This is a genomic window from Streptomyces sp. NPDC005303, from assembly GCF_040607335.1.
Classification (GTDB): Bacteria; Actinomycetota; Actinomycetes; order Streptomycetales; family Streptomycetaceae; genus Streptomyces.
On record NZ_JBEXGM010000012.1, the window covers coordinates 1 to 57671 of the forward strand.

52 protein-coding genes and 1 riboswitch (1 of these 53 running past the window's edge) are annotated in these 57671 nt (G+C 71.0%); of the genes, 34 read left to right on the top strand and 18 right to left on the bottom strand.

The window, feature by feature from the left end; all coding sequences use genetic code 11:
- The first annotated feature begins 106 nt into the window (after positions 1–106).
- A complete protein-coding gene (locus tag ABZT93_RS18850; protein ID WP_356105770.1) occupies positions 107–358 on the top strand; it encodes a (2Fe-2S)-binding protein in 252 nt (83 codons plus the stop codon).
- Here ABZT93_RS18850 and bfr read toward each other — a convergent pair.
- Positions 355–834, bottom strand: coding sequence for a bacterioferritin (gene bfr / locus ABZT93_RS18855; protein WP_030319052.1), 480 nt, complete (start codon positions 832–834; stop codon positions 355–357). The genes ABZT93_RS18850 and bfr overlap by 4 nt on opposite strands.
- Positions 835–1011: 177 nt before the next feature.
- On the opposite strand from bfr, the gene ABZT93_RS18860 reads away from it, so the two are divergent.
- Positions 1012–1644, top strand: a complete 633-nt coding sequence (locus ABZT93_RS18860) for a sulfite oxidase-like oxidoreductase (RefSeq protein WP_356105773.1) — start codon at positions 1012–1014, stop codon at positions 1642–1644.
- Positions 1645–1647: 3 nt separating this feature from the next.
- Here the strand turns inward: ABZT93_RS18860 and ABZT93_RS18865 are convergent, their stop codons facing one another.
- The 6 genes from ABZT93_RS18865 to thiO form a co-directional block, all read right to left on the bottom strand.
- The gene (locus tag ABZT93_RS18865; protein ID WP_356105774.1) at positions 1648–2157 is read right to left on the bottom strand and encodes a DUF4396 domain-containing protein; all 510 of its coding nucleotides are present in this window, start codon (positions 2155–2157) and stop codon (positions 1648–1650) included.
- Positions 2158–2240: 83 nt separating this feature from the next.
- On the bottom strand, positions 2241–3104 hold the full coding sequence (locus tag ABZT93_RS18870; protein WP_356105776.1) for a deoxyribonuclease IV: 864 nt from the start codon (positions 3102–3104) through the stop codon (positions 2241–2243).
- Between the two features lie 216 nt (positions 3105–3320).
- On the bottom strand, positions 3321–5258 hold the full coding sequence (gene pknB, locus ABZT93_RS18875) for a Stk1 family PASTA domain-containing Ser/Thr kinase (protein WP_356105778.1): 1938 nt from the start codon (positions 5256–5258) through the stop codon (positions 3321–3323).
- A gap of 118 nt (positions 5259–5376) precedes the next feature.
- Positions 5377–6171 carry a thiazole synthase gene (locus tag ABZT93_RS18880; RefSeq protein WP_356105780.1) on the bottom strand — a complete coding sequence of 265 codons (795 nt, stop codon included), beginning with the start codon at positions 6169–6171 and terminating at the stop codon, positions 5377–5379.
- A 3-nt stretch (positions 6172–6174) separates the two neighbouring features.
- Positions 6175–6375: a sulfur carrier protein ThiS gene (thiS, locus tag ABZT93_RS18885; protein WP_356105782.1), complete on the bottom strand. Its 201-nt coding sequence runs from the start codon at positions 6373–6375 to the stop codon at positions 6175–6177.
- Positions 6372–7529, bottom strand: a complete 1158-nt coding sequence (thiO, locus tag ABZT93_RS18890; protein ID WP_356105784.1) for a glycine oxidase ThiO — start codon at positions 7527–7529, stop codon at positions 6372–6374. Before thiO ends, thiS begins: the two co-directional genes overlap by 4 nt.
- Positions 7527–7639, bottom strand: a riboswitch (TPP riboswitch). Its footprint overlaps the gene before it by 3 nt.
- Positions 7640–7691: 52 nt before the next feature.
- On the opposite strand from thiO, the gene ABZT93_RS18895 reads away from it, so the two are divergent.
- The 6 genes from ABZT93_RS18895 (at position 7692) to ABZT93_RS18920 (ending at position 13049) form a co-directional block, all read left to right on the top strand.
- Entirely contained in the window at positions 7692–8063 is a 372-nt protein-coding gene (locus tag ABZT93_RS18895; protein WP_356105785.1) for a hypothetical protein, read from the top strand.
- 32 nt (positions 8064–8095) lie between these two features.
- Positions 8096–9319, top strand: coding sequence for an FAD-dependent oxidoreductase (locus ABZT93_RS18900; protein WP_356105787.1), 1224 nt, complete (start codon positions 8096–8098; stop codon positions 9317–9319).
- A gap of 536 nt (positions 9320–9855) precedes the next feature.
- A complete protein-coding gene (locus tag ABZT93_RS18905; RefSeq protein ID WP_356105789.1) occupies positions 9856–10227 on the top strand; it encodes an Rv2175c family DNA-binding protein in 372 nt (123 codons plus the stop codon).
- 94 nt (positions 10228–10321) lie between these two features.
- Complete coding sequence (gene thiE / locus ABZT93_RS18910) at positions 10322–10972, top strand: thiamine phosphate synthase (RefSeq protein ID WP_356105791.1); 651 nt, start codon at positions 10322–10324, stop codon at positions 10970–10972.
- A gap of 122 nt (positions 10973–11094) precedes the next feature.
- The gene (gene metF / locus ABZT93_RS18915; protein ID WP_356105792.1) at positions 11095–12018 is read left to right on the top strand and encodes a methylenetetrahydrofolate reductase [NAD(P)H]; all 924 of its coding nucleotides are present in this window, start codon (positions 11095–11097) and stop codon (positions 12016–12018) included.
- 56 nt (positions 12019–12074) lie between these two features.
- Entirely contained in the window at positions 12075–13049 is a 975-nt protein-coding gene (locus ABZT93_RS18920) for a hypothetical protein (protein ID WP_356105794.1), read from the top strand.
- Positions 13050–13063: 14 nt separating this feature from the next.
- On the opposite strand, the gene ABZT93_RS18925 is transcribed toward ABZT93_RS18920, so the two are convergent.
- From ABZT93_RS18925 to ABZT93_RS18945, 5 genes are all read right to left on the bottom strand, one after another.
- Positions 13064–14566, bottom strand: a complete 1503-nt coding sequence (locus tag ABZT93_RS18925) for an NAD(P)/FAD-dependent oxidoreductase (RefSeq protein ID WP_356105796.1) — start codon at positions 14564–14566, stop codon at positions 13064–13066.
- Positions 14567–15010: 444 nt separating this feature from the next.
- Positions 15011–15625 (bottom strand): DUF4126 domain-containing protein, encoded by a 615-nt coding sequence (locus ABZT93_RS18930; RefSeq protein WP_356105798.1) that lies wholly within the window; start codon positions 15623–15625, stop codon positions 15011–15013.
- Between the two features lie 405 nt (positions 15626–16030).
- On the bottom strand, positions 16031–16663 hold the full coding sequence (locus tag ABZT93_RS18935) for a TetR/AcrR family transcriptional regulator (RefSeq protein WP_356105799.1): 633 nt from the start codon (positions 16661–16663) through the stop codon (positions 16031–16033).
- 47 nt (positions 16664–16710) lie between these two features.
- Positions 16711–18795, bottom strand: coding sequence for a YhgE/Pip domain-containing protein (locus ABZT93_RS18940; protein WP_356105801.1), 2085 nt, complete (start codon positions 18793–18795; stop codon positions 16711–16713).
- Positions 18767–19510 (bottom strand): ATP-binding cassette domain-containing protein, encoded by a 744-nt coding sequence (locus ABZT93_RS18945; RefSeq protein WP_356105803.1) that lies wholly within the window; start codon positions 19508–19510, stop codon positions 18767–18769. The genes ABZT93_RS18940 and ABZT93_RS18945 overlap by 29 nt, the downstream gene beginning before the upstream one ends.
- Positions 19511–19689: 179 nt before the next feature.
- On the opposite strand from ABZT93_RS18945, the gene ABZT93_RS18950 reads away from it, so the two are divergent.
- The 3 genes from ABZT93_RS18950 to ABZT93_RS18960 all read left to right on the top strand — a co-directional run bounded on the left by ABZT93_RS18950 (position 19690) and on the right by ABZT93_RS18960 (position 21999).
- Positions 19690–20265 carry an SAV_6107 family HEPN domain-containing protein gene (locus ABZT93_RS18950; protein ID WP_356105805.1) on the top strand — a complete coding sequence of 192 codons (576 nt, stop codon included), beginning with the start codon at positions 19690–19692 and terminating at the stop codon, positions 20263–20265.
- Positions 20266–20556: 291 nt separating this feature from the next.
- Positions 20557–21327, top strand: a complete 771-nt coding sequence (locus tag ABZT93_RS18955; protein WP_356105807.1) for a methyltransferase — start codon at positions 20557–20559, stop codon at positions 21325–21327.
- A gap of 276 nt (positions 21328–21603) precedes the next feature.
- Entirely contained in the window at positions 21604–21999 is a 396-nt protein-coding gene (locus ABZT93_RS18960; RefSeq protein ID WP_053846972.1) for a DUF3040 domain-containing protein, read from the top strand.
- A gap of 195 nt (positions 22000–22194) precedes the next feature.
- Here ABZT93_RS18960 and ABZT93_RS18965 read toward each other — a convergent pair whose 3' ends face one another.
- From ABZT93_RS18965 to ABZT93_RS18980, 4 genes are all read right to left on the bottom strand, one after another.
- Entirely contained in the window at positions 22195–24603 is a 2409-nt protein-coding gene (locus tag ABZT93_RS18965) for a DUF3488 and transglutaminase-like domain-containing protein (RefSeq protein ID WP_356106048.1), read from the bottom strand.
- Positions 24600–25970 carry a DUF58 domain-containing protein gene (locus ABZT93_RS18970; RefSeq protein ID WP_356105809.1) on the bottom strand — a complete coding sequence of 457 codons (1371 nt, stop codon included), beginning with the start codon at positions 25968–25970 and terminating at the stop codon, positions 24600–24602. Before ABZT93_RS18970 ends, ABZT93_RS18965 begins: the two co-directional genes overlap by 4 nt.
- Complete coding sequence (locus ABZT93_RS18975) at positions 25970–27004, bottom strand: MoxR family ATPase (RefSeq protein WP_356105811.1); 1035 nt, start codon at positions 27002–27004, stop codon at positions 25970–25972. The genes ABZT93_RS18970 and ABZT93_RS18975 overlap by 1 nt, the downstream gene beginning before the upstream one ends.
- Positions 27005–27242: 238 nt before the next feature.
- Positions 27243–27848, bottom strand: a complete 606-nt coding sequence (locus ABZT93_RS18980) for a carbonic anhydrase (RefSeq protein ID WP_356105813.1) — start codon at positions 27846–27848, stop codon at positions 27243–27245.
- A gap of 352 nt (positions 27849–28200) precedes the next feature.
- Between ABZT93_RS18980 and rsmH the strand changes: the two genes are divergently transcribed.
- The 16 genes from rsmH to ABZT93_RS19060 all read left to right on the top strand — a co-directional run bounded on the left by rsmH (position 28201) and on the right by ABZT93_RS19060 (position 46022).
- A complete protein-coding gene (gene rsmH / locus ABZT93_RS18985; protein ID WP_356105815.1) occupies positions 28201–29157 on the top strand; it encodes a 16S rRNA (cytosine(1402)-N(4))-methyltransferase RsmH in 957 nt (318 codons plus the stop codon).
- Between the two features lie 51 nt (positions 29158–29208).
- Entirely contained in the window at positions 29209–29793 is a 585-nt protein-coding gene (locus tag ABZT93_RS18990) for a hypothetical protein (protein ID WP_356105816.1), read from the top strand.
- A gap of 5 nt (positions 29794–29798) precedes the next feature.
- Complete coding sequence (locus tag ABZT93_RS18995; RefSeq protein WP_356105818.1) at positions 29799–31757, top strand: penicillin-binding protein 2; 1959 nt, start codon at positions 29799–29801, stop codon at positions 31755–31757.
- Positions 31758–31979: 222 nt separating this feature from the next.
- Complete coding sequence (locus tag ABZT93_RS19000; protein WP_356105820.1) at positions 31980–33500, top strand: UDP-N-acetylmuramoyl-L-alanyl-D-glutamate--2,6-diaminopimelate ligase; 1521 nt, start codon at positions 31980–31982, stop codon at positions 33498–33500.
- A 4-nt stretch (positions 33501–33504) separates the two neighbouring features.
- Positions 33505–34914 (top strand): UDP-N-acetylmuramoyl-tripeptide--D-alanyl-D-alanine ligase, encoded by a 1410-nt coding sequence (gene murF, locus ABZT93_RS19005; protein WP_356105822.1) that lies wholly within the window; start codon positions 33505–33507, stop codon positions 34912–34914.
- Positions 34914–36002 (top strand): phospho-N-acetylmuramoyl-pentapeptide-transferase, encoded by a 1089-nt coding sequence (mraY, locus tag ABZT93_RS19010; protein ID WP_356106049.1) that lies wholly within the window; start codon positions 34914–34916, stop codon positions 36000–36002. Before murF ends, mraY begins: the two co-directional genes overlap by 1 nt.
- Positions 35984–37417 (top strand): UDP-N-acetylmuramoyl-L-alanine--D-glutamate ligase, encoded by a 1434-nt coding sequence (gene murD / locus ABZT93_RS19015; RefSeq protein ID WP_356105824.1) that lies wholly within the window; start codon positions 35984–35986, stop codon positions 37415–37417. The genes mraY and murD overlap by 19 nt, the downstream gene beginning before the upstream one ends.
- A 20-nt stretch (positions 37418–37437) precedes the next feature.
- Positions 37438–38799, top strand: a complete 1362-nt coding sequence (gene ftsW, locus ABZT93_RS19020; protein ID WP_356105826.1) for a putative lipid II flippase FtsW — start codon at positions 37438–37440, stop codon at positions 38797–38799.
- Positions 38800–38805: 6 nt separating this feature from the next.
- Positions 38806–39900 (top strand): undecaprenyldiphospho-muramoylpentapeptide beta-N-acetylglucosaminyltransferase, encoded by a 1095-nt coding sequence (murG, locus tag ABZT93_RS19025; RefSeq protein WP_356105828.1) that lies wholly within the window; start codon positions 38806–38808, stop codon positions 39898–39900.
- A 19-nt stretch (positions 39901–39919) separates the two neighbouring features.
- Positions 39920–40714 carry an FtsQ-type POTRA domain-containing protein gene (locus ABZT93_RS19030; protein ID WP_356105830.1) on the top strand — a complete coding sequence of 265 codons (795 nt, stop codon included), beginning with the start codon at positions 39920–39922 and terminating at the stop codon, positions 40712–40714.
- 287 nt (positions 40715–41001) lie between these two features.
- A complete protein-coding gene (gene ftsZ, locus ABZT93_RS19035; RefSeq protein WP_356105832.1) occupies positions 41002–42198 on the top strand; it encodes a cell division protein FtsZ in 1197 nt (398 codons plus the stop codon).
- Positions 42195–42923, top strand: coding sequence for a peptidoglycan editing factor PgeF (gene pgeF / locus ABZT93_RS19040; RefSeq protein WP_356105834.1), 729 nt, complete (start codon positions 42195–42197; stop codon positions 42921–42923). The genes ftsZ and pgeF overlap by 4 nt, the downstream gene beginning before the upstream one ends.
- Positions 42924–42929: 6 nt before the next feature.
- Complete coding sequence (locus ABZT93_RS19045) at positions 42930–43649, top strand: YggS family pyridoxal phosphate-dependent enzyme (protein ID WP_356105836.1); 720 nt, start codon at positions 42930–42932, stop codon at positions 43647–43649.
- 129 nt (positions 43650–43778) lie between these two features.
- Positions 43779–44420, top strand: coding sequence for a cell division protein SepF (gene sepF, locus ABZT93_RS19050; protein ID WP_356105837.1), 642 nt, complete (start codon positions 43779–43781; stop codon positions 44418–44420).
- Positions 44421–44470: 50 nt separating this feature from the next.
- Complete coding sequence (locus tag ABZT93_RS19055) at positions 44471–44761, top strand: YggT family protein (protein WP_007381412.1); 291 nt, start codon at positions 44471–44473, stop codon at positions 44759–44761.
- Positions 44762–44813: 52 nt separating this feature from the next.
- Positions 44814–46022 carry a DivIVA domain-containing protein gene (locus tag ABZT93_RS19060; protein WP_356105839.1) on the top strand — a complete coding sequence of 403 codons (1209 nt, stop codon included), beginning with the start codon at positions 44814–44816 and terminating at the stop codon, positions 46020–46022.
- 158 nt (positions 46023–46180) lie between these two features.
- On the opposite strand, the gene ileS is transcribed toward ABZT93_RS19060, so the two are convergent.
- Positions 46181–49318: an isoleucine--tRNA ligase gene (ileS, locus tag ABZT93_RS19065; RefSeq protein WP_356105841.1), complete on the bottom strand. Its 3138-nt coding sequence runs from the start codon at positions 49316–49318 to the stop codon at positions 46181–46183.
- Between the two features lie 611 nt (positions 49319–49929).
- Here ileS and ABZT93_RS19070 point away from each other — a divergent pair.
- From ABZT93_RS19070 to ABZT93_RS19095, 6 genes are all read left to right on the top strand, one after another.
- On the top strand, positions 49930–51333 hold the full coding sequence (locus ABZT93_RS19070) for a TraR/DksA C4-type zinc finger protein (protein ID WP_356105842.1): 1404 nt from the start codon (positions 49930–49932) through the stop codon (positions 51331–51333).
- 61 nt (positions 51334–51394) lie between these two features.
- Entirely contained in the window at positions 51395–51970 is a 576-nt protein-coding gene (gene lspA / locus ABZT93_RS19075; RefSeq protein ID WP_356105844.1) for a signal peptidase II, read from the top strand.
- A 43-nt stretch (positions 51971–52013) separates the two neighbouring features.
- Positions 52014–52958 (top strand): RluA family pseudouridine synthase, encoded by a 945-nt coding sequence (locus ABZT93_RS19080; protein ID WP_356105846.1) that lies wholly within the window; start codon positions 52014–52016, stop codon positions 52956–52958.
- On the top strand, positions 52955–53425 hold the full coding sequence (locus ABZT93_RS19085) for a GNAT family N-acetyltransferase (protein ID WP_356105848.1): 471 nt from the start codon (positions 52955–52957) through the stop codon (positions 53423–53425). The genes ABZT93_RS19080 and ABZT93_RS19085 overlap by 4 nt, the downstream gene beginning before the upstream one ends.
- Before the next feature lie 92 nt (positions 53426–53517).
- Positions 53518–55092: a Na+/H+ antiporter gene (locus ABZT93_RS19090; RefSeq protein WP_356105850.1), complete on the top strand. Its 1575-nt coding sequence runs from the start codon at positions 53518–53520 to the stop codon at positions 55090–55092.
- Between the two features lie 53 nt (positions 55093–55145).
- On the top strand, positions 55146–55886 hold the full coding sequence (locus ABZT93_RS19095) for an SDR family oxidoreductase (RefSeq protein WP_356105851.1): 741 nt from the start codon (positions 55146–55148) through the stop codon (positions 55884–55886).
- 243 nt (positions 55887–56129) lie between these two features.
- Here ABZT93_RS19095 and ABZT93_RS19100 read toward each other — a convergent pair whose 3' ends face one another.
- Positions 56130–57260, bottom strand: a complete 1131-nt coding sequence (locus tag ABZT93_RS19100; RefSeq protein ID WP_356105853.1) for a mechanosensitive ion channel domain-containing protein — start codon at positions 57258–57260, stop codon at positions 56130–56132.
- A 120-nt stretch (positions 57261–57380) separates the two neighbouring features.
- Here ABZT93_RS19100 and ABZT93_RS19105 point away from each other — a divergent pair, with 120 nt between their 5' ends.
- Positions 57381–57671: the 5' portion of a dienelactone hydrolase family protein gene (locus ABZT93_RS19105; RefSeq protein ID WP_356105855.1), read on the top strand. The gene runs 279 nt beyond the window's last position; the window shows 291 of its 570 coding nt (coding positions 1–291); its start codon is at positions 57381–57383; its stop codon lies beyond the right edge, outside the window.

Below are 57671 nucleotides of genomic sequence, written 5' to 3' on the forward strand. Positions count from 1 at the left end.
CGGTGGAGCGTGCCCACGAAACCCCACGCCCCCCCCCCCCCACTCCACTTTTGTGGTCTCTGAGCGCCGGGTAAGGTTAGGTTAGCCTTATTGATCTCGGCGGGAGGTGATCCGTGTGTTCGTCTGCAGTTGCTTCGGCGTGACCGAGGCACAGGTCCGGCAGCACGCGGACAGTGGAGCCTGCACACCCCGCCAGATCGCCTCCGCCTGCAAGGCGGGCACCGACTGCGGCTCGTGTGTCCGTCGTATCCAGGCCATTCTCGGGCGGGGCGCCGTCCCGCGCAGGGACCCGGCCGACCAGGACCGGTCGGTCCTCGCGGAGTTCCCCGGCGCCGCGGAGCTCGAAGAAGCCGCCTAGCTCTCCGGCTGCTCGATCAGCTGCGCGATGTACAGCGCCTCACCGAGCTTCTCCAGAAGTTCCAGCTGTGTGTCGAGATAGTCGATGTGGTGCTCCTCGTCCGCGAGGATCGACTCGAAGATGTTCGCCGAGGTGATGTCACCCTTGGCGCGCATCACCTCGATACCGCGCCTGAGGCGGTCGATGGCCTCCACCTCGACCTGCCGGTCAGCTTCGAACATCTCCTTGACGGTCTGGCCCACCCGCACGTGGAACAGCCGCTGGTAGTTCGGCAGCCCCTCCAGGAAGAGGATGCGGTCGGTGAGGACCTCGGCGTGCTTCATCTCGTCGAACGACTCGTGGCGCGTGTACTTCGCGAGCTTCGTCCAGCCGAAGTTCTCCTGCATCTTCGCGTGCAGGAAGTACTGGTTGATCGCGGTGAGCTCGCCCGTGAGCTGCTCGTTGAGGAATTCGATGACCTCGGGGTCGCCCTGCATCGCAGAGGCTCCTTCCAACCGTGGGGAACTGGCAGGCTGCGCCGCATCCTCGCACCGGCGAAGAAGATCGTCCAGTAAGTCTTCACTTAGTAAGTTAGGGCATGCTTAGTCCGATTTGGGATGTGCGGGGCGGGGGCTGGTCAGGCGCATCGCCTCGGGTCTGTCAGGATGGAAGGCATGGGTCAGCCGGTGGAGCGGGAGAGTGGAGAAGCGGCGTACTCCGAGCTTCCGCCGGGGCAGCGACTGCAGCGCGGGTGGCCGGTCACGCACTACGGCCCGGTCCCCAAGTTCCGGCCCGAGCGCTGGGAGTTCCGGGTCTTCGGCGCCACCGCGGACGACGAGAAGCACTGCTGGAACCACGAGGAGTTCACGGCTCTGCCGTACGCCACCGTCGTGGGTGACCTGCACTGTGTGACGAAGTTCAGCATGCTCGGCGCCGAGTGGGGCGGCATTCCCGCCCGTACCATCCTGGAGATCGCCCCGCCCGCGCCGACGGTCACCCATGTGATGGTCTGGGCCGAGTACGGCTTCAGCTCCAACCTCCGGCTCGCGGACTTCGCCTCCGAGCGCTCGATCTTCGCCACCCACAAGGACGGCGAGCTGCTCACCGCGGAGCACGGGTTTCCGCTCCGGCTGGTCGTCCCCCATCTGTACGCCTGGAAGGGCCCCAAATGGGTCCGTGGCGTGGAGTACATGACCGCCGACCGGCGCGGGTTCTGGGAGGAGCGCGGCTACCACAACGTCGGCGACCCCTGGAAGGAACAGCGGTACTCCTACCAGGAGGGTCCGGAGGACGGCCCCGAGCTGTGATGCTCAGTGGCCGTGATGCTGGTGCACCACGGCGTGCCCCTTGCCGCGGCCGATCATCCACTTGTTGACCGGCACGGTGACGACGAACGCGATGGCCAGCGAGATCGCCAGCGACGCCCAGAACAGCAGGTCGGTGAGTTTCGCGTCCATGGCGTCCGGCCACAGGACGATCACGCCGTTGTCGATCAGCTCCATCACGGCGATGGACAGGGTGTCGGCGGCCAGTGCCACCCGCAGCGCGGCCCGGAAGCCCATGCCGGTCTTCAGTACTCCGCGCAGGGTGAGGGAGTAGCCGAAGAAGAAGGCCAGCACGATCGCCAGCACGGTGGTCGGCAGGTTGCCCCAGCCCAGCGCGGTACCGATGACCATGCCGAGCACCTCGCCGATGGCGCAGCCGGTGAGGCAGTGCAGGGTGGCCTGGACGGCGACGGCCCACGTGGCGGTGGGGGCGGCCGGTGCCTCGTGCTGATGCTCGTGTGTCCCGTGCTGGTGTATGTGCGCCTCGTGATCCATGAAAGCCCCCATGCTCGGATGACGGTTCCTGTGACTGACAGGAACCGTATACCCCCTAGGGGTATTCCTCAACGGAGTTCTCCTCACAGGGTGCGGAGTTTCTTCAGTCGCTCCACGTCCGCCGCGTGGCCCTCCTTGCCGCCGGGTGTCTCGATGATCAGCGGGACGCCCTCGGTGGCGGGGTGGGTCATCAGGGCGCGGAACGGGTCCTCGCCGATATGGCCGGCGCCGATGTTCTCGTGGCGGTCCTTGTGGGCGCCGACGACGTCCTTGGAGTCGTTGGCGTGGATCAGCTTCAGGCGGCCCTCGCCGACCGTGTCCACCAGCAGGTCGAGCGTCTGGTGCATGCCGCTCGGGCCGGTCAGGTCGTGGCCGGCGGCGAAGATGTGACAGGTGTCGAGGCAGACGCCCAGCTTCGGGTGGGCGTCCAGGGCCTCGAAGTACGGGCCGAAGTCCCAGGTCCGTGAGCAGAGCGAGAAGCCCTGGCCGGCCGTCGACTCCAGGAGCAGGAACGGGTCGTCGTCATGGGTGAGCTCGTCGAGCAGCGGGAGCAGGTGCTCGCGGACCTGCTTCAGAGCCACTGAACGGTCCCGGCCGCCGGTCGCGCTGCCGGTGTGCACGACCACGCCGAGCGCGCCGATCTCACGCCCGCGTCGCAGGGAGTGCCGCAGTGAGTCGACCGATTTCTCCACGGTCGCCTCGGTGTGCGAGCCGAAGTTGATGAGGTAGGGGGCGTGGACATACGCCGGGATCGCCCGGTCCGCGCAGACCTCGCGAAACGCCTCGTCCTGGCGGGGGTTCCCGACCGGGGTGGCCCAGCCGCGCGGATTGGCGACGAAGACCTGCACGGTCTCGGCGTCGAGGTCCTGGGCGTACGACAGGCCCACCGAGTGAAGGCCGCCGGCCACCGGGACGTGGCCGCCGACGGGGTTGCGCTGAGTTGTCACTGGTCAAGGGTGCCATTGCCCGCGGCGCTGGGGTGATGGCGGGTGAGGGTTCGGTGGGGGCGGGCGCTTGGCGCGGTTCCCCGCGCCCCTGAGTGTGGGGGCGCCCATTGCGTTGTCAGGACTGCAACTCCCCAGGGGCGCGGGGAACCGCGCGACCAGCCACGACGGACTCGCACTCGCCCGACAACCGAACCCGGCGCCCCCGCCGCGCGTCCGTCAGCGAATGGTGATCGTGATGGTCGAACCCTTGGGAGCCGTGTCCCCGCCCTCCACCGACTGCTTCTTCACCGTGTCGCCGAACAGGCCGAGCAGACCCCGGTCCTCGTCGACCTGGAAGCCCGCATCCTCCAGTTCGGACTTGGCGTCGTCCACGCTGTCGCCCGTGACGTCCGGGACCTCGACCATCACCGGGCCCTTGGAGATCGTCAGCGTGACGGTCTCGCCCTCGGCCACCTGACCGTCGGCGGCCGGGGTCTGCTTGGCGACCTGGCCGGCGTCGTACTCGGAGTTGACCCGGGTGGTGGCGACCTCGACCTTCAGGCCGGCCTCCGCCAGATCGGCCTTGGCGTCGGCCAGGTCCTCGCCGGTGACGTCCGGGACATCGACCGGGGCGCCCTTGCTGACGGTGAACGCGACCGCCGAGCCGGCGTGCAGCGTGGTGCCGGCCTCGGGATCGGTGCTGATCACGGACCCCTTCGGGACGTCCTCGCTGAACTCCCGGGTGACCATGCCCGGCTCCAGTCCGTCCGTCTTCAGCCGGGCTCTCGCCTTGCCCAGCACCCAGCCGTCCACGTCGGGCACCTTCACCGTCTGCGGCCCCCTGGAGACGGTGATCGACACGGAGTCGTGGTTCCGGATCCGGGCGCCCATCCCCGGGTCCGTGCTGATGACGGTGCCGCGCTTGACGGTGTCGCTGTAGGCGTAGGTGATCTTCCCGGTTTCCAGTCCGGCCCCTTCCAGCCGGTCCCGGGCCTGGGCCTCGGTCTTCGACAGCAGGGACGGGACCCGGGTGAACTGGCCGGAGTTGATGTACCAGACGCCCGCGCCGAGCCCGAGGGCCAGCAGGACCGCGGCGACGATCAGGAGCGGGCCGCGCCGGGTACCGCCGGAGGAGCGGTCACGCCGGGACGGCGGGGGCGCGGGGCTCTCCAGGACGCTGGTGCGGTGATACCCCGGCTCGGGCTCGTCCTCGTTGACCGGCAGCAGACGGGGCACGGTCAGGGTGCGCGGGATCACGCTCGTACGGTTCTCGGCGCCCGCATAGTCCGCGGTGAGCGCCTGCGGCGGCACCGCGTCCAGCTGGTCGGCGCTCAGCCGGTCACGGGCCTCGCGGGTCTGCGCGAGCAGTGCCACGGCGTCGTACGGGCGCAGGTCCGGGGTGCGGGCGGTGGCCGAGGCGACCAGCTCGTCCAGTTCGTACGGCAGTCCCGGGACCGCGGCCGAGGGGGGCGGGACGTCCTCGTGGAGGTGCTTGTAGAGGACTATGGCGGGGGAGTCGCCCTCGTGCGGCTGGCTGCCGGTCAGCATCTCGTACAGCACGACACCGCACGCGTACACGTCGACGCGGGCGTCGGCGGCGCCCGGCTGCTCGATCTGCTCGGGTGAGAGGTAGGACACCGTCCCGAGGACGGCTCCGGTGGTACTGGTCACGGTGTTCACGGACCGCACCAGACCGAAGTCGGCGACCTTGACCCGGCCGTCGTCCCCTATCAGGACGTTCTCCGGCTTCATGTCCCGGTGCACGAAACCGGCGCGATGCGCGGCGCCGAGTGCGGCCAGGACCGGCTCCAGGATGTCCAGGGCGGCGCGCGGCTGCAGGGCCCCGCGCTCGCGCAGCACGTCACGCAGGGTGCAGCCGGCGACGTACTCCATGGCGAGGTAGACGTACGACCCGTCGGTGCCCTGGTCGAAGACCTGCACGACGTGGGGGTGGGCGAGCCGGGCGACGGACTTGGCCTCCCGGATGAACCGCTCGACGAAGGTCCCGTCCGCGGCGAGCGCGGGGTGCATCACCTTGAGCGCGAGCACGCGGTCCAGACGGGTGTCCAGGGCCCGGTAGACCGTGGCCATCCCGCCGACCGCGATCCGCGCGTCCACGCGATAGCGGCCGTCGAGCACCTGCCCGACCAGCGGGTCCTGAAGGGTCGTATCCACGCAGGCGAGTCTACGAGCCGCCGCCGACAGTCCATCCGGTTCGGCGGATTTGGCGGCCGTACTGCAGCTGACCTGTGACGGAGGTCGCACCTGGTCGTGTCCCAGGTCGAACGTGTGTTCAGAATGCCGGACGTTCCGGATCCAGTACGGCCCTGCCCTCCACCGGCGACGACGCCTCGGCGAAATGCCGCCGGGGGATGCGTCCCGCCCGGTAGGCCAGCCGCCCCGCCTCCACCGCATGCCGCATCGCGTGCGCCATCAGCTCCGGCTCTTGCGCCCGCGTCACCGCTGAGGCGAGCATCACACCCGCGCACCCCAGTTCCATCGCCAGTGCCGCGTCCGACGCCGTGCCCGCCCCCGCGTCCAGGATCACCGGCACGCGCGCGTGCTCGACGATCAGCTGGAAGTTGTGCGGGTTGCGGATGCCGAGGCCCGAGCCGATCGGGGAGCCGAGCGGCATGATCGCCGCGCAGCCCACGTCCTCCAGCCTGCGGGCCAGCACGGGGTCGTCGTTGGTGTACGGCAGCACCGTGAAGCCGTCGTCCACCAGGGTCTCCGCCGCGTCCAGGAGCTCGATGGGGTCCGGCAGGAGGGTGCGCTCGTCCGCGATGACCTCCAGCTTGACCAGGTCGGTGCCGAGCGCCTCACGCGCGAGGCGGGCGGTCAGGACGGCCTCTCCGGCGGTGAAGCAGCCCGCCGTGTTCGGGAGCACCCGGATGCCGAGCTTCTCCAGCACGGACAGCACCGAGCCGTGCACCGAGGGGTTCACCCGGCGCATCGCGACCGTCGTCAGCTCCGTGCCGGAGGCGGCCAGCGCCCGCTCCAGCACCTCCAGGCTGGGCGCCCCGCCCGTGCCCATGATCAGCCGGGACGAGAAGGACGTACCAGCGATGACGAAGGGATCGTCGGCCATGGGTCAGCCTCCTTGGACGGCGGTGAGGACTTCCACGCGGTCTCCCTCGGAGAGGGGCGTCGAGGGCCACTGCGCGCGCGGGACGACGGTCTCGTTGAGCGCGGCGGCCACTCCGGAGGGCGCCGGCGTCAGCGCCCGCACGACGGCGTCGAGAGCCGTGCCGGGAGCGAACCGGCGCGGCTCCCCGTTGACGGAGATGTTCATGCCGGCTGCTCCACGGACTCCAGGAACCGCCTCGGGGTGAACGGGCGGGCCACCTCCGGCAGTTCACCGGTCGTCAGGGCGTGTGCCATCGCGTCCCCGGTGACCGGCGTCAGCAGCACACCGTTGCGGTAGTGCCCGGTGGCCAGCAGGAGGCCGGGCAGTTCCGTCGGGCCGAGCAGCGGGGCGTTGTCCGGGGAGCCGGGACGCAACCCCGCGCGGGTCTCCGTCAGCGGCAGCTCGGTGATGCCGGGGACCAGTTCGTGCGCGTCCCGCAGCAGTTCGTACACCCCGCCCGCGGTCACCGTCGTGTCCCAGCCCAGCTCCTCGCTGGTCGCGCCGATGACCAGCTCGCCGCTCTCGCGCGGCACCAGGTAGACCTGGCTGCCGCGCACGACGGCTCGCACGGTACGGCTCAGGAAGGGCGCGAGGCGCGGAGGCACGGTCAGGCGCAGCACCTGCCCCTTCACGGGCCGCACGGGAGGCAGGAGGGCCTGCGGGACCCCTTCCAGGCGGCCGCTGAGGCTCCCGGCGGCGAGCACCACCTGGCCCGCGCCCAGTTCCTCGCCGTCCGTGGTGGCGACCCCGGCGGCCCGGTCCCCTGCGACACGCAGACGTTGCGCCCAAGTGCGGTGGAACATCACACCCGCCCGCTCGCAGGCGGCCAGCAACGCGCGCGTGAGGCGGCGCGGATCGATCTGGTGGTCGCCGTCCACCCGCAGCCCGCCCCGCACGCCCGGCGCGAGCATCGGCTCCAGGCGTCGGCACTCCCGGCCGGACAGCCACTCCGACTCCAGACCCGACTGCCTCTGCAGCGCGTGCAGTTCGCGAAGATGAGCGCGGTCGTCGGCGTCCAGGGCGACGGCGAGCGTGCCGCACCGGCGGTAGCCCAGGTCGAGGCCGGTCAGTTCGGTGAGTTCGGCCGCGAAGCCGGGATAGCGGTGGGCGGAGGCGAGGTTCAGGCTCAGCAGGGTCTGCTCGCCGTAGTGCAGTTCGGTGACCGCGGCCAGCATCCCGGCGGCCACCTGGGCGGCCCCGCCGCCCGGTTCGGGGTCCAGCACGGCCGTGGTGAGACCGCGCTGAGCGGCCCGCCAGGCCGTGACCAGGCCGATGATGCCGCCCCCGACGACGAGGACGTCTGACGTACGTGAGGACATGGGCGTCCAGCCCCTCCCTTCGCCGGCATGACCCGGATCAGGTTCGTACGGTCGGAGGCCGCCCAGCCTCCCTCTCAGCCCGGTGCGTCCGGGCTCCCGCGAGTGCTCTACGTTGGCCACCCTAGCCCGTGCCCGCGCGCCTCTGTAAGGGAGCCTTCCACCATGCCCCGCTCGCTCGACGGCCTCGTCCTCGCCCCGGTGGCCGATCAGGCCCCAGGGCAGGTGGGTACGCGGACCCGGTTCACCTACCACGAGAAGGACGGGGAGATCTGGGCCGAGTACGCGGGCGGTGACGTCGTACGCGGACATCTCGTCGGCACGCGCGCGGGGGACCGCCTCGACTTCCGGTACGTCCAGCTCAAGCGCGACGGAACGACATCTTCCGGGCACTGTGTCTCGACCGTCGTGGAGCTTGCCGACGGCCGGGTGCGGCTGGAGGAGACGTGGGAGTGGGAGTCTCAGACGGGCAGCGGGACGAGTGTGGTGGAACAGGTGAACGAGGTTGTGCAGCAGGTCACGGCGCATGACTCCTGACTGACTGTTTGTCAGTTGACTATGGTGATCAAATGAGCGAGCAGACGCAGGCGCGGGCGCAGCGGCGGGTGGTCGTGGTCGGCGCGGGCATGGCCGGGGTGCAGACCGCGGTCGCCCTGCGCGAACAGGGCTTCTCCGGAACCGTCACGATCATCGGCGCGGAGCCCCATCAGCCGTACGACCGTCCGCCGCTCTCCAAGGCCGTACTGCTGGGCAAGGCCGAGGGCTCCGCCTTCGACGTGGACTTCGAGGCCCTCGGCATCGAACTGCTGCTGGGCCGCGAGGTGTCGGGGGTGCGCCCCGAAGCGCACGAACTGGACACCGAGGCCGGGCCCTTGCCGTACGACGTCCTGGTCCTCGCCACCGGCGCCGAACCGATCCGGCTGCCCGGCACGGAGGGTGTGCCCGGCGTGCATCTGCTGCGCACCCTGGACGACGCCGAGCGACTGCGCCCCGTCCTGGTCGGCCAGCACGACATCGTGGTCGTCGGCGCGGGCTGGATCGGCGCCGAGTTCGCCACCGCCGCGCGCGAGGCGGGCTGCGCGGTGACGGTCGTGGAAGCCGCCGACCGGCCCCTCGCGGGCGCGCTGCCCGCCGAGGTGGCGGCACCGATGACCTCCTGGTACGCCGACGCGGGCGCCGAATTGCGCACACGCGCGCGCGTGGAGCGTGTCGAGCCCGGCGCGGTCGTCCTGGACGACGGCTCCCGGGTGCCCGCGGGCGCCGTCCTGGTCGGTATCGGCGCCCGGCCCGCCACGGCCTGGCTCGCCGGTTCGGGCATCGAACTCGGCGCCCCCCACCGCGAGGTCGTCGCCGACGAGCGCCTGCGCACCTCCGTGCCGGACGTCTACGCGGTCGGCGACTGCGCCTCCTTCCCCTCGGGGAGGTACGGCGAGCGCCTGCTGGTCCACCACTGGGACAACGCCCTGCAGGGCCCCCGCACGGTGGCCGCCGACATCCTGGGCGAGACCCCCACGGTCTACGACCCGGTCCCGTACTTCTGGTCCGAGCAGTTCGGCCGCTTCGTCCAGTACGCCGGGCACCACGCCTCCGCCGACACGACCCTGTGGCGCGGCGAGCCGTCCGGTCCCGCCTGGACGGTGTGCTGGCTGCGCGAGAACCGCCTGGTGGCCCTCCTTGCGGTGGGCCGCCCCCGGGATCTGGCCCAGGGACGACGCCTCATCGAGGCGGGCACGGCGATGGACCCGGCCCTGCTGGTGGACCCGGCGAGGCCGCTGAAGGCGGCGACGGCGTAGACGGCCCGGCCGTCGCCCCCCGGGTGACGGCCGGGCCGCGGGTGGCCTCCCACACTCCCGTCCGGCGGCTGTTTCCGTCGGGTTGGTGAGCCGCCCCCGAGGGCTGTGGCGGTCGTCGTCCCTGGGCGGCGGCCGGGGCGCGGGTGGCCTTTCACGCTCCGTCCGACGGCCTGTTCCAGCCGTCACGGCGAGCCGTCCCACGGCATCGATGCCCGGTGGAGCCCCGAAGACCGCGAGCCACGGCCGGCCGACACACAGGCCTATGCCGGAGGCGTGGCGGCCGACCCAGCGCTTCTTCCCGATGCGACGGAAGAGTCGGCGGTCCGGCGGCGGTCGGTGGTACACCCGGTCGCCGGCTGCCGGTGGTACACCCGGTTGCCGCCGGCCGGAGGCGTCTCGGTGGGTCTCGGGTGGCCCGTTCCGCCGCTTCTTCCCGCCGTGGAGGGAAGGCGTGGGCGCCCCGCGGTACACCCCTCTGCCACCCGTGGAGGCGCCCCGGCTTCCGACTGTCAGTGCGGGATGGCACGCTTAATCCCGTGACCGAGATTGACGCAAAGATCGATGCTCTCGTCCCCGCCTGGCTCACCCTCCCCGACATCGCAGAGATGCTCGACGTCGAGGTGACGCGTGTGCGGCAGCTGGTCAAGGATGGCCAGCTCATCGCCGTACGCCGCGGTGAGAACCGCGCACTGCACGTCCCCGCCGCCTTCATCGACGGGGCCGAGCAGAAGGTCGTCAAGGGCCTGACCGGGACCCTGACGCTCCTCAGGGACGACGGCTTCTCCGACGAAGAGATGCTGGAGTGGCTCTTCACCCCCGACGAGAGCCTGCCCGGCACCCCCGCGCAGGCCCTGAGCGAGAATCGCGGCACGGAGGTGAAGCGCCGGGCCCAGGCGCTTGCCGTCTGAATCGAACAGCATCGGCGTACGGGCCGTGACCGCCGAGGCCACGGCCACGGTCCAGCACGGCCCGTACGCCACCGAACCCGGGGGAGACACACGCATGCCCGACACCGCCCGCACCCAGCTCGCCGACGCCCGCGTCTACCTGTGCACGGACGCCCGCAGGCGCCAGGGCGACCTCGCCCAGTTCCTGGACGCGGTCCTGGCCGGTGGCGTCGACATCGTGCAGCTGCGGGACAAGGGCATGGAGGCGGCCGAGGAACTGGAACACCTCCAGGTCCTCGCCGACGCCTGCGCGCGGCACGGCAGGCTGCTCGCGGTCAACGACCGGGCCGACGTCGCCCACGCGGCCGGTGCCGACGTGCTCCACCTGGGCCAGGGCGACCTGCCCGTCCCCGCCGCCCGAGCGATCCTCGGCGGCGACGTCCTCATCGGCCGTTCCACCCACGCCGAGGCGGAGGCCGCCGCGGCCGCCGTGCAGGACGGTGTGGACTACTTCTGCACCGGCCCCTGCTGGCCGACCCCCACCAAGCCCGGCCGGCACGCCCCCGGCCTCGACCTGGTCCGGTACACCGCCGCCCTCGGCACCGACCGCCCCTGGTTCGCCATCGGCGGCATCGACCTAGGCAACCTCGACGAGGTCCTGGAGGCCGGCGCCCGCCGGGTCGTGGTCGTCCGGGCGATCACCGAGGCGGACGATCCGGGCGCGGCCGCCGCGGAGTTCGCCAAGCGCCTGCGTGACACGCGGTGACCGGCCGACCGTGACGGTCGCATGATCGGCCCGGTGTCCGAGGGGTGGACAACAAGTCGACAAACCGGGCAAATTTCCCTGATCTGGTTGGGTGACCGCCGCCCCCTGGCTAACCTGCCGGTATGGCCCTAGGAACCGCATCCACCAGGACTGACCGCGCACGCACCGTGCGTGACATGCTCGCCGCGGGCAAGACGACGTACTCCTTCGAGTTCTCGGCGCCGAAGACCCCCAAGGGTGAGCGGAACCTGTGGAGCGCGCTCAGGAGGGTCGAGGCGGTCGCCCCGGACTTCGTGTCCGTCACCTACGGCGCCGGCGGCTCCACCCGCGCGGGCACCGTCAAGGAGACCCAGCAGATCGTCGCGGACACCACCCTGACCCCGGTCGCCCACCTCACCGCGGTCAACCACTCCATCGCGGAACTGCGCAACATCATCGGCCAGTACGCCGACGCCGGGATCCGCAACATCCTGGCCGTGCGCGGCGATCCGCCCGGCGACCCCATGGGCGACTGGCTCGCCCACCCGCAGGGCCTGACCTACGCCGCCGAACTCGTCCGGCTCATCAAGGAGTCGGGCGACTTCTGTGTCGGTGTCGCCGCCTTCCCGGAGATGCACCCGCGCTCCGCCGACTGGGACACCGACGTCGCGCGCTTCGTCGACAAGTGCCGCGCGGGCGCCGACTACGCCATCACCCAGATGTTCTTCCAGCCGGAGTCCTATCTGCGGCTGCGTGACCGAGTCCACGCGGCCGGCTGCGAGACCCCCGTCATTCCCGAGGTCATGCCCGTGACCAGCGTGCGGATGCTGGAGCGCCTCCCGCAGCTCAGCAACGCGAGCATCCCCTCCGTCCTGAAAGAGCGGATCCTCACAGCAAAGGACGATCCGACCGCTGTACGCTCAATCGGAATCGAGTTCGCCACGGAGTTCTGCGCACGGCTGCTGTCCGAGGGAGTGCCCGGACTGCACTTCATCACGCTCAACAACTCCACGGCGACGCTGGAAATCTACGAAAACCTGGGTCTGCACCATCGACCGCAGGCCTAGACCGGCCGCACGGATATACGACACACTGCGTAGCGGTCACTGGGAGAGGGGCGTACATGGGCTGGACGGTCCTCTACATCGCGTTCGGATTTGTCGCGCTGTGGCTGCTCGGCGAGGTACTGCTGCAGTACAAGGCGCGACTGCGCTGGCGGCTGCTCGCCTTCGTCGGCTTCCTCGGCGTGGTCCTCGGCGTGCTGATGTCGCAGGTGATCGTCATCGGGCTGGGCGCGATCGCCTTCGCGGTCGGCCAGACCTACGTCACCCTGTCGTTCCGCCGCGGCTTCGAGCAGGGCTGGGCGGTCAACCCGCCGGCCGCGCTGGGTGGTCTGACCGGCGGCAAGAAGAGCCGCCGGGAGCGCGGCCACGAGGAAGCCGCCCCGGAGGCCTCCGACCTGGAGCGGGGTGACGCGGCCTACGGCGAGGAGACCGGGTACGACCAGGCCCGGCCGGACACCGCAGGCTTCGGCCACGAGGACTACGACCGCGACGACGTCTTCACGCCCGCGCGCTCCGCCGCCCCCGCGGCCACCGAGGCGACCGCGGTCTACGAGCCCCTGCCCCTGCCCGACGACACCGGCTCCTACGGCGTGTACAACGACTCCTCGTACGCCGGTGACCAGTCCTACGCCGCCGCGGGCCAGGCCCAGGACCAGTACGCGACAGCCGCCGCCGACCAGAGCTACGGCTACGACGGCTACACCGGCTACGACCAGCAGCAGTACGGCTACGACCCGGCCGGACAGCAGCAGTACGCCGCCTACTCCGACCCGTACATCGGCACCCAGACCTACGGGACGGGGTCGTACGACACCTCCTACGGCGGTCAGCAGCAGTTCGTCCAGCAGGGCTACGACCAGTACGGCGGGACGTACGGCGGCGAGACCCCGGCGGGCGGGGTGTGGGTGCCGCAGCAGCGCACTGACGAGCCCTACGGCGGCGAACTCCCGCAGGAGCAGCAGTACTACCAGGACAACAGCGGCCAGGGGCAGCAGAACCAGGGTCACGGGTACGACGAGCAGTACCGCTTCTGACGCGGGCGGCTCCGTCACTGGGAGCCGCGGAACTCCGGTCCCTCCACGATCAGTCCGGCCACCAGCGCGCCCGACATACCGGCGTGGGCGAGGCCACCGCCGGGATGTGACCAGCCGCCGGCCGTGAACAGGCCAGGTATCGCCGTGCTGTTGGACGGGTGCAGGGTGCCCTCACCGCCCGCCAGCGAGGGCGGGGGGACGGCTCCGCCCTCGGCCCCTGTCTCCCGCTCGGTGTGCACGGGCGTCCGCACCTCGCGCCACAGCACCCGCTCGCGCAGTCCCGGCATGGCGCGCTCGGCGGCGGCGATCATCTTGTCCGCGAAGGCGTCGGCGGCACCCGGCGCGGCCCAGTCGTGTCCGAGGCCGCACGGCACGGTCGCCGTCAGCACCACGGACTCGTGGTCCGCGTCGGGGCGCAGGGCGGGGTCGTCCGGCCGGTCGATCCGGACCGTGGGGTCCGGTGTCTGCCCGTGCGTGAACAGGGCCAGCTCGTCCCCGGGGGCGGGGCCGTAGACCACCGTGCGGTGCGCGGCCTCCGGCTGCCGCGCGCCGCGCAGGGCGAGGCACACCACGACACGGCCCGGGTGCAGCTCCTCGGCGTCGGGAGGGACGTCCTTCGCGCCGTGGAGCTCACGACCCGGTACGAGCCCACGCAGTCGCCAGGGTCCGGTGCCCACGACGGTGTCCGCCTCCACGACCGCACCGTCGGACAGCTCCAGACCCGCCGCGCGCCCGTCCTTCTCCAGAACGCCCGTCACCTCGGCGCCGAAGTGGAACTCGACCTTGCGCTGGACGCACCGCTCGTACACCGCCCGCGCCAACTCCCGTACGCCGCCCCGGACATACCAGGTCCCGAAGGCGTGCTCCATGTACGGCAGGATCGCGGCGCTCGCCGGAGCGGTGCCGGGGTCGACGCCGTACGTGAGCGCGTGACCGTCCAGCAGAGTGGCGAGGCGGGGATCGCGCAGCTCCCAGTCGCCGATCTCGGCCAGGGTGCAGGCACGCCGGGTGCGCAGCAGCCGCTTGTGCGGCACCGCGGGGTAGGGCTCGCGCATCAGCACGGACCAGTTGGGCCACAGGGGCTCCTCCAGGAGCGGCCTGCGGGTGCGGTCCCAGACCTCGCGGGCCCGGATGAGGAAGTCGCCCCAGCGTGCGCCCGCGCCCTCTCCGAGGGCCTCGTCCAGGGCGGCGACCACTCCCGCGCGTGAGGCGTTCGGCAGGGACAGTTCGGTGCCGTCGGTGAAGACGTGCCGTGACGCCGGGTCGACCTGGACCAGCTCGACGACCGACTCCAGTGGCTCCTTGCCGGTCTTGATGAACAGATCGCGGTAGACCGCGGGGAGGGTGAGCAGCCCCGGCCCGGTGTCGAACCCGAACCCGTCCCGCTCGAAGCGGCGCACTGCTCCGCCGTACGTCTCCGTGCGCTCGTACACCGCCACCCGGTGGCCCGCGACGGCCAGCCGGGCAGCGGCCGCCATCGCGCCCATCCCGGCGCCGATCACCGCAATCCGTGCCATGCCTGCGACTTTATCGGCCGCCACTGACACTCCGGCCGGGGGCTGCCGTGGTGGGCGACTGATCCGGCAGTCGTCCTGCCCATGCTGAGGGCGGCGGGCCCGGACGGTTCCTCGTGGGGAGCACCCGGTCAGCGGGGCCGCACTCGCGCGGTGCAGGCCGGTGGGCGCAGGCTGACGGCGCTCGCGGACGGTCGGCTGGTCGGCCCGCGCCTGCGTCGCTCCGGCCGGCCCCAGGTCGCGCAGGAGGTCAGCTCGGCGGCGGTCGGAGCGGCGGCTCTCATTGCCGCAGCACGCGGCTGCCGGAGCCGCGCCCCGTCCGCTGCGGCTGTCAGCCCGGTGGGCGTCCCGTTTGCGTCGCGGGGCGGTTTCCTCCTGGTGTTGGGCTCTGTGGTGGCTCTTGCTGCCGTGCCATGCGGCTGCCCGAGCCGCCGCGCGGCCCCGGCGTCAGCCCGGTGGGCGTCCTGGCTGTGTCGCGAGGCGTCTCTCCTCCCGGCGTTGGGCCCTGCGGCGGCGAAATCTGCGGATGCGGGAGATCAGGAAGAAGAGCGTCAGAAGACCGACGAGGAGCAGGACGCCCGCGGTGATCGCCGCCGCCTCCGGGTGGAACATCGCGAAGGTGACGATGCCGCCGACGCCGAGATCCTCCGCCAGGCTCAGGACGAAGTTGCTGAAGGGCTCGGGGGAGGCGTTCACCGCCATGCGGGTGCCCGCCTTGACCGTGTGGCTTGCCAGCGCGGTCGAACCACCCACCAGGCCCGCGACCACGTCGTCGAGCGAACCGCTCTGCCCCGCGAGCAACGCCCCGACCCAGGCGCCGGCGACCGGCCGGACAACGGTGTGCACGGAGTCCCACGCCGAGTCGACGTACGGGATCTTGTCGGCCACGGCCTCGCACAGGAACAGCAGGCCCGCTGCCACGAGGACCTCGGGGCGCTGCAGGGTCTCGGGGACGTCGTCGCTCAGCCCCGTCGCGCCGAACACGCCGAGCAGCAGGACCACCGCGTACGCGTTGACGCCGCTGGCCCAGCCGCTGGTGAACACCAAGGGGAGTACGGACACGGACGCGATCGTAACCAGTCGGCCACGGCTCGTCCTGGGGGTGAGCGCGGACGTCTGAGTACGCGTACCTAGTGGGTGAGTTGAGTACGCGCACGGATGGGCCCCGACCTGCGTCGACGGGAGAGTGGAGGCACGGCGAAGGGGAACGGTTCCGGCACCGGCGACACGGGGCGCCGGAACGGAGCCACCCCGGACCCGCTCCTTCCGCCGGCCGAGGTCGGCGGGAGCGAGGCACGGGGGAACCCGGAAAGCGGGGGAACGACCGAACGGGGGCCCAACGGGGGGACGGGGGAACACACGGGGGGTACGGGGGAGAAGGCGCCGGTTCGAGGTGGCCCGCGGGGGACGCGGCCACCACGAACCGGCGCTTTCACATGCCGGTCCGCCCGTGGTGTGGGCCCTGCGTCATCCCCGGCCCCCGCTCACCCGCCCCTGCAACAGCCGTGACAGCGCCGCGTGCACGTCGTCCAGGGAGCGCTCGGGCTGGAAGGACTGCCAGTCCAGGGCGGCCACCAGGACCATGCCCACCAGGGCGGAGGCGGTCAGCGGTACGTCGATCTCGTCGCTGAACTCGCCGTTCTCCACCCCCTCGCGCAGCACACCCTCCACGACCGCCACGGCCTGCTGACGGACCACCATGAGTGTGCTCTGCCAGGTCCTGTTGGTGCGCCACAGCTCGGCCACGTACAGCTGGGTGAAGGCCGGATAGCGGTCGATGAAGACGAGGCCCGCGCGGATCATCGCGTCCAGGGCGTCGACCTTGCCGCCACCCGCGCGTGCCGTCGCTTCCGCCGCCTCCCGCAGAGAGGCGGTGAGCAGGCCCACGCCGTGCCGCAGCAGCTCCTCGAAGAGGACGGACTTGCTCGCGAAGTTGTAGTAGACCGTGCCCTTCGCGACTCCGGCCCGCTCGGCGATCTCGTCGACCGTGGTGGCGGAGAAGCCCTGCTCGGCTATGAGCGTGACGGCCGCCTCGTAGAGCTTCTGCCGGGTGGCCTCGCGGCGTGTGCTGACGCCCGCGGTGGCGCTGCTGCTGTCCATGGTCCTGATTCTCACAGGTGAGGGGGCCCCTGAGGTCGCGGAAGGGCTCACAGGGTCAGCTCCGGGTGCAGCCGGTCCAGCGTCCACACCTGCCGGCGGCGGGCCGAGACGGCGGTCAGCGCGAGGGCGCCGGCGGTGAAGGCGAGGAGCACCACGCACGCCTGCCACACCGGAGTGAGACCGCCGCCCGTGATGAGCCTCCTGAGGGCCTCGACGACGTAACTCATCGGCAGGAAGGGGTGGATCGCGTTGAAGAAGCCCGGGCTGGTCTGGACGGGGTAGGTGCCGCCCGCGGACGTCAGCTGGAGCATCAGGAGGGCGAGGACGAGGATCCGGCCCGCCGCTCCGAAGCGTGCGTTCAGCCATTGGACGATCGCCGCGAAGCAGGCCGTCACCAGGAACAGGAAACCCACGGTCCCGGCCGCCCGCACCATCTGCAGACCGATCGCCCAATGGAGGACCGACATCAGGGCCACGACCTGCAGCACTCCGATCGCCACCACGGGCAGCCACCCGGCCAGCGCGATCCGCCAGGCCGCGGCACCGGCGGCGAGGGCACGCCGGTTCATCGGCGTGATCAGCATGTACGCCACCATCGCGCCCACCCACAGGGACAGCGGGATGAAGTACGGGGCGAACCCGGTGCCGTAGTTCGGCGCCTTGTGCAGGTCTTTGGAGACCAGCTGGACCGGGTCGGCCATGACGTCGGTGCGCCGGTCGCGGTCCTTCTTGTCGTAGTCGGGGATCTGCGAGGCACCGTCGTGCAACCCGTCGGAGAGCTTCCCGGAACCGTCGGCGAGCTTGTACATGCCGCCGCTCAGGGTGTCGGCGCCGGTCTTGAGTCGGCCGACGCCCTCGTCCAGGTCCTGTGCGCCGCTGCGCGCGGTGCCGAGACCGGAGTGGAGCGTCCTGGCACCCGCCGCGACCTTGCCGGCGCCCTGGTTCAGCTTGTTGATCTTCGCCACGGCGTCGTCGAGGTCCTCGGAGAGGCGGGGAGACCGGTCGGCGAGGGTCCGGGCCTGCTGCTGGAGGGTGGCGAGTTGGCCGTCGAGCTTTTTCAGGTCGCCGTTCTGGTCGGCGACGAGCGCGTCGACGTCGTCGGCGACCTTCGCCACGTCGGTGGCCGCCTGCGCGGCCTTCTTCAGGTCGGCGCAGGCCGGGTCCGGCAGCACGGGATCCGTACAGCGCGCCCTGTAGACGGCGTTCAGGGTGTCGGCTGCCTTGTGTGCTCCCTGGGCCGCCGCGGGGGCGGTCCTCACCAGGGTGCCGAGGTTGTGGCGGACGGCCCCGGCCGAGTCGGCGACGAGCCGGGCGGTGTCGCCGATGCTCTTCTCGTTGCCCTCCAGGAAGGGACCCACCTTGTCCGCGACCCCGTTGACCTTGTCGGCGAGGCTCTGGGTGCCGGCGGCGACCTGCTGCGCCCCGTCCGCGAGGTCACCCGAGCCCGTGTCGAGTTTCGCCAGTCCGGCGGAGAGCTTTCCGCTGCCCGCCTCGGCCTCCTGGAGGCCCGTGGCGAGGTCCTCGGATCCCTTCTCGGCCTTGCCGATGCCGCCTTCCAGGTCGTCCGCCCCGTTCGCGGCCTTCACCGTGGCGCCGTGGATGTCGGAGAAGGAGATGAAGATCCGGTCCAGGAAGGACCGCGACGCCTTGGTGGAAGCGGCCTGACGCACCTCGGCGAAGACCGTCCGGGAGATCTGCCCGACGATGTAGTTGTTGGAGTCGTTCGTCCGGACCTGGAGCGCTCCGGTCTCGGGGGAGTCGCCCGCGCTGGAGGCGATCCGCCGGCTGAAGTCGGCCGGCATGGTCAGCGACAGGTAATAGGTGCCGTTCTCGACGCCCTTGTGCGCCTCCGCGGCGCCGACCTCGTGCCAGTCGAAGGTGTCGCTCTCGCGCAGCCCCGTGGTGAGGTCGTCGCCGGCGGTCAGCTTCTTCCCGTCGGCGGTGGCCCCCTTGTCGTCGTTCACGAGGGCGACGGGAATGCGGTCCAGGCGGCCGTACGGGTCCCAGAAGGACCACAGGTAAAGGGCGCCGTACAGCAGCGGCAGCACCAGCAGGGCCACCAGGGCGGCGCGCGGCAGTTTCCCCCTGCCGAAGCGCCGCAGTTCAAGCGCGGCCAGTCTCGGCGAGCGCATCGGTCTCCTCCTCCTTCCGGGGCTCCGGCCGCGTGGACACCGTCAGGGCGTCCGCCGGGGCCTCGCTGCATGCCGCCACGACCGTCGTCCCGGCCGCGGCGAGGGACCCGAGCAGCGCCCAGGCCTCGGCGCGTTCGGCGTCCGACAGCTTCAGGTCCAGGTCGTCGACGGCGAGCAGCCTCGGGCGGCCGATCAGGGCCAGCGCGATCGACAGCCGCAGGGCTTCCAGACGTTCCAGATCGCGTACGGCGGTCCGCGCGCCCTTGGGCAGCGCCTCCCGGTCGAGCCCGGCGGCCGCCAGCGCGGTGTCGATCCGCAGCCTCGCCTCGGCCGTACGCTCCTCGCGCGGCCGCAGCAGCGCGCGCACCGAGTCGCCGAACCGGCGTTGCAGCAGCGCCCGTTCGCGCAGATGCTCGCCGACGGTCAGGGCCGGGTCGAGGTCGGTGACCCCGGCGACGTTCGCCGGCGCGCTGAACCTGCGGACCGCCGCGAGCTGCTTCGGCAGCCGCGCCCCGCCCACGGTCGCCGTCCCCTCGGTGGCCTTCATCCGCCCGGTGAGCGCGAGCAGCAGGCTCGTCCGACCGGACCCCGAGGGCCCCTCGACGGCGATCAACGCGCCGGGCTCCGCGGTGAGGTCGATCCCGCGGAACGCCCAGCCGCGAGGCCCCTCAAGACCGAAACCCTCGGCCGAGACAGCGACTCCGTCCACGGCCACCCCCTGATCTTCTTGAATCCGGAACTTTTGAACTGACTGGTCAGTGCAAAAAGTAACCCGAACCTTCGATCGAAGCAAAAGCCCAGGTCAGAACGGATTGTCAGTGGCATACCTCACGATGGGCACATACGGCACTCCGTAGCGGGAGATGCCGTCAACCAGACGACAGGAGGTTCGTCATGGCCAGCTACCACGCAGCCGCCGCCCGTCGGCGCCGCGCCACCGGCCCTGCCCCCTCACTGACCGGCCCGGCGAGCGACGTACACCCCGTGCTGCGCCGGGCGACGGCCCCGCCCGCCGCCCTCGACCTGCTCGCCCAGGCCCGCGCCGGCCTCGACGAGGCCTCGGTGCTGGAGACGCCGAACGAGCGCTATGCGACCGCCCATCTCGCCGCCCTGCGCACCGCGGCCGCCGTGCTCGCCGCCCGGGGGCGTCCGGAGCCCACGCCCCGACGGCGCGCCAAGATCCGCAGCGCCTGGGAAGTGCTCCCCGAGATAGCGCCCGAACTCACCGAGTGGAGCGCGCTGTTCGCCTCCGGGGCCCGGCGTCGCGCCCGGGCCGAGGCCGGCATCCAGGGGGCGGCCAGCCGCCGGGACGCGGACGACCTCATACGCGACGTGGCGATGTTCCTGCGCCTCGTCGAGCGGATGCTGGTGCTCCAGCCGGTCCTTCCCCAGCCACGCCAGGACGCGGACCGACCGGAGGGCGGCGACGGCGGCACCGACCGCGGCCGTGACTTTCCGGACGCGGGCTGAGCGGTTCGACGCAGGGGTCGATGCGGGGCACAGGACCGGTGTGACGGTCCCGGGGGCCGATCCGCGGCGGGAGCGTGGGGGTCGGCCGGCGGCGGGTACCGGCGCCCGCCTCGTCCAGCCGCTTCGCCCCAGGATCCCGCCCGTGGCCACCGCACCGCGATGACCGGCCGTGGCGTCCGAGGCAATAGGGTGGGAGGCGCCTGAAGCTTCCCCGTCCGCGCCCCCGGCCAGGGAGGCGCCCCGATCGCTCCGCCGTGCAACAGGCGGTGCCGCGCCGAGGAGTCAACTGTCGTGTCGGACCCGCTGCGGCCCCGCGCCGCCCTCCGTACCGCCGTGGTCTGGGAGGTCCTCCAGGACGCCCTCGACCGCCGGGTCAAGGCCACGGGACGCCAGGCGCTGGACGTCCTCGACACCGGAGGCGGCAGCGGCAACTTCGCGGTGCCCGTGGCCCGCCTCGGCCACCAGGTCACCGTCGTCGACCCCAGCCCGAACGCGCTGTTCGCCCTGGAGCGCCGCGCCGCCGAGGCCGGTGTCGCCGACCGGGTGCGCGGTGTCCAGGGAGACGCCCACGGCCTATTCGACGTGGCCGAGCGCGGTGGCTACGACGTGGTGCTGTGCCACGGGGTCCTGGAGTACGTGGACGACCCGGCCGAGGGCGTGCGCAACGTGGTGGCCGCCCTGCGCCCCGAGGGCGTCCTCAGCCTGCTCGCCGCCGGTCTCGGCGGCGCCGTGCTCGCGCGGGCCCTCGCCGGCCACTTCAAGGAGGCCCGGCAGGCGCTCGACGACCCGAACGGCCGCTGGGGCGACGGCGACCCCGTGCCGCGCCGTTTCACCGCCGACCAGCTCACCGCGCTCGTCGAGAGCGCGGGCCTGACCGTGGGCGCCGTGCACGGCGTGCGGGTCTTCGCCGACCTCGTCCCCGGCGTGCTCGTGGACACCGAGCCCGGCGCCCTGGAAGCCCTGCTGAAGCTGGAGGAGGCGGCAGCCGAGCTCCCCGCCTTCCGCTCCGTGGCCACACAGCTCCATGTGCTCGGTGAGACGCGGGAGGCCACCGAGGCCTGAGCCGCCCCCAGTGCCGGAGTGCTGATCAGGTACTTGCCGGTGCATGGAGTACGCCACAGGCCCCCCGATCGGGCGTTCAGCGCCGTATGATCGAGGGAGACCGCCCGGCATGACGGGACGGCAGCTGGGGAATGACAAGATTCAGCGGCCGGAGCGTTCATGACGGAATCCGGTTGGCCAATTGGCGCAGAGGGGCGGGTTTCACGGGGGCGATTCCCTGCCTATCCTGAAGGGACCCCCGAGTCGCCCCGGCGACTGCACGATGAGGAGGACTCCGTGCCGCTCTCGGAGCACGAGCAGCGCATGCTCGAGCAGATGGAGCGAGCGCTGTACGCCGAAGATCCCAAGTTCGCGTCGGCGCTCGAGGGAAGCGGGCTGCGTACGTACACCCGGCGGCGGGTCTACCAGGCGGTCGCCGGCTTCCTCGTGGGTATCGCGCTCCTCATGGCCGGTATGGTCGCCAAGCAGGTCTGGCTGAGCGTGGTGGGCTTCCTCGTCATGCTGGGGTGCGCCGTGCTCGCCGTGACCGGCTGGCGCAAGGCCCCCAAGCCGGGCGAACAGCCCGCCGCAGGTGCCCCGCACGCGCGTCGCCAGGGACGGCAGAAGCGCTCGATGATGGACCGGATCGAACAGCGCTGGCAGAAGCGCCGCGACGAGCAGGGCGGCCAGTAGCCGACCTGCGAGCAGCTCTCACAGACGTTCTGAGGGGGTGAGCATCCGGAAGGGTGCTCACCCCCTCACGCATGTCCGCAACCCAGCATCCGCCGTCCCCGCAGGGGCACCCCACCCCTCGCAGCACGGTGGCCCGGGCCCGGGCCTTCGCCAGGCCCGGGCCACCGTCGTTCCACCGCCCGCCGGGCGGCGTTCTCAGCCTTGCTGACCAGACGGTTTGCGCAGCGTCGGCCGGGCCGCCGCCGCGCGTGTCCTGAGCCCGGCCCACCACTGCGAGACCGCCCACGCCACCCTCGCGGTGGAACGCGGGGCGATCAGCGCACGCGCCTGCGTGACCCGCCCGACCGAGCCTCGCAGGCCGCCGATCACCCGGTGGACGTCCTGTGCGAGGCCGGCCGTCGGCCGGGGCCGCGGGGCGTAGAGCACCTGCTCCACGGCGTCCGCCACCCGGTGCACCGAGGCCGCTGCCGTCGGATCGAGATGCCCGAGCCGTACGATCCGCGCCGCCGCCTTGCGTGGCGTCTGCGAGTCGTCCGGCGGGATCCCGAAGTCCCACGCCGTGTCGGTCAGCTCCTGCCAGGCCGCCAGGGTGTGCGCGGCGGCGTCCGCGTCACCGCGCCCGTGACCGCCCAGACGTACCGAACGAGTGCGCAGCCGCCACAGCATCGGCGTCAAGGGGACCGCGAGCACCGCCAGCCCGAAGAACACCCAGAACAGCAGCTTCAGATACCACCACGGGCCCTGTACGGCCCACCACGGGCCGCCACCGTCCTTGGCCGCCGCGGCCGCCGGGGAGGCGCTGTCGCACGCCTCCAGCTTGCGCAGCTGCGGCGAGCAGCCGTCGCTCGCCGAGGGCGAGGCCGACGGCGCCGTGGACGACCCCGCGGAGGGCTGTGTCACGCCCGGGTTCACGTTGCCGGTGGCGTCCGGGACGGTGTACGAGGGCACCGTGCCCCGGGTCGGGGTCGGCTCGAAGCGGGTCCAGCCCACCCCCTCGAAGTACAGTTCGGGCCAGGCGTGGGCGTCCTTGAGCCCCACCGACACCGAGCCGTCCGCCTGCGGGGTGCCGGGCGCGAAGCCCACCGCGACCCGGGCCGGAATGCCCAGGGAGCGGGCCATCGCCGCCATGGCGAAGGAGAAGTGGACGCAGAAGCCCTGCTTGTCCCGCAGGAAGTTGGCGATCGCGTTGGGCCCGTCGCCGACCTCCACCTGGGTGTCGTACTCGAAGCCCCCGTTCACCGCGAAGTAGTCCTGGAGGTCGACCGCCTGCTCGTAGGGGTTCTTGGCGCCCGAGGTGACCTCGCGGGCGGTCCTGGCCACCACCGCCGGCAGCGAGTCGGGAAGCTCGGTGTACTCGTGCTCGAGGGCCGGGGGAGCGGCCGGTGCCGCGGCGAGCTGCTCGGCCGTCGGCTCCACGTCCAGGCTCTTCACGTCGTATGTCAGCCCGCGCGTGTCCTGCCCGTGGTCGCCGACGAGCGCCATGCCCTCGGGCTCGTAGCGCCAGTTGCCGCGGACCTTGACGCCACTGGGCGGGTAGGGCATGGGCAGATAGCTCTGCTGGTACCAGTTCGCCGCCGAGATGGTCGTCTCGATCTCCGCGCGCCTGACGTCGGAGCCGAGGCCGATCGGGGTGGGGAAGTCCTTCGGTACGGCGCCGATGGACCGCTTGGAAGGTTTCCAGGTCCTGCCGTCGAAGTCGTCCAGGGAGACGATCCGCAGGTACAGGTCGGAGGTGTCGTTGCTCTGGGTCCGCACGGACAGGACCTGGCGGTCCTCGTCCACGTTCAGGCTGTCGCGCAGCGAGAGCAGCGGGTTCACCGCGGAGATCGTGCCACCGCTGCCGTTTCCGGCGCCCACGCCCGCCCCGGTGGCGTCCAGGAGGCCGCCGTTCATCGAGGGCAGGGTGGCCGACACCACGAGGGCGATGCCGAGGCTCGCCACACCGATCCGCCGTCCGGTGCGCACCGGCGCCACCGGCCCGGAGTCGAGACCGGGGGAGCGGGCCGCCCCGCCGAAGACACGGCCCCACTGCGAGAGCCGCTCGCGGCCCTCGGCCAGGAGCAGCAGCAGGTAGCCGATAGCCGCGACCAGGAACCAGAACCAGTCGCCGTGGCCCTCGGACAGCCCCGCGGCGACGGAGTACAGCGCGAGCAGCGGCAGACCCGCCGGGGCCGCGCTGCGGAAGGTCACCGCGAGGGTGTCCACCACCAGCCCGACGATCAGGACCCCGCCGATGACCATCAGCTTGATGCCGTCGGACGCCAGCGGCGCCGGGATCGCGTACCGCGCGATGTCGTCGCCGCCCTGCTGGAGCAGGTCCCCGAAGTGCAGGAAGGCGCCCGGGCCGGGTATCAGGCCCAGGACGGCGTGGTCACGGGCGAAGATCAGGGTCAGCATGACCAGCGTGACGAGCGCCTGGGCCGCCACCGTCAGCGGACGGGCCAGCGGGATCCGCCGGGTCGCCGCGCCCACGATCGTCTGCACCCCGAGCAGGAAGGCGGCCTGCACGATCCAGGTGACCGGCTCGACCAGCGGCAGCAGGGCGCACGAGGCCATCAGCGTGGCCGCCCACGCGCACAGCGCCAGTCGTCCCCGCCCGCTCAGCACGACGCCTCCCCGGCGCCGGCCGCACCGACACCCGTGCGCTCGCGGTCCGCGAGCCGCCACAGCTCCTCCAGCGAGGCGCCCCGCGGCACGCCCAGCGCCGTCCAGCCCGCCTCGCGCAGCATCCGCAACCGCTCCTCGCGGTCCTGCAACGGCCCGGGCACGTCGGTCGGTTCCCGCACCCAGCTCTCGCTGTCGAGCACGAAGGCGAGCGCGCCACCGCTGCGCTGCCGCATCTTGGCGACCACCGTGGCCTGCTCCTCGTCCAGGTCGCCGAAGAATGCCACCAGGAGTCCTTCGTTCCCCCTGCGCAGCACGTCGTACGCGCGCGACAGGCCGGTGCCGTCGGAGTGGTCGATCACCGCGAGCGTGTCCATCATGAGTCCGGCCGCGTCCGCCGTCCCTTGGCTGGCGCCCGCGAAGCCGTCGGCGCCCTCACCGGGCACGGAGTTGCCGGTGTCCGTCAACAGCCTTACGGAAAAGCCCCGTTCGAGCATGTGGACCAGGACGGAGGCGGTACCCGAGACGGCCCACTCGAAGGCCGAGTCCGGGCCCGCGCCCGCGAAGGCGAGGCCCCGGGTGTCCAGGAGCACCGTGCAGCGGGCGCGCTGGGGCTGCTCCTCGCGGCGGACCATCAACTCGCCGTACCGGGCGGTGGAGCGCCAGTGCACCCGGCGCAGGTCGTCGCCGTAGCGGTAGCCGCGCGGGATCACGTCGTCCTCGCCGGCCAGGGCGAGGGAGCGCTGCCGTCCCTCGCCGTACCCCTTGGCCTCGCCGCTCAGCCGCACCGGCGGCAGCGCCTCCACGCGCGGGATCACGGTCAGGGTGTCGTACGTCGAGAAGGAGCGGGTCAGCTCGCACATGCCGAACGGGTCGGTCAGACGCAGCTGGAGCGGGCCCAGCGGGTAGCGGCCGCGCAGGTCGGAGCGGACGCGGTAGGAGACCTCGCGGCGGCCGCCCGGCTCGACGCGGTCCAGCACGAAGCGGGGGCGCGGGCCGAGGACGTAGGGCACCCGGTCCTGGAGCATCAGCAGGCCGGTGGGCAGACGGGAGACGTTGTCCATCCGCAGATGGACGCGGGCCTCGCTGCCGGCGGGCACGCGCGCGGGGGAGAGCCTGCGGCTGCCCGCGACCCGGTAACGGGTGCGGTAGAGCCCGGTGGCGCACACCAGGGGCAGCACGGCCAGGAGCAGGCCGACCCGCAGCAGGTCGCTCTGGCCGAGGACGTAGGCGCAGATCGCCGCCGCGATACCGGCGGCGAAGAAGGAGCGGCCCCGGGTGGTCAGACCGGCCAGTGCCGTACGGACCCCGCCCTTGTCGCCCCGGTCGGCCTCGGGGCCGCCGGCCGAGGGCACCCCGGTGGACATCACAGGCTCCGCGGCGGCTGCTGCGGATACGCGGGCGCGGTCCGGCCGATCCCGAGACCGCCCTGCTGGGGCGCGGCGGGCACCGGGGTGCGCTGGAGGATCTCCTGCACGACCTGTTCCGCGGAGCGCCGGTTCAGCTGGGCCTGGGCGGTGGGCAGCAGGCGGTGGGCGAGGACGGCTACGGCGAGCGCCTGGACGTCGTCCGGGAGCGCGAACTCGCGGCCGCTCAGGGCGGCAGAGGCCTTGGCGGCGCGCAACAGGTGCAGCGTCGCGCGCGGGGAGGCGCCGAGTCTGAGATCGGGGTGGGTGCGCGTGGCGGAGACCAGGTCGACGGCGTACCGCCGGACCGTTTCGGCGACGTGGACGCCGCGGACGACCTCGATGAGCTTCACGATGTCGTGCGCGTGCGCGACCGGCTGGAGGTCCTCCAGGGGGCTCACCCCGCCGTGGATGTCGAGCATCTGCAGCTCGGCCTCCACGCTGGGGTAACCGACCGAGACCCGGGCCATGAAGCGGTCGCGCTGGGCCTCGGGCAGCGGGTAGGTGCCCTCCATCTCGACCGGGTTCTGGGTGGCGACCACCATGAAGGGGCTGGGCAGCTCGTAGGTCTGCCCGTCGATGGTGACCTGGCGCTCCTCCATCGACTCAAGGAGCGCGGACTGGGTCTTCGGCGAGGCGCGGTTGATCTCGTCGCCGATCACGATCTGGGCGAAGATCGCGCCCGGTTTGAACTCGAAGTCCCTGCGCTGCTGGTCCCAGATGGACACGCCCGTGATGTCCGAGGGCAGCAGGTCGGGCGTGAACTGGATGCGGCGCACCGAGCAGTCGATGGACCGCGCCAGTGCCTTGGCCAGCATGGTCTTGCCGACGCCGGGGACATCCTCGATCAGAAGATGTCCCTCGGCGAGCAGCACGGTCAGCGAAAGCCGTACGACCTCGGGCTTCCCCTCGATCACGCCCTCCACCGAACTGCGAACCCGCTCGACGACGGCGGTCAGATCAGTGAGGCTCGATCGATCGTCATAGGTGGTCACCCGGCCCTCCTCGGCCCGAAACTTTCCGGGCCGACGCTCTGTGATGCGTAACCGGCCCACCCCGAATCACGGACACCACGCGGGAAAAGTTCCGCGCGACGCCACACCCGCATTCTTGCTGCCGTTACCGTTTCGTGTCACTCGACTGTGGACAACTGGCCGCACTATGTCGGGTCTGCGGTGTTCTGGGCACCCTGAGGGCTGAAATCAACAGCGAAACGACAGCTGCGGCGGACCGTCACACGGGGTCGATCTCGCGCAGCAGGCCCGTCTTCACGTCGAACACGAACCCGCGGACGTCGTCGGTGTGCAGCAGGAACGGCGAGGTGCGCACCCGCTGCATGGACTGCCGGACGTCCTGGTCGACGTCGCGGAAGGCCTCCACCGCCCAGGCGGGACGCTGGCCGACCTCCATCTCCAGTTCGGTGCGGAAGTCCTCGGTGATCGCCTCCAGACCGCAGCCCGTGTGGTGGATGAGGACGATGCTGCGGGTGCCGAGCTTGCGCTGGCTGATGGTGAGCGAGCGGATGACGTCGTCGGTGACCACACCGCCCGCGTTGCGGATGGTGTGGCAGTCGCCGAGCTCCAGGCCGAGCGCGGCGTGCAGGTCGAGGCGGGCGTCCATGCAGGCCACGACGGCGACGTGCAGGACCGGTCGGGCGTCCATCCCGGGGTCGGTGAACGCGGCGGCGTATCGCTCGTTGGCGTTGACCAGGCGGTCGGTCACACGGCCGCCGGGGGATATGGCGCCTTCGGTGGGAACGGATGCGGAAGTCGTCATAACCATGACGGTACTGGTCACCGCCGTCGCGGTCCTGCTGTGAGTAGGGAAAAAGAGCGTCATCACGTCCTGGGTGTGAGGTACCCCACAAGGCGTGGGGCGCACGCGAACGGGTGTTTTCCGTCCATTTTGAGCGTCGGCTGCGCCCCGGTGCGCGACGCGCAGGCCGGTTGATTGACCGCGAGACACCGTGGACTAAAGTGACGCGAAGCGGGAGGCGAGGCCTTCCTGCTGACATTCCCCGGAGGCCCCGGCTCGCGCACGGACGGTCTCCCCACGTGCGCGGCGCGTACGTACGGCTCGGCCTCCTCCCGCTCCCGGTCGGCTGACGCTTCCGGCGCCGGCAGGCCTCCCCTTCACGAGCGGGCGGGGACCCGGCGGTGCGTACGGCCCGTGCCGGATCTGAGAGGGCCCCTTGAGCCAGAGTCGACACGTCCCGGTGATGCTCCAGCGGTGCCTGGACCTGTTGGCTCCCGCGCTCGACCGGCCCGGGTCGGTGGTCGTCGACTGCACGCTCGGTCTCGGCGGTCACAGCGAGGCCCTGCTCCAGCGGTTCCCTGAGGCGCGGCTGGTCGCCCTCGACCGTGACAAGGAGGCCCTGCGGCTGTCCGGTGAGCGGCTCGCGCCCTACGGCGAGCGAGCCACCCTCGTCCACGCGGTCTACGACGAACTCCCGGCCGTCCTCGACCGGCTCGGCATCGCGCGCGTGCAGGGCGTCCTCTTCGACCTCGGTGTCTCCTCCATGCAACTCGACGAGGCCGACCGGGGCTTCGCCTACGCCCAGGACGCCCCGCTCGACATGCGCATGGACCAGACGACCGGCGTGAGCGCCGCCGAGGTCCTCAACACCTACCCGGCGGGCGAACTCGTCCGGATCCTCAGGGCGTACGGCGAGGAGAAGCAGGCCAAGCGGATCGTGTCCGCGATCGTGCGCGAGCGCGAGAAGGAGCCGTTCACGAACAGCGCGCGGCTCGTCGAGCTGATCCGGGACTCCCTGCCGCAGGCCGCCAAGCGCACCGGCGGCAACCCTGCCAAGCGCACCTTCCAGGCCCTGCGCATCGAGGTCAACGGCGAACTTGCCGTCCTGGAGCGGGCGATCCCCGCCGCGGTGCAGGCGCTCGCGGTGGGCGGCCGGATCGTCGTGCTGTCGTACCACTCGCTGGAGGACCGGCTGGTCAAGCAGGTCTTCGCGGCCGGTGCCGCCACCACCGCCCCGCCCGGGCTGCCCGTCGTCCCCGAGCGCTACCAGCCCCGGCTCAAGCTGCTCACGCGCGGTGCCGAACTTCCCACGGAGGAAGAGATCGCCGAGAACCGGCGGGCCGCACCGGCGCGTTGCAGGGGCGCCGAGCGAATCAGGGAGTCCATCGAGTGAAGTGCGTGAGCCGTGCAAGTGGGTTGGGAAACCGGACTCACTGGAGGGCGTGTGAGTAGGAAACCCGAACTGAGGGGGAGGGCGGCTCGTCTCGCGCGTCTCCTCCCCGGCACGGCCAGCCCCGGACAGGCGGCCCGCACCCCCTTCGTGCTCCTCGTGGTCCTCCTCCTCGGCGGCGGCCTCATCGGGCTCCTCGTGCTGAACTCCGCACTGAGCGAAGGGTCCTTCAAGCTCACCGACCTCCAGAAGGACACCAAGAGCCTCACCGACGAGCAACAGGGCCTGCAGCGGGACATCGACGCCTACTCCGCGCCCGACGCTCTCGTGCGCCGCGCCCGGGAACTCGGCATGGTGCCCGGCGGTGACCCGGCCTTCCTCGACCCCGACGGCACCGTCAAGGGCGTCCCGTCCCCCGCCTCCGACGCCGAACCGCTCTCCTACCGCATGCCGCTCGTCCTCGCACCCGAGGTGATCGACGGCGCGGCCGCCCAGAAGCCGACGGCCGCCCCCACCTCCACGGAGACCGTCGTACCGGCTCCGGAAGACGTCGTACCGGCTCCCGAGAGCGTCGGACAAGGCCCCCAGGCAGTCCCCTCGGACATCCCGCTCCCCACGACCCCGACCCCCGGCAGGTGACGGAAGTGTCTGACGACTTCGGCAGGCAACCGCCGCGCCGCCGCGTGCCCGGACCCGCGCGCCCCGTCGGCCGGCCGCGCCCTGGTCCCGGCGCCCGCCCGGCCCGCCGCCCGTCGGCGCCCCGCACCGCGGCCCCCAAGACCATCCGCCTGGGCAGTCCCCGCCCCCGGCTGCGCCTCGTCGGTCTCGCGCTGACACTGGTGCTGGCCGCCTTCGTCGTACGGCTGCTCCAGGTGCAGGCCGTCGACGCGAGCACATACGCCGCCAAGGCCGAGCAGAACCGGTATGTCGGCTACACGCTGGCGGCCGAGCGCGGCGGGATCACCGACCGCGACGGTGTGGCCCTCGCGACCAGCGAGGACGCGTACGACATCACGGCCGACCCCACGCTGTTCACCCGCGCGGAGTTGAAGATCGACGACGGCCCGGAGCAGGCCGCCGCCCTGCTCGCCCCGATCCTGGGGCAGGAGCAGGAGACGATCGTCAAGAAGCTGCGGCCCAAGGACAAGAAGCTCCGCTACGCCCTGCTCGCCAACCGCCAGACCCCGCAGGTCTGGAAACAGATCAAGGACCTGAAGTCCGCGCTCGCCACCAAGAGCGCGACCGACCCGGGCACGGCCAACGTCCTGGCGGGCGTCCTGTCGGTGCCGACGACCAAGCGCGTGTACCCGAACGGCGACCTCGCCGCCGGGATACTGGGCTGGGTCAACGCCGACGGCAAGGGCGGCGGTGGTGTCGAGCAGCAGCTGAACGCCCTGCTGGCCGGCAAGGACGGCAAGATCCGCTACGCCCAGTCCGGAGGCCGCCAGGTCCCCACCGTGGGCTCCACCGAGACCCCCGCGGTGCCCGGCAGCGACGTCGAGCTCACCATCGACCGGGACATCCAGTGGGCCGCCCAGCAGGCCATCACCGACCAGGTGAAGGAGTCCAAGGCGGACCGCGGGTACGTGATAGTGCAGGACACGCGGACCGGCCAGGTCCTCGCCATGGCCAACTCGCCCGGCTTCGACCCCAACGACCTGTCCAAGGCGCGCTCGGTGAACATGGGCAACGCGGCCCTCCAGGACGCCTACGAGCCCGGTTCCACCGCCAAGATCATGTCGATGGCCGCCGTACTGGAACAGGGCGTCGCCACCCCGTTCACCCATGTGATCGTGCCCAACCGGCTGCACCGCGGAGACCGGCTCTTCAAGGACGACATCGACCACGAGACCTGGTACCTCACGCTCAACGGCGTGCTCGCCAAGTCCAGCAACATCGGCACGATCCTGGCGACCGGCCAGCTCGGCAAGACCCAGGCCCAGGCCAACCAGGTCCTCTACTCCTACCTGCGCAAGTTCGGCCTCGGCCGCTACAGCGGGCTCGACTTCCCCGGCGAGACCCCGGGCATCCTGGCCAAGCCCGCCGACTGGTCGACGTCGCAGCAGTACACGATTCCTTTCGGCCAGGGTGTCTCCCTCAACGCGATGCAGGCCGCGTCCGTCTACTCGACGATCGCCAATGGCGGTGTGCGCGTCCAGCCCACGCTCGTGCGCGGCACGAAGGGGCCCGACGGAGCTTTCACACCCGCCGCGAAGCCAAAGGAGACAAGGGTCGTCAGCGCCAAGACGGCCAGGACGCTGGCCCGGATGCTGGAGTCGGTCGTGGACGACCAGGAGGGCACCGGCACCAAGGCGCGCATCCCCGGCTACCGGGTCGCGGGCAAGACGGGCACGGCAAACCGCGTGGATCCGGCCACCGGCAAGTACAAGGGCTACACCTCGTCGTTCGCCGGCTTCGCACCCGCGGACAAACCGCGCATCACCGTCTACTGCGCCATCCAGAACGCCACCCAGGGCAGCTACTTCGGCGGCCAGATCTGCGGGCCCGTCTACAAGAAGGTCATGGAGTTCGCCCTGAAGACCCTCCAGGTCCCGCCCACGGGGGCGAAGGCGGCGAAGCTGCCCGTGTCCTACACGCCCTGACCGGCACGGGGGCAGCACGCCAAGCACTGCAGCAGCGCCCCGTCAGCACCTCATCAGCACCTCGGAAAGGCCACCAGGAACCACCTCGTGACGACGATCACCTCCGATTCCGGGAACCAGGGCACGCCCCGCCCCTCACTTCGCCCCGAGGCGGGTGCGCCCGGTACGCTCACCGCCGTGCCACACGCTGATCAGTCCCAAACCACCCAGAAGGGCGCACCCGTGACATATCCGGGACCGCCCCGGCCGGTCCGGGTCTCCGCAACACCCCTCGCGGAGCTCGCTGATCAGCTGGGTGCCGAGCCGCCGCAGAAGGACGCGCAGGTCACGGGCATCACCCATGACTCGCGTGCCGTCCGCCCCGGCGACCTGTACGCCGCCCTCCCGGGCGCCCGTCTGCACGGCGCCGACTTCGTCACCCAGGCCCTCGGCCTCGGCGCGGTCGCGGTGCTGACCGACCCGACGGGCGCCGAGCGCGCCGCCGCGACCGGGCTCCCGGTGCTGGTCGTCGAGGACCCACGCGCGCGCATGGGCGAACTCGCCACCACGATCTACGGCCACCCCGGCCGGGACCTGCTCCAGATCGGCATCACCGGCACCTCCGGCAAGACCACCACGGCGTACCTCGTCGAGGGCGGTCTGAAGGGGGTCAGGTCCACCGGTCTGATCGGCACCGTCGAGATGCGCATCGGCGACGAGCGCATCAAGTCCGAACGCACCACGCCCGAGGCCACCGACCTCCAGGCCCTGTTCGCTGTCATGCGCGAGCGCGGGGTCGAGGCGGTCGCCATGGAGGTCTCCAGTCACGCGCTGGTCCTCGGCCGGGTCGACGGCTGTGTCTTCGACATCGGCGTCTTCACCAACCTCAGCCCGGAACACATGGAGTTCCACTCCGACATGGAGGACTACTTCCGGGCCAAGGCGCAGCTCTTCACGCCGAAACGCAGCCGTCTCGGCGTCGTCAACCTCGACGACGAGTACGGCCGCAGGCTCGTGAAGGAAGCCACGGTCCCGGTCGTCACCTACTCCGCGGAGGGCCACCCCGACGCCGACTGGCGTGCCGAGGGTGTCGAAGTCGGCCCGATGGACTCGACGTTCACCGTGATCGGCCCCAAGGACGAGCGGATCACCGCCAGGTCACCGCTCGCGGGGCCCTTCAACGTGGCGAACACCCTCGCCGCGATCGTCGCCCTGGCCGCGGCCGGCCTCGACCCGCAGACCGCCGCCGACGGTGTCGCCGCCGTACCGGGCGTGCCGGGCCGCCTGGAGCGCGTGGACGCCGGGCAGCCCTACCTCGCGGTCGTGGACTACGCCCACAAGACCGACGCCGTCGAGTCGGTGCTCAAGGCGCTCCGCAAGGTCACCGAGGGCAAGCTCCACATCGTGCTCGGCTGCGGCGGCGACCGCGACAGGACCAAGCGCGGGCCCATGGGCGCCGCCGCGGCCCGCCTCGCCGACACCGCCGTACTGACCTCCGACAACCCCCGCTCCGAGGATCCCCTCGCGATTCTTGCAACCATGCTCCAGGGGGCGGCGTCCGTACCGGCACACGAGCGCGGCGAGGTCCAGGTCTTCGAGGACCGGGCCGCCGCGATCGCCGCAGCAGTCGCCCGCGCGCGGCCGGGCGACACCGTACTGGTCGCCGGGAAGGGCCACGAGCAGGGCCAGGACATCGCCGGGGTGGTCCGTCCCTTCGACGACCGCCAGGTGCTTCGAGAAGCCATCCAGAAGACCCAGGGATGAACTTGTGATCGCCCTCTCTCTCGCCGAGATCGCCTCAGTCGTCGGCGGGCAGACGCATGACATACCGGATCCGTCGGCGCACGTGCACGGGCCCGTCGTCATCGACTCCCGGCAGGTGAAGGACGGCAGTCTGTTCGCCGCCTTCGTGGGGGAGCGCGTCGACGGCCACGACTACGCCGAACAGGCCGTCCGGGCGGGCGCGGTGGCCGTGCTGGCCCAGCGCCCCGTCGGCGTGCCCGCGATCGTCGTCGAGGACGTCCAGACGGCCCTCGGCGCCCTCGCACGTCATGTCGTACGACGGCTCGGCGCGACCCTCGTCGCCCTCACCGGTTCCGCCGGCAAGACCAGCACCAAGGACCTGATCGCGCAGGTGCTCCGGCGCAAGGCGCCGACGGTGTTCACGCCGGGCTCGCTCAACAACGAGATCGGGCTGCCGCTCACCGCGCTCACCGCCACCGAGGAGACCCGCTTCCTCGTCCTGGAGATGGGCGCCCGCGGCATCGGACACATCAGCTACCTCACGGATCTGACACCCCCGAAGATCGGCCTGGTCCTCAACGTCGGCACCGCGCACATCGGCGAGTTCGGCGGCCGCGAGCAGATCGCGCAGGCCAAGGGCGAACTCGTGGAAGCCCTGCCGCCGGCCCCGGAAGGCGGCGTCGCGATTCTCAACGCCGACGATCCTCTCGTACGGGCCATGGCATCCCGTACGAAGGCGAAGGTGATCCTTTTCGGAGAGTCCGGCGAAGCGGACGTACGCGCCGAGAACGTGAGACTCACGGACACCGGACAGCCCGCCTTCAGGCTTCACACACCCTCCGGTGCAAGTGAAGTGACCATGCGCCTGTACGGTGAGCACCACGTGTCGAACGCGCTCGCCGCGGCCGCCGTCGCCCATGAGCTGGGCATGTCCGCAAGTGAGATCGCCACCGCGCTCTCCGAGGCGGGCTCCCTCTCCCGCTGGCGTATGGAGGTCACCGAGCGCCCGGACGGCGTGACCATCGTCAACGACGCCTACAACGCGAACCCCGAGTCCATGCGAGCCGCCTTGCGCGCACTCGCGGCGATGGGCAAGGGGCGGCGGACCTGGGCGGTGCTCGGCAAGATGGCCGAGCTCGGGGACGAGGCGCTCGCCGAGCACGACGCGGTCGGACGGCTCGCCGTCCGGCTCAATGTCGGCAAGCTCGTCGCGGTCGGGGGCAGGGAAGCGTCCTGGCTGCAACTGGGCGCATATAACGAGGGTTCGTGGGGTGAGGAGTCGGTGCACGTGTCCGACGCACAGGCGGCGGTCGACCTGCTGCGCAGTGAATTGCGCCCGGGAGACGTCGTCCTCGTGAAGGCGTCCCGTTCGGTCGGCCTGGAGAGCGTCGCCCAAGCGCTGCTCGACGCCGAGGGTGAGGTTGCCGCCCGATGATGAAGCAGATCCTGTTCTCAGGAGTCATCGGCCTCTTTCTGACCCTGGTCGGCACCCCGCTGCTGATCAAGCTGCTCGCGCGCAAGGGTTACGGCCAGTACATCCGGGACGACGGCCCGCGCGAGCACGCCAGCAAGCGCGGTACGCCCACGATGGGCGGTATCGCCTTCATCCTGTCGACGGTCGTCGCCTACTTCCTGTCCAAGGTGCTCACGACCTGGACCACCGACGTGACGGCCACGCCCACCTACTCGGGTCTGCTGGTGCTCGGCCTGATGTGCGGCATGGGCCTGGTGGGCTTCCTCGACGACTACATCAAGATCGTCAAGCGGCGTTCGCTGGGCCTGCGGGCCAAGGCGAAGATGGCGGGCCAGCTGATCGTCGGCATCAGCTTCGCGGTGCTCGCACTGATGTTCCCGGACGTCCACGGCAACACCCCGGCCTCGACGCGGCTGTCGTTCATCACCGACTTCGGCTGGAAGATCGGCCCGATCCTGTTCGTGGTCTGGGCGCTGTTCATGATCCTCGCGATGTCCAACGGCGTGAACCTGACGGACGGGCTGGACGGCCTGGCCACCGGCGCCTCGGTGCTGGTCTTCGGCGCGTACACGTTCATCGGCGTCTGGCAGTTCCAGGAGTCCTGCGCCAACGCGCAGACCCTGACCAACCCCAACGCCTGCTACGAGGTGCGCGATCCGCTCGACCTCGCGGTGATCGCCTCCGCGCTGATGGGTTCCTGCCTCGGCTTCCTGTGGTGGAACACCTCGCCGGCCAAGATCTTCATGGGCGACACCGGTTCGCTCGCCCTCGGCGGTGTCCTCACGGGCCTCGCGATCCTCTCCCGCACCGAGCTCCTGGTCGCCATCATGGGCGGTCTGTTCGTCCTCATCACCATGTCGGTCGTGATCCAGGTCGGCTCCTTCCGGATGACCGGCAAGCGGGTCTTCCGGATGGCGCCGCTCCAGCACCACTTCGAACTCAAGGGCTGGTCCGAAGTCCTCGTGGTGGTCCGTTTCTGGATCATCCAGGGCATCTGCGTGATCGTCGGCCTGGGTCTCTTCTACGCGGGATGGGCAGCAGAAAAGTGACCTCCTCGGAGCACCTCGACTGGCAGGGCAAGCACGTCACCGTCGCCGGACTCGGTGTCTCCGGCATCCCGGCGGCCAAGGCGCTGCACGCGCGCGGTGCGCACGTCACGGTCGTCAACGACGGCGACGACGCACGCGCGCGTGAGCAGGCCGCGGAGTTGGAGGCGCTGGGCGTCACCGTGCGCCTCGGTGACGGCGCGACCCTGCCCGAGGGCACCGAACTCGTCGTCACCGCGCCCGGCTGGAAGCCCGACAAACCGCTCTTCACGGCGGCCCGCGCGGCCGGCCTGGAGATCTGGGGCGACGTGGAGCTCGCCTGGCGGCTGCGCGGCCCAGACGCGGCTCCCTGGCTCGCGATCACCGGCACCAACGGCAAGACGACCACCACCCAGATGCTGGCGTCGATCCTGAAGGCCGCGGGGCTGCGCACCGCCGCCGTCGGCAACATCGGCGTCTCCCTCCTGGACGTGGTGCTCGGTGACGAGCAGTACGACGTCCTGGCCGTGGAGTTGTCGAGCTATCAGCTGCACTGGGCGCCCTCGCTGCGCGCCCACTCCGCCGCCGTGCTCAACCTCGCCCCCGACCATCTCGACTGGCACGGCTCCATGGAGGCGTACGCCGCCGACAAGGGCCGTGTCTACGAGGGCAATCGGGTCGCCTGCGTCTACAACGTCGCCGACAAGGCCACCGAGGACCTGGTGCGCGAGGCGGACGTCGAGGAGGGCTGCCGGGCTGTCGGCTTCACCCTCGGCACCCCCGGACCGTCCCAACTCGGCGTCGTGGAGGGCATCCTGGTGGACCGTGCCTTCGTCGAGGACCGGCACAAGAACGCCCAGGAGCTCGCCGAGGTCTCCGACGTCAACCCGCCCGCCCCGCACAACATCGCCAACGCCCTCGCGGCGGCGGCCCTCGCACGCGCCTTCGGGGTGCCCGCCAGGGCCGTACGGGACGGGCTGCGGGACTTCACCCCGGACGCCCACCGCATCTCCCACGTGGCCGATGTGGACTCGGTCGCGTACGTCGACGACTCCAAGGCCACCAACACCCACGCGGCACAAGCCTCGTTGGCGGCCTACGAGTCGATCGTGTGGATCGCGGGCGGGCTCGCCAAGGGCGCGACCTTCGACGAGCTGGTCGCCAAGTCGGCAAAGCGACTTCGCGGGGCCGTGCTCATCGGCCGGGACCGCGCCCTGATCCGTGAAGCCCTCGCGCGACACGCCCCGGAAGTACCCGTGGTGGACCTCGACCGGACCGACACTGGGGCGATGCTCGCGGCTGTCCAGGAGGCCTCCCGCCTCGCCGTCGCAGGTGACACGGTGCTGCTGGCTCCGGCCTGCGCCTCGATGGACATGTTCGCCAACTACAACCAGCGCGGTGACGCGTTCGCGGAGGCGGTTCGCGAACTCGGCTCCTGACCGACGTAGCGGAGGCGTTGATGCCCACCAGCCGTACCGGCAGGCCGCCCGTGCAGCGGGCGTCCCGGCGCCCCGCCGTCCCCCGGCCCTCGCCCGAGAACGCCGTACAGCGGCTCTACACGCGCGCGCGTAAGGCCTGGGACCGGCCGCTGACGGCCTACTACCTGATCCTCGGCGGCAGCCTGCTGATCACCGTGCTCGGTCTGGTGATGGTCTACTCGGCCTCCCAGATCACGGCCCTGCAGATGTCGTTGCCGGGATCCTTCTTCTTCCGCAAGCAGTTCCTGGCCGCCTCCATCGGCACCGTACTGCTGCTGGTCGCCTCCCGGATGCCGGTCAAGCTGCACCGGGCCCTCGCCTACCCGATCCTGGCCGGCGCGGTCTTCCTGATGGCCCTGGTGCAGGTGCCGGGGATAGGGATGTCGGTCAACGGCAACCAGAACTGGATCTCGCTCGGCGGCTCCTTCCAGATCCAGCCCAGTGAGTTCGGCAAGCTCGCCCTCGTGCTGTGGGCGGCCGACCTGCTGGCCCGCAAGCAGGACAAGAAGCTGCTGACCCAGTGGAAGCACATGCTGGTGCCGCTCGTCCCGGTCGCCTTCCTGCTGCTCGGGCTGATCATGCTCGGCGGCGACATGGGCACGGCGATCATCCTGACGGCGATCCTGTTCGGCCTGCTGTGGCTCGCCGGGGCGCCGACCCGGCTGTTCGTGGGAGTGCTGTCGATCGCCGGGCTGATCGGGATGATCCTCATCAAGACCAGCCCCAACCGCATGGCGCGGCTCGCCTGCATCGGCGCCACCGAGCCCAAGTCCGGCGGCGCCGACTGCTGGCAGGCCGTACACGGCATCTACGCCCTCGCCTCCGGCGGGATCTTCGGCTCCGGGCTCGGCGCGAGTGTGGAGAAATGGGGCCAACTCCCCGAAGCCCACACCGACTTCATCTTCGCCGTCACCGGTGAGGAACTGGGCCTCGCGGGGACGCTGTCGGTACTCGCTCTCTTCGCGGCTCTAGGCTATGCGGGTATCCGCGTGGCCGGACGCACGGAGGACCCCTTCGTGAGGTATGCCGCGGGAGGCGTGACCACCTGGATCACCGCTCAGGCAGTGATCAACATCGGTGCGGTGCTCGGTCTGCTGCCGATCGCCGGTGTCCCGCTCCCGCTGTTCTCCTACGGAGGGTCCGCCCTGCTGCCGACCATGTTCGCCATCGGGCTGCTGATCGCATTCGCGCGTGACGACCCCGCTGCGCGGGCGGCGCTTTCGATGCGGCAACCTCGCTTTGGTAGAAAGCGGGCGGGAGGCGCCGTGCCGGCACGGGGGCCTCGGAGATGGAACACGATGCGACGGCGCGCCCCATCGGCGCGTTCGTCCGGAGAGCGGTGAATTTCGGTGCATGTCGTACTCGCCGGTGGGGGGACCGCCGGCCACATCGAGCCCGCGCTCGCCCTCGCGGACGCCCTGCGCAGGCAGGACCCGAGCGTGGGGATCACAGCCCTGGGCACGGAACGGGGGCTGGAGACCAAGCTCGTCCCGCAGCGCGGCTACGAGCTCGCGCTCATCCCGGCCGTTCCGCTGCCCCGTAAGCCCACCCCCGAGCTGATCACCGTCCCGGGACGGCTGCGCGGCACGATCAAGGCCACGGAGCAGATTCTGGAGCGCACCAAGGCCGACGCCGTCGTCGGCTTCGGCGGCTATGTGGCGCTGCCCGGGTACCTCGCCGCCAAGCGGCTCGGTGTGCCGATCGTGATCCACGAGGCCAACGCCCGCCCCGGGCTCGCCAACAAGATCGGCTCCCGGTACGCCGCCCAGGTCGCCGTCGCCACGCCGGACAGCAAGCTGCGCAACTCCCGCTACATCGGCATCCCGCTGCGCCACACCATCGCCACCCTGGACCGGGCCGCCGCCCGTCCCGAGGCCCGGCACATGTTCGGCCTCGACCCCAACCTGCCGACCCTGCTGGTCTCCGGCGGCTCGCAGGGCGCCCGGCGCCTCAACGAGGTCGTCCAGCAGGTCGCGCCCCTGCTTCAGCAGGCCGGGATCCAGATCCTGCACGCGGTCGGTCCGAAGAACGAACTGCCGCATGTACAGCAGATGCCGGGAATGCCCCCGTACATCCCGGTAAGTTACCTGGATCGGATGGACCTCGCGTACGCCGCGGCCGACATGATGCTCTGCCGCGCGGGCGCGATGACCGTCGCCGAACTCTCCGCCGTCGGGCTCCCGGCCGCTTACGTCCCGCTGCCCATCGGCAACGGCGAACAGCGGCTCAACGCCCAGCCGGTGGTCAAGGCCGGCGGCGGACTGCTGGTCGACGACGCGGAACTGACGCCCGAGTGGGTACGGGGCAACGTCCTGCCCGTGCTCGCCGACCCGCACCGGTTGTACGAGATGTCCCGCGCCGCCGCCGAGTTCGGCCGCCGGGACGCCGACGACCTGCTTGTCGCCATGGTGTACGAGGCGATCGCCTCGCACCGACGTCAGTAGCCAGGAAAAGGGAGTGCGCGTGGCCGGATCGACGACCGCAGAGCGCGGTGAACGCCAGCAGGAGTCGTCCGGCCCGCCTCCCGCCCGGCGGTTGAGGGTGCGTCGGCTCCGTACGATCATCATCCTCGCCGTGGCGCTCGTGCTTCTCTCCGCGGGCGCCGTCTGGCTGTTGTACGGCTCCCAGTGGGTGCGCGTCGAACGCGTGTCGGTCTCGGGAACCCTGGTGCTGACTCCGGAACAGGTCCGCGAGGCCGCGGACGTTCCGATCGGCGCGCCGCTGATTTCCGTCGACACCGATGCGATCGAGGCACGACTGCGCCGGAAATTGCCCCGAATTGACTCAGTTGATGTCGCTCGGTCCTGGCCCAACGGAATCGGACTGAAAGTGACTGAGCGTACTCCGGTTCTGCTTGTCCAAAAGGGCGGAAACTTTGTCGAAGTAGACGATGACGGTGTCCGATTCGCCACGGTTCCCGTGGCCCCGAAAGGCGTCCCCGCACTGGAATTGGCGCTCGGCCGACCGGACACCCGCGCCGCGAGCCTGCGCCGCTTCGGCGAGGCCCGGCTCGTGCGCGAGGCGGTGCGGGTTGCCGGTGACATTCCGGTCGACGTCGCGCGCGCGACCCGTTCCGTCAAGGTGCGTTCGTACGACGACATCTCGCTGGAGTTGAGGGGCGGTCGCACCGTCGGCTGGGGGAGCAGCGAGAGCGGCGCCGCGAAGGCCCGTACGCTCATCGCTCTCATGAAAGCCACCCCCGATGCGCGGCGCTTCGACGTCAGCGTTCCCACCGCCCCTGCGTCATCGGGGAGTTGACGCACATCAGCGCAGGCCAGCACCCTGGTTGGGCACTGCTACGGCTGATCACATAGGGTGAAAAGAAAAACGGGAGGTTCGGCGTGTTCGTTGAACGTGCGCCACTTGTCGACTTAGTGTCCTGTTCAGAAGACTCCAGGGAACAGACACACTGGTAACCCTAAACTTCAGCGTTAGGGTTCGGGTCGGCGCTACGGACCGTCCCATTCGGCATCAGTCGACGGATCGCGAGGCAGCAGTGCTTCGTCGGTCCGGCGACACGTAACTCGAGGCGAGAGGCCTTCGACGTGGCAGCACCGCAGAACTACCTCGCAGTCATCAAAGTCATCGGTGTCGGCGGCGGTGGTGTCAATGCCATCAACCGGATGATCGAGGTCGGTCTCAAGGGCGTCGAGTTCATCGCCATCAACACCGACGCGCAGGCGCTGTTGATGAGCGACGCCGACGTCAAGCTCGACGTCGGCCGCGAACTCACCCGCGGACTCGGCGCCGGCGCCAACCCGGCCGTCGGACGCAAGGCCGCAGAGGACCACCGCGAGGAGATCGAGGAGGTCCTCAAGGGGGCCGACATGGTCTTCGTGACGGCCGGTGAAGGCGGCGGCACCGGCACCGGCGGCGCGCCCGTCGTGGCCAACATCGCCCGCTCCCTCGGCGCCCTCACCATCGGCGTGGTCACCCGCCCGTTCACCTTCGAGGGCCGGCGCCGCGCCAACCAGGCCGAGGACGGCATCGCGGAACTCCGCGAAGAGGTCGACACCCTCATCGTCATCCCCAACGACCGGCTGCTGTCCATCTCGGACCGCCAGGTCTCGGTGCTCGACGCCTTCAAGTCGGCCGATCAGGTCCTGCTCTCCGGTGTCCAGGGCATCACCGACCTCATCACCACCCCCGGCCTGATCAACCTCGACTTCGCCGACGTCAAGTCGGTCATGTCCGAGGCCGGTTCGGCGCTCATGGGTATCGGCTCGGCCCGCGGCGACGACCGCGCGGTGGCCGCCGCCGAGATGGCGATCTCCTCGCCGCTCCTGGAGGCGTCCATCGACGGCGCCCGGGGCGTGCTGCTCTCCATCTCCGGCGGCTCCGACCTCGGCCTGTTCGAGATCAACGAGGCGGCCCAGCTGGTCAGCGAGGCCGCCCACCCCGAGGCCAACATCATCTTCGGTGCGGTCATCGACGATGCCCTCGGCGACGAGGTCCGCGTCACCGTGATCGCCGCCGGCTTCGACGGGGGCCAGCCGCCGACCCGCCGGGAGACGGTCATGGGGTCCTCCTCGGCCCCGGCCCGCCGCGAGGAGCCCACTCCGGTACGGCAGACCGAGAGCCGTCCGTCCTTCGGCTCGCTCGGCAGCGTCACGCCGAAGGAGGACCCGGAGCCCGCACCCGAGCCGGCCGCCGACCTCCCGGTCGCCCCGCCCGTCCCGCCGTCCCGGACCTACTCGGACAGCGCGGCCGAGGAGCTGGACGTGCCGGACTTCCTGAAGTGACAAGTCGGCGCGAGAGCGTGAGCGGCGCGCACTTCGCCTTCACCGACCGGTGGGGCGGGGTGAGCGCCGCTCCGTATGCGGAGCTCAACCTCGGCGGGGCGGTCGGCGACGACCCCGAGGCCGTACGGACCAATCGTGAACTGGCCGCCAAGTCGCTCGGACTCGATCCCGCCCGGGTGGTCTGGATGAACCAGGTGCACGGGGCGGATGTCGCGGTGGTCTCGGAGCCGTGGGGCGAGAAGCCGGTGCCCCGGGTCGACGCGCTCGTCACCGCCGAACGCGGTCTCGCCCTCGCCGTCCTCACCGCCGACTGCACCCCGGTGCTGCTCGCCGACCCGGTCGCCGGGATCGTCGCGGCGGCCCACGCGGGCCGGCCCGGCATGGTGGCCGGTATCGTCCCGGCCGCGCTACGCGCGATGACCGAACTCGGCGCCGATCCGGCCCGGATCGTCGCCCGCACCGGACCCGCGGTCTGCGGCCGGTGCTACGAAGTGCCCGAGGAGATGCGCGCCGATGTCGCCGCCGCCGAACCCGCGGCGCACGCCGAAACGAGTTGGGGCACTCCCGCGGTCGACGTGACCGCCGGAGTGCACGCCCAGCTCGACCGGCTCGGGGTGTGCGACCGGCAGCAGTCGCCGGTGTGCACGCTGGAGTCGGCCGACCACTTCTCGTACCGCCGCGATCGCACCACGGGGCGACTCGCGGGATATGTCTGGCTGGACTGATGGGGCATGACGGACCGTAAGGACGAACTCGCCGCGAATCTGGCGAAGGTGGAGGAGCGCATCGCCGCCGCGTGCGCGGCCGCCGGGCGACGGCGGGAAGAGGTGACCCTCATCGTGGTCACCAAGACCTACCCCGCGAGCGATGTGCGGATTCTCTCCGAGCTCGGGGTGCGTCACGTGGCCGAGAACAAGGACCAGGACGCGGCACCCAAGGCCGCCGAATGCGCGGATCTGCCCCTTACTTGGCACTTTGTTGGCCAATTGCAGACCAACAAGGTGCGATCTGTTGTGGGTTACGCGGATCTCGTGCAGTCCGTCGATCGTTCGAAGTTGGTGACGGCTCTCTCCAAGGAGGCCGTGAAGGCCGAGCGTGAAGTGGGCTGCCTGATCCAGGTCGCTCTCGACGCCGGTTCGAGCGAGCGAGGGGAGCGGGGTGGTGTGGCGCCGGGCGGGATCGAGGAGTTGGCGGATCTCGTGTCCCGGGCTCCGGGGTTGCGGCTCGACGGGTTGATGACCGTCGCCCCGCTCACCGGGGAGTACGCGGGACGCGAACAGGCGGCGTTCGAGCGGTTGATGGATTTGTCGACCGACCTGCGCCGAGCTCATCCTGCTGCGAACATGGTCTCGGCAGGGATGAGTGCGGACCTCGAACAGGCCGTGGCGGCCGGAGCGACACATGTGCGCGTCGGCACCGCGGTACTCGGAGTCCGCCCCAGGCTCGGGTAACGTCGCCAAGAAGTCGGACCACAGCAGAAAATATGGTCATTACCGCCGCAAGGCGGTCATAACGACCTCGTGGATCGCGGGCACTTGGCAGTCGTCAGCCGATCCACCACAGAGCGGAGGACTCAGAGAATGGCCGGCGCGATGCGCAAGATGGCGGTCTACCTCGGCCTCGTGGAGGACGATGGGTACGACGGCCGCGGTTTCGACCCCGACGACGACTTCGAACCGGAACTCGATCCGGAGCCCGAGCGGGACCGCCGACGGCATGAGCCGTCTCACCAGTCACATCAGGCACTTCAGCCTGAAAGGGACGAATCGGTCAGAGTTGTGCAGAGCTCGGTGCCGCGCGACCCGTTGCCCCGATCCTCTTCGCTCGCCGCGGAATCGGTGCGTCCCGCGCGCATCGCGCCCGTGGCATCCATCACACAAGAGCGCGCCAGCCTGGAGAAGAACGCACCGGTGATCATGCCCAAGGTCGTGTCGGAACGAGAGCCTTACCGGATCACCACGCTTCACCCCCGGACCTACAACGAGGCCCGTACCATCGGGGAACACTTCCGTGAGGGCACCCCGGTGATCATGAATCTGACTGAGATGGATGACACAGACGCCAAGCGACTTGTCGACTTTGCGGCCGGTTTGGTGTTTGGTCTTCACGGCAGCATCGAGCGGGTGACGCAGAAGGTGTTCCTGTTGTCGCCTGCTAACGTCGATGTCACGGCGGAGGACAAGGCCCGCATCGCAGAGGGCGGGTTCTTCAACCAGAGCTGAGAAGCAACAATCGGAACGAAGTATGAACAGGGGAGAGGGAAAGACAGACCATGAGCGTGTTCGCGCAGGTGATCTACATCGCGCTGATGGTGTTCCTCATCGTGCTCATCTTCCGGTTGGTCATGGACTACGTCTTCCAGTTCGCCCGCTCGTGGCAACCCGGCAAGGCGATGGTGGTCGTTCTGGAGGCCACCTACACTGTCACCGATCCACCGTTGAAGCTTCTGCGGCGGTTCATCCCGCCGCTGCGTCTCGGGGGCGTGGCGCTCGACCTGTCCTTCTTCGTGCTGATGATCATCGTCTACATCCTCATCTCCGTCACGGGAAACCTGGCGAGGTGACTGTGGACGATACGGTCTTGCCGACTGCCGATGACTACGTTGAGGTGAAGAGATGCCGTTGACCCCCGAGGACGTGCGGAACAAGCAGTTCACGACCGTCCGCCTCCGAGAAGGCTATGACGAGGACGAGGTCGATGCCTTCCTCGACGAGGTCGAAGCCGAACTGACCCGCCTGCTGCGCGAGAACGAGGACCTGCGCGCCAAGCTGGCCGCGGCGACGCGTGCTGCTGCCCAGAACCAGCAGAACATGCGCAAGCCCCCGGAGCAGCAGGACCAGCAGGGTGGCATGCCCGGACAGGGAATGCCGCAACAGGGCATGCGTGGACCTGGTCCCGGTGCCCCTGTACCCGCCGGCATATCGGGTCCGCCGCAGCAGCAGATGGGTGGCCCCATGGGAGGCCCGCCCCAGCTGCCGAGCGGAGCGCCGCAGCTGCCCGCCGGTCCCGGCGGTGGCCAGGGCGGCCCGCAGGGGCCCGGTCCGATGGGCCAGGGTCCCATGGGTCAGGGTCCGATGGGCCAGGGCCAGATGGGTCAGGGTCAGATGGGCCAGGGCCAGATGGGTCAGGGCACCATGGGCGGTCAGCCGCCCATGCAGCAGCAGATGGGTGGCCCGATGGGCGGCCCCATGGGTGGCCCGATGGGCGGCCCCGGTCAGGGCCCCGGTGGCGACAGTGCCGCCCGAGTCCTCTCGCTGGCCCAGCAGACCGCCGACCAGGCGATCGCGGAGGCCCGTTCCGAGGCCAACAAGATCGTCGGCGAGGCGCGTTCGCGTGCCGAGGGTCTCGAGCGCGACGCCCGTGCCAAGGCCGACGCCCTGGAGCGGGACGCGCAGGAGAAGCACCGCGTCGCGATGGGCTCCCTGGAGTCCGCCCGCGCCACGCTGGAGCGCAAGGTCGAGGACCTGCGCGGCTTCGAGCGCGAGTACCGCACGCGTCTGAAGTCGTACCTCGAGTCGCAGCTGCGTCAGCTGGAGACCCAGGCCGACGACTCGCTGGCTCCGCCGCGTACCCCGGCGACCGCGTCGCTGCCGCCGTCCCCGGCGCCCTCCATGGCTCCGGCCGGTGCGAGCGCGCCGTCGTACGGTGGCAACCAGGGCATGGGCGGCGGTCCTTCGCAGGCCGGTCCGTCGTACGGCGGCCAGCAGCAGATGTCGCCCGCGATGACCCAGCCGATGGCGCCGGTGCGGCCGCAGGGTCCCGGTCCGATGGGACAGGCTCCCTCGCCCATGCGTGGCTTCCTCATCGACGAGGACGACAACTGACGGCCTCTAGTACGCCTTAGGCGTCGGCAGCGTTCAGGGAGGGGCCCCGGATTTCGATCCGGGGCCCCTCCCTTTTACGCGTGTTGATCACGGTGTCGCGGACACGAAGAAGGCCCGGCCCCCCCGCCCTCGGGGGAACCGGGCCGTCTTCGTCGGTGCTACGCCTTGCGCAGGCGGAACGTCAGCGACAGGCCCTCGTCGGTGAACGGGGTGCCATAGGTGTCGTCCGCCTCGCCCTGGGCGAAGTCCGTCGCCAGGACCTCGTCGGCGATCAGGGAGCTGTGCTCGGACAGGGCCGCGATCACGGCCGGGTCGGTCGCCGTCCAGCGGAGCGCGATGCGGTCGGCCACATCGAGGCCGCTGTTCTTGCGCGCCTCCTGGATCAGGCGGATCGCGTCACGGGCGAGGCCCGCCTGGCGGAGCTCCTCTGTGATCTCCAGGTCCAGGGCCACCGTCGCACCGGAGTCGGACGCCACCGACCAGCCCTCGCGCGGAGTCTCCGTGATGATCACCTCGTCGGGAGCGAGGGTGATCGTCTCGCCGTCGACCTCCACCGATGCCGTGCCCTCGCGCAGGGCGAGGGACAGCGCGGCCGCGTCGGCGTTCGCGACGGCCTTGGCAACGTCCTGGACGCGCTTGCCGAACCGCTTGCCGAGCGCGCGGAAGTTGGCCTTCGCCGTGGTGTCGACCAGGCTGCCGCCGACCTCGCTGAGGGAGGCGAGCGCGCTCACGTTCAGCTCGTCCGTGATCTGCGCGTGCAGTTCGCGGTCGAGGGAGTCGAAGCCGGTGGCTGCGATGAGCGCCCGGGACAGCGGCTGACGGGTCTTCACGCCCGACTCCGCGCGCGTGGCACGGCCCAGCTCGACGAGCCGGCGCACCAGGACCATCTGCCTGGACAGCTCCGGGTCGATCGCGGAGAGGTCCGCCTCCGGCCAGGAGGCCAGGTGCACCGACTCCGGGGCGCCCGGGGAGACCGGCACGACCAGGTCCTGCCAGACCCGCTCGGTGATGAACGGGGTCAGCGGGGCCATCAGCTTGGTGACCGTCTCGACGACCTCGTGCAGGGTGCGCAGCGCGGCCTTGTCGCCCTGCCAGAAGCGGCGCCGGGACCGGCGTACGTACCAGTTGGACAGGTCGTCGACGAACGCCGAGAGGAGCTTGCCGGCGCGCTGGGTGTCGTACGACTCCAGGGACTGGGTCACCTGGTCGGTCAGCGCGTGGAGTTCGGACAGCAGCCAGCGGTCCAGGACCGGGCGGTCGGCCGGAGCCGGGTCCGCCTCGCTGGGCGCCCAGTTCGACGTACGGGCGTACAGGGCCTGGAAGGCGACCGTGTTCCAGTAGGTGAGGAGGGTCTTCCGCACCACCTCCTGGATCGTGCCGTGGCCCACCCGGCGGGCCGCCCACGGGGAGCCGCCGGCCGCCATGAACCAGCGCACCGCGTCGGCGCCGTGCCGGTCCATCAGCGGGATCGGCTCCAGGGTGTTGCCCAGGTGCTTGGACATCTTGCGGCCGTCCTCGGCGAGGATGTGGCCGAGGCAGACGACGTTCTCGTACGACGACTTGTCGAAGACCAGGGTGCCGACGGCCATCAGCGTGTAGAACCAGCCGCGCGTCTGGTCGATGGCCTCGGAGATGAACTGGGCCGGGTAGCGGGACTCGAACAGTTCCTTGTTCTTGTACGGGTAGCCCCACTGCGCGAACGGCATCGAACCCGAGTCGTACCAGGCGTCGATGACCTCCGGCACGCGCGTGGCCGTCTTCTGGCACTGGGGGCAGGCGAAGGTGACGTCGTCGATGAACGGGCGGTGCGGGTCCAGCTCGGAGTGGTCCGTGCCGGTCAGCCCGGTGAGCTCCGCGCGGGAGCCGACGACGGTGAGGTGGTCGTCCTCGCAGCGCCAGATCGGCAGCGGGGTGCCCCAGTAGCGGTTGCGGGACAGCGCCCAGTCGATGTTGTTCTGCAGCCAGTCGCCGAAGCGGCCGTGCTTGACCGTGTCCGGGAACCAGTTGGTGTTCTCGTTCTCCTGGAGGAGGCGGTCCTTGATGGCCGTGGTGCGGATGTACCAGGACGGCTGCGCGTAGTAGAGGAGCGCGGTGTGGCAGCGCCAGCAGTGCGGGTAGCTGTGCTCGTACGGGATGTGCCGGAAGAGGAGGCCGCGCTGCTGGAGGTCCTCGGTGAGCTTTTCGTCCGCCTTCTTGAAGAAGACGCCGCCTACGAGGGGGACGTCCTCCTCGAAGGTGCCGTCGGGGCGGACCGGGTTGACCACGGGCAGGCCGTAGGCGCGGCAGACCTTGAGGTCGTCCTCACCGAAGGCGGGGGACTGGTGGACCAGGCCCGTACCGTCCTCGGTCGTGACGTACTCGGCGTTGACCACGTAATGGGCCGGCTCCGGGAACTCCACGAGCTCGAACGGACGTTGATAGGTCCAGCGCTCCATCTCGGCGCCGGTGAAGGACTGGCCGGTGGTCTCCCAGCCCTCGCCGAGGGCCTTGGCGAGCAGCGGCTCGGCGACGACGAGCTTCTCCTCGCCGTCGGTCGCGACGACGTAGGTGACCTCCGGGTGCGCGGCGACCGCCGTGTTGGACACCAGGGTCCAGGGGGTCGTCGTCCACACCAGGAGCGCTGCCTCGTCGGCGAGCGGACCGGAGGTGAGCGGGAAACGGACGTACACGGACGGGTCCACGACCGTCTCGTAGCCCTGCGCCAGCTCGTGGTCGGACAGGCCGGTGCCGCAGCGGGGGCACCAGGGGGCGACGCGGTGGTCCTGGACCAGCAGGCCCTTGTTGAAGATCTCCTTCAGCGACCACCAGACGGACTCGATGTACTCCGGGTCCATCGTGCGGTACGGGTCCTGGAGGTCGGTCCAGTAGCCCATGCGGGTCGTGAGCGCCTCGAAGGCGTCGGTGTGGCGGGTCACGGACTCGCGGCACTTGGCGTTGAACTCGGCGATGCCGTACGCCTCGATGTCCTTCTTGCCGCTGAAGCCGAGCTCCTTCTCGACCGCCAGCTCCACCGGGAGGCCGTGGCAGTCCCAGCCGGCCTTGCGGTCCACGTGGTAGCCGCGCATGGTGCGGAAGCGGGGGAAGACGTCCTTGAAGACGCGCGCCTCGATGTGGTGGGCGCCCGGCATGCCGTTGGCGGTGGGCGGGCCCTCGTAGAACACCCACTCGGGGCGGCCCTCGGACTGCTCCAGGGTCTTGGCGAAGATCTTCTGTTCGCGCCAGAAGTCGAGCACCGCGTGCTCGAGCGCGGGCAGGTCGACCTGGGCGGGCACCTGGCGGTACGTCGGCGTTGTCATCAGCGAGCTTCCTCCGGCGGACTTGCTGCCTTCCGTCCGGAGGGACGAGAGTCCGTGCGCCGGTTTCGGCGCGCTCCCGCGGTACCACCCTCCTTGGCCCGCCGACGCCTGGTGTGCGTCGGTGAGCCCCCTCATTGGGGTCGCGATGCCGGGTCTACCGGCCCTGGTGGCCCGTGGGCGGAGCCCACTGGTCCAAGGCTTTCTTCCGGCGGCTCCGGGGTGATCTTCGCGTCGCGCTCACCCCCGGGCTTCCACCGTCCCCGGGTCGCTCTGGGCTGCGTACGCCGCTACTCGTCCCCATCCACGCTTTTCGCTCCGCCCAGTGTACGGCGCCCCGGGGACAGTGGCCGACCGCTTTTCCGGGGCCGGGCGCGGAGGCCGCCGTAGGGCCGGAGGTGACCCGAATGGAGCGGCACGGCTGTTCGGATTGCGGGACGGACGGTTCGGCGGATTACCCGGCGGGGAGCTGGGCACAACGCATGCATGCTTCCCGCCCCGCGCGCGCGGGGCGGGCGAATCGGGCGGCGTGCCCCGTTGCCGCGGGACTCAAGTCGATTTATCGTCCCAGCACGATTCGCGTGCAAGATCACAATATGTGAAGGGGCCGCGGCATGGTGGCGAAGAAGACCGCCGTACAGCAGTCGGCGTCGGGCCGGTCCACCCATGCCCGTGCCTCCGGCGGCGAGGCCAAGGACGCGGGCGGGAAGAAGAGTGCGCGCGGGGTGTCCTCCGGGGGCGCCGGGGCGACTGCGGCGTCCGCGGCGTCCGGCAAGAGTGCTGCGGCCAAGGCTGTGAAAGCGGTCGGAGCGGCGGCGAAGAGCGTCGCGAAGAAGGCCGGCGTCAAGAGCACGCGCGCGGGTGCCGAGAGGGCCGTGGCGAAGAAGGCGGCGCCCGGGAAGGCCGCGGGCTCCAGGGCGGCTCCAGGCGGGCAGGCGGCTGCCGGGGACGAGGTCTCGGCCGGGGGACCGGCGGCCGAGCCGCCTGTCGGCGGGTCGGCGGAGGCCACCAAGGGCGTCGGCAAGGCCTCGGTCACCAGGAAGGCGGCGGTCACCAAGAAGGCGGCGGTCACCAAGAAGTCCGCTGTCACCAAGAAGGCGGCCGCCAAGGAGGCTGGGGTCCCCGAGAAGGCGGTCAGGAAGGCTGTGGTCACCGAGAAGGCGGTCAAGGAGGCTGTGGTCACCGAGAAGGCGGTCGCCGAGAAGTCCGCGGCCGCGAAGAAGTCCGCGGCCGCCAAGAAGAAGGCGGTCACGAAGAAGGCCGCCGCCAAGCGCACGACCGCGACGAAGTCCGCGGCCAGGAGCACGGCCGCGACAAAGGCCGGGGCCAACAGCACGGCCGCGACCAAGACCGCGGGGAAGAAGACGGCCGTGGCGGACACCGCGGTCGAGGAGACGGTCGCCACGGAGGCCGGTGTCCCGCAGGGGGATGCCGGGCAGGGCACCTCCGGGAAGAACACCCTCGGGAAGAGGGCGGCCAGGAAGAGCACGGCCAAGAAGGCGGGCGCGGCCGAGGCCGCGAAGCAGACGGGAGCCACGACTGTGGTTGCGAAGAAGACCCCTGGCACGGCCACAGCGGCGAAGACCGCCCTACCCAACGCGCGTGTCGCCGCGGTGGAGCCCGGCGAACTCGCGGTGCGCCCGGGTGAGGACCCGTGGACGCCCGAAGAGGTCGCGGAGGCCCGCGCCGAGCTGACGGCCGAGGCCCTGCGGCTGCGCACCGAGATCGCCACCTCGGAGGAGTCCCTGGTCGGGCTCATGCGGGACTCCGGGGACGGCGCCGGCGACGACCAGGCCGACACCGGGACCAAGAACATCACGCGCGAGAGCGAGATGGCCCTCGCGGCCAACGCGCGCGAGATGCTCACCCAGACCGAGCGCGCCCTGGGACGGCTCGACGCCGGCACCTACGGCCTGTGCGAGAACTGCGGCAACCCCATCGGCAAGGCGCGCATGCAGGCCTTCCCGCGCGCGACCCTGTGCGTGGAGTGCAAGCAGAAGCAGGAACGCCGGTACTGAGGGTGCTTGGCGGCGTGTCGTACCCTCGTCCTCAGTCAGGTACCTAGGTCGAGGGACTCACGTGGCAGAGGCGGAGCGCATCATCGGTACGCCGGATACCCCAGAGGCGGCGGGGGCCGAGCCGGAGCAGGACCAGACGGCGCGGCCCCGGGGCAGGCGCCGTATCGCCGTGCTGTTCGGCGTGGCCGCGTTCGCGTACGCCCTCGACCTGGTCAGCAAGATGATCGTGGTCGCCAGGCTGGAGCACCACGAGCCGATCGAGATCATCGGGGACTGGCTGAAGCTCGAGGCGATCCGCAACGCGGGCGCGGCCTTCGGCTTCGGTGAGGCCTTCACCGTGATCTTCACGGTGATCGCGGCGGCCGTGATCGTGGTCATCGCGCGGCTCGCCCGCAAGCTCTACAGCCTCCCCTGGGCGATCGCCCTCGGGCTGCTGCTCGGTGGCGCGCTCGGCAACCTCACCGACCGGCTCTTCCGTTCGCCCGGCGTGTTCGAGGGCGCGGTCGTCGACTTCATCGCGCCCAAGCACTTCGCCGTCTTCAACCTCGCCGACTCGGCGATCGTGTGCGGCGGCATCCTGATCGTGCTGCTGTCCTTCAGGGGGCTGGACCCGGACGGGACCGTCCACAAGGACTGAGCGCGCGGTCGGGGCTGTCTCACCCGTCCGGCATACTCGACGGGTGAGCACCATTCCCGAGATCCGCACCCTGCCCGTGCCCGACGGCCTGGAGGGCGAGCGCGTCGACGCCGCCATCTCCCGCATGTTCGGCTTCTCCCGGACCAAGGCGGCCGAGCTCGCCGCCTCGGGGAAGGTCTTGGTCGACGGGTCGGTGGTCGGGAAGTCCGAGCGGGTGCACGGCGGGGCCTGGCTGGAGGTCGAGATGCCGCAGGCGCCCGCGCCGGTGCAGATCGTCGCCGAGCCGGTCGAGGGCATGGAGATCGTCCATGACGACGACGACGTGGTCGTGATCGTCAAGCCGGTCGGTGTGGCCGCGCACCCGTCGCCGGGCTGGACCGGGACGACCGTGATCGGTGGGCTGGCCGCCGCCGGGTACCGCATCTCGACCTCCGGTGCCGCCGAGCGCCAGGGCATCGTGCACCGGCTTGACGTGGGCACCTCGGGGCTGATGGTCGTGGCCAAGTCGGAGCGGGCGTACACCTCGCTCAAGCGGCAGTTCAAGGAGCGCACGGTCGACAAGCGGTACCACACGCTCGTCCAGGGCCACCCGGACCCGACCAGCGGCACCATCGACGCGCCCATCGGCCGCCACCCCAACCACGACTACAAGTGGGCGGTCACCGCCGAGGGCAAGCCGTCCGTCACGCACTACGACCTCATCGAGGCGTTCCGCGCGGCCTCCCTGCTCGACGTGAAGCTGGAGACCGGGCGCACCCACCAGATCCGCGTGCACATGGCGGCCCACCGCCACCCCTGCGTCGGCGACCTGACGTACGGCGCCGACCCGACGCTCGCCAAGCGGCTGCGACTGACCCGGCAGTGGCTGCACGCCGTGCGGCTCGGCTTCGAGCACCCCGGCGACGGGGAGTGGGTCGAGTTCGCCAGCGACTACCCGGAGGACCTCCAGCAGGCCCTGGACCTGGTGCGTGAGGAGACCTACGGGTGAGCACGCGCGCGTACGAGGTGCGGGTCGCCGAGGACCCCGCCGACCGTGAGGCCTGCTTCACGGTGCGCAAGGAGGTCTTCGTCGGTGAGCAGGGCGTGCCCGAGGACATCGAGTACGACGCCTACGACGCCGTAGCGGTGCATGTGCTGGCCGTGCGGGAGGACGGGGTGCCGCTCGGGACCGGGCGGCTGCTGTCCGGCGAGGCGGCGGCCGGGAAGACCGGCGGTGACGCGTCGGTGGGGTCGCTGGGGCGGCTTGCGGTGACCCAGGAGGCGCGGGGGCTCGGGGTCGGGGCCGCACTCGTGCGGGCCGTCGAGGACGCGGCACGCGCGCGGGGGCTGACGGCTGTGGATCTGCACGCCCAGACGCACGCGCTGGGGTTCTACGAGCGGCTGGGGTACGTGGCGTACGGGCCCGAGTTCCCGGACGCGGGGATACCGCACCGGGCCATGCGGCGGGTTCTCTGACCCTCGGCGGGAGCGGCGGTCGGGAGGGTTCGGGCGTTTTGCGGGCAGACTGAAGTGACCGATGTTCTGTCGATCTGCCCGGAGTTCTGACCGTGGATCAGCTGGCCCTGTTGTTCGTGTTGTTGCTGGGGGCTCTGATCAGTGTCCCAGTGGGGGACCGTTTCGGGTTGCCGGCGCCGGTGCTGATGACGCTGCTCGGCATAGTGCTCGCGGTGCTGGACTTCGTACCGAATGTCGACATCCCGCCCGAGCTGATCCTGCCCATCCTGTTGCCGCCCCTTCTCTACGCGGCGGTGCGGCGCACTTCCTGGCGCCAGTTCACGGCCAACAAACGGCCGATCTTCCTGCTCGCCGTCGCGCTCGTGTTCGTGACGACCCTGTGCGTCGCCGTCGTCGCCCACGCGATCGTGCCCGGGCTGCCGATCGCCGCCGCCGTCGCGCTCGGCGCGTTGGTCGCGCCGCCCGACCCGGTCGCCGCGACCGCCGTAGCGGGCCAACTTGGGCTGCCCCGAAGGCTGGTGTCCATCCTGGAGGGCGAGGGCCTCTTCAACGACGTCACGGCGATCGTGCTCTACCACGTGGCCGTCGCCGCGGCCGTCAGCGGCTCGTTCAAGGCCGGGGAGGCCGGCCTGGAGTTCGTGCTCTCCGCGGTGGTCGCCGTCGCCGTGGGGCTCGCGCTGGGCTGGGGTGCCAACAAGCTGATGGATCTGCTGGGCGACGCCACCCTCCAGATCGGCCTGACGGTCCTCGTGCCGTACGCCTCCTACGTGCTCGCCGAGGAGCTGCACGGCTCCGGGGTGCTCGCCGTGCTGACCACCGCCCTGTTCCTCGCCGAGTACGGCAGCGACGCCGACGACGTGATGACCCGACTGGCCGGGCACACCTTCTGGGACATCGTCGACACGCTCGTCACCGGGGTGGCCTTCGGGCTCATCGGGCTCGAACTGCACAACGCGATCCGGACCGCGTCCGGCCGCTGGGGCGAGATGCTCGGCTGGGCCGCGACGATCGTGGCCGTGGTCGTGTTCGTGCGGCTCGCCTGGCTGATGCCGGCCACCTGGCTCACCAAGCGGATGCACGCGAAGCGGGACTACAGCGAGGAGATCCCGACCAGTTGGCGGGAGACCGTCATCATGTGGTGGTCCGGGATGCGGGGCGTGGCGTCGGTGGCACTGGCACTGGCCATTCCGCTGGAGACGGACTCGGGGGCGGGCTTTCCCGACCGGGACGAGATCGTCTTCATCGCGTTCGGTGTGATCATGGCCACACTGGTGCTCCAGGGGCTGACCCTGCCGTGGCTGGTGAGGCGACTGGGCGTGCAGGCCGACACCGAGCGGGAGAAGGAGTTCGAGAAGGCCCTCGCGGCCCGTGCGGCGAAGGCGGCCAAGCGGCGGCTGCGGGAGATCGAGGCCGTGGAGGAGCTGCCGGAGGAGCTGGCCGAGCAGATGCAGCGGCGGGCGTTCGAGATCGGCGTGCGGATCCATCCCGAGATGGGGGACGAGGAGCGGCGCGAGGCCCGGCGGCGGCTCAAGCGGGTGCGGCGGATCCAGGGCGAGCTGCTGAGCGCGGCGCGGCACGAGGTGCTGGCGGCGCGGAGCGAACCGGGGGCCGACCCCGAGGTCGTGGACCGGGTGCTGCGGCACCTGGACGTCCGTAGTCTGCGCTGAGTCCGCGGAGAACCGGGGTGAAATCGCCAAGCCCCTGTTTGTAGGCTGCGGTTATGGCTCGCAACGTAGTGATCAGCGGTGGCGGCACGGGAATCGGGCTCGCAGCGGCGCAGGTCTTCGCCGCGGAGGGTGACAGGGTGCTGCTGCTCGGGCGGCGCGCCGAGGTGCTGGAGAAGGCCGGGGTACCCGGGGCGTTGACGTACGCCACCGATCTCGCCGACGTCGACCAGGTGCGCGGGGTCGTCGGCTTCGTGGAGCGCGAACTCGGGGCCGTGGACGTGCTGATCCACAGTGCCGGGGGCACCGGGCAGCTCGAACCGCCCGCCGACCTCTCCGATCCGCTCGACGCCGTCGCCCACAACTGGACCGTGAACTTCCGGCTCAATCTGCTGACCGCGGCGCTGCTCACCGAGGGACTGAAGGACCGGCTCGCCTCCCCGGGCGGCCGGGTGCTGTTCGTCAGCTCCATCGCCGCCTACCGGGGGTCCGGGAGCGGGGCGTACGCGGCGGCCAAGGCGGGGCTGCATCCGTACGCCCATGATCTGGCGCGGGAGTTGGGGCCGCGCGGGATCACGGCGAACGTGGTGGCGCCGGGGTATGTCGAGGACACGGAGTTCTTCGGTCCGGCCATCGATCCTGCTCGGCGGGAGCGGCTCATCGGTGACACGTCCACCGGGCGGGCCGGGACGCCGGGGGACATCGCGGCCACGCTTCACTGGCTGGCGTCGCCTGGAGCCGGGCATGTGACTTCGCAGGTGGTGCAGGTCAACGGTGGGGCGGAGAGGGGGCATTGACCGGTCGGTAGGCGGGTGCGGGTCCGTCGTGGCCGGTCGCGCCCGCGCACCGGTAGCTGCACATGGACGCGGCCCCGCGCCCCCGGGGTGGGTGCGGCTACGAAGTCGGGACGGGCCCGTTGCCACGCGGCGGACGGTCCGCCGCGTGACGCCGGGGCGGGCCCGGCAGCCGGGTGAGGCCAGGGGCCCGGTAGGCGTGCCGGGTCGGTATGGGGCTTCAGTCGTGCCGCGACGGGGCGGGGGTCACCCGCGGCCTGTTCGAGGGGGCTCGTGGGGGCCGCCGACGGTCGCGCCGTCGGAGTTGTGGCCGTTCCGTCGGTCGCCGTCCCGCCGGAACCCCGGCGCCAGCGTCGCGTCCGCCGTGTTGACCCGCGGCAGGGCGTACGGGTGGTTGTCGGTGAGCCAGCGGATCATCTGCTCGCGGACCGTGACCCGTACCGTCCAGATGTCGTCGGCGTCCTTGGCGGTCACCAGGGCACGCACCTGCATGGTGTTGGGGGTGGTGTCGGTGACGGCGAGGCCGTAGTCGCGGCCGTCCCAGGCGGGGCACTCGCGCAGGATGTCCCGCAGGCGCTCGCGCATCAGCTCCACAGGGGCCGTGTGATCGACGTGCCAGTAGACGATGCCGGTCATCTGCGGGGTGCCGCGCGACCAGTTCTCGAACGGCTTCGAGGTGAAGTACGACACCGGCATGGTGATCCGGCGCTCGTCCCAGGTCCGAACCGTCAGGAAGGTCAGCGTGATCTCGTCGACGGTGCCCCACTCGCCGTCCACCACCACGGTGTCACCGATGCGCACCATGTCGCCGAAGGCGATCTGCAGCCCGGCGAACATGTTGCTCAGCGTCGACTGGGCGGCCACACCGGCGACGATGCCGAGGATTCCGGCCGAGGCCAGCAGCGAGGCACCGGCCGCGCGCATCGCCGGGAACGTCAGCAGCATCGCGGCCACCGCCATCACACCGACGACCGCGGCGACCACCCTCGTGATCAGCGTGACCTGGGTGCGCACCCGGCGGACCCGGGCGGCGTCGTGATGGGCGCGGGCGTAGCGGGTGTACGTCGTCTCCACTATGGCGGCGGCGATCCGGATCACCAGCCAGGCGGTCGCCCCGATGAGGACCAGCGTCAGCGTCTGCCCGATGCCGGCGCTGTGCCCCTCCAGCACCCTCGCCTCGTCGTACGCCCCTCTCAGCATCGCCGCGCACAGCACGAGCATGTAGGGGATGCGGCCACGGCGCAGCAGACCCCAGAGCGGGGTCTCGCTGTGCCGGTCGTCGGCCTTGCGCAGCAGACGGTCGGTGGCCCACCCGATCAGCAGTGTGAGCAGCACTGAGCCGCCGACCACGATCAGTGGGCGGAGTACGTTCTCCATGACCCCGAACCTAACCGGCCCGGGGGAGTCATGAACATGTGACTTCTGCCCCGAAGTGGGTACGGGCCCCGGCCGTGCCCGTGGAACGGCACTGTCGGTGCAGGCTGGCACCATGGCCTCATGAACATCGTGCTCTTTCACTCGACCCACGGCCTCAGGCCCGCCGTCCGTCAGGCCGCCGACCGGCTGCGGGAGGCCGGTCACGAGGTGTGGACGCCGGACCTCTTCGAGGGGCGCACCTTCGAGACGGTCGAGGAGGGCATGGCCTTCAACGAGGAGATCGGCAAGGACGAACTGCTCAAGCGGGCAGTCCTGGCCGCCGCGCCCTACTCCGAGCGCGGTCTCGTCTACGCCGGATTCTCACTCGGCGCCTCGATCGCGCAGACCCTCGCCCTCGGCGACGAGAAGGCA

Bases quoted from the DNA above. Each gene is read 5' to 3' on its own strand.
- bfr (WP_030319052.1), bottom strand. From the start codon at position 834: ATGCAGGGCGACCCCGAGGTCATCGAATTCCTCAACGAGCAGCTCACG.
- ABZT93_RS18860 (WP_356105773.1), top strand. From the start codon at position 1,012: ATGGGTCAGCCGGTGGAGCGGGAGAGTGGAGAAGCGGCGTACTCCGAG.
- ABZT93_RS18865 (WP_356105774.1), bottom strand. From the start codon at position 2,157: ATGGATCACGAGGCGCACATACACCAGCACGGGACACACGAGCATCAG.
- ABZT93_RS18880 (WP_356105780.1), bottom strand. From the start codon at position 6,171: ATGGCCGACGATCCCTTCGTCATCGCTGGTACGTCCTTCTCGTCCCGG.
- thiS (WP_356105782.1), bottom strand. From the start codon at position 6,375: ATGAACATCTCCGTCAACGGGGAGCCGCGCCGGTTCGCTCCCGGCACG.
- thiO (WP_356105784.1), bottom strand. From the start codon at position 7,529: ATGTCCTCACGTACGTCAGACGTCCTCGTCGTCGGGGGCGGCATCATC.
- ABZT93_RS18895 (WP_356105785.1), top strand. From the start codon at position 7,692: ATGCCCCGCTCGCTCGACGGCCTCGTCCTCGCCCCGGTGGCCGATCAG.
- ABZT93_RS18900 (WP_356105787.1), top strand. From the start codon at position 8,096: ATGAGCGAGCAGACGCAGGCGCGGGCGCAGCGGCGGGTGGTCGTGGTC.
- thiE (WP_356105791.1), top strand. From the start codon at position 10,322: ATGCCCGACACCGCCCGCACCCAGCTCGCCGACGCCCGCGTCTACCTG.
- metF (WP_356105792.1), top strand. From the start codon at position 11,095: ATGGCCCTAGGAACCGCATCCACCAGGACTGACCGCGCACGCACCGTG.
- ABZT93_RS18920 (WP_356105794.1), top strand. From the start codon at position 12,075: ATGGGCTGGACGGTCCTCTACATCGCGTTCGGATTTGTCGCGCTGTGG.
- ABZT93_RS18925 (WP_356105796.1), bottom strand. From the start codon at position 14,566: ATGGCACGGATTGCGGTGATCGGCGCCGGGATGGGCGCGATGGCGGCC.
- ABZT93_RS18935 (WP_356105799.1), bottom strand. From the start codon at position 16,663: ATGGACAGCAGCAGCGCCACCGCGGGCGTCAGCACACGCCGCGAGGCC.
- ABZT93_RS18940 (WP_356105801.1), bottom strand. From the start codon at position 18,795: ATGCGCTCGCCGAGACTGGCCGCGCTTGAACTGCGGCGCTTCGGCAGG.
- ABZT93_RS18950 (WP_356105805.1), top strand. From the start codon at position 19,690: ATGGCCAGCTACCACGCAGCCGCCGCCCGTCGGCGCCGCGCCACCGGC.
- ABZT93_RS18970 (WP_356105809.1), bottom strand. From the start codon at position 25,970: ATGTCCACCGGGGTGCCCTCGGCCGGCGGCCCCGAGGCCGACCGGGGC.
- ABZT93_RS18980 (WP_356105813.1), bottom strand. From the start codon at position 27,848: ATGACGCTCTTTTTCCCTACTCACAGCAGGACCGCGACGGCGGTGACC.
- mraY (WP_356106049.1), top strand. From the start codon at position 34,914: ATGAAGCAGATCCTGTTCTCAGGAGTCATCGGCCTCTTTCTGACCCTG.
- murD (WP_356105824.1), top strand. From the start codon at position 35,984: ATGGGCAGCAGAAAAGTGACCTCCTCGGAGCACCTCGACTGGCAGGGC.
- ftsW (WP_356105826.1), top strand. From the start codon at position 37,438: ATGCCCACCAGCCGTACCGGCAGGCCGCCCGTGCAGCGGGCGTCCCGG.
- ABZT93_RS19045 (WP_356105836.1), top strand. From the start codon at position 42,930: ATGACGGACCGTAAGGACGAACTCGCCGCGAATCTGGCGAAGGTGGAG.
- sepF (WP_356105837.1), top strand. From the start codon at position 43,779: ATGGCCGGCGCGATGCGCAAGATGGCGGTCTACCTCGGCCTCGTGGAG.
- ABZT93_RS19055 (WP_007381412.1), top strand. From the start codon at position 44,471: ATGAGCGTGTTCGCGCAGGTGATCTACATCGCGCTGATGGTGTTCCTC.
- ABZT93_RS19060 (WP_356105839.1), top strand. From the start codon at position 44,814: ATGCCGTTGACCCCCGAGGACGTGCGGAACAAGCAGTTCACGACCGTC.
- ileS (WP_356105841.1), bottom strand. From the start codon at position 49,318: ATGACAACGCCGACGTACCGCCAGGTGCCCGCCCAGGTCGACCTGCCC.
- ABZT93_RS19070 (WP_356105842.1), top strand. From the start codon at position 49,930: ATGGTGGCGAAGAAGACCGCCGTACAGCAGTCGGCGTCGGGCCGGTCC.
- ABZT93_RS19095 (WP_356105851.1), top strand. From the start codon at position 55,146: ATGGCTCGCAACGTAGTGATCAGCGGTGGCGGCACGGGAATCGGGCTC.
- ABZT93_RS19100 (WP_356105853.1), bottom strand. From the start codon at position 57,260: ATGGAGAACGTACTCCGCCCACTGATCGTGGTCGGCGGCTCAGTGCTG.